Annotated in this window: 48 protein-coding genes; 20 read left to right on the top strand and 28 right to left on the bottom strand. The window is 72.5% G+C overall.

The features are described from left to right. Nucleotides 1–60: 60 nt before the first annotated feature. The gene (locus tag ABZ721_RS33775) at nucleotides 61–603 is read right to left on the bottom strand and encodes an alkyl hydroperoxide reductase (protein ID WP_358792604.1); all 543 of its coding nucleotides are present in this window, start codon (nucleotides 601–603) and stop codon (nucleotides 61–63) included. 6 nt (nucleotides 604–609) lie between these two features. Continuing rightward, nucleotides 610–1,164, bottom strand: coding sequence for a peroxiredoxin (locus tag ABZ721_RS33770; RefSeq protein ID WP_138352116.1), 555 nt, complete (start codon nucleotides 1,162–1,164; stop codon nucleotides 610–612). Between the two features lie 146 nt (nucleotides 1,165–1,310). On the opposite strand from ABZ721_RS33770, the gene ABZ721_RS33765 reads away from it, so the two are divergent. Further along, complete coding sequence (locus tag ABZ721_RS33765) at nucleotides 1,311–2,318, top strand: hydrogen peroxide-inducible genes activator (RefSeq protein ID WP_358792603.1); 1,008 nt, start codon at nucleotides 1,311–1,313, stop codon at nucleotides 2,316–2,318. Between the two features lie 59 nt (nucleotides 2,319–2,377). Here ABZ721_RS33765 and ABZ721_RS33760 read toward each other — a convergent pair whose 3' ends face one another. From ABZ721_RS33760 to ABZ721_RS33720, 9 genes are all read right to left on the bottom strand, one after another. After that, nucleotides 2,378–4,801 (bottom strand): FtsX-like permease family protein, encoded by a 2,424-nt coding sequence (locus ABZ721_RS33760; RefSeq protein ID WP_358792602.1) that lies wholly within the window; start codon nucleotides 4,799–4,801, stop codon nucleotides 2,378–2,380. After that, complete coding sequence (locus tag ABZ721_RS33755) at nucleotides 4,798–5,499, bottom strand: ABC transporter ATP-binding protein (RefSeq protein WP_358792601.1); 702 nt, start codon at nucleotides 5,497–5,499, stop codon at nucleotides 4,798–4,800. Before ABZ721_RS33755 ends, ABZ721_RS33760 begins: the two co-directional genes overlap by 4 nt. Beyond that, a complete protein-coding gene (locus ABZ721_RS33750) occupies nucleotides 5,496–6,020 on the bottom strand; it encodes a PadR family transcriptional regulator (RefSeq protein ID WP_358792600.1) in 525 nt (174 codons plus the stop codon). The genes ABZ721_RS33755 and ABZ721_RS33750 overlap by 4 nt, the downstream gene beginning before the upstream one ends. A gap of 79 nt (nucleotides 6,021–6,099) precedes the next feature. Further along, nucleotides 6,100–6,354: a hypothetical protein gene (locus ABZ721_RS33745; protein WP_358792599.1), complete on the bottom strand. Its 255-nt coding sequence runs from the start codon at nucleotides 6,352–6,354 to the stop codon at nucleotides 6,100–6,102. Beyond that, nucleotides 6,351–7,298 (bottom strand): SPFH domain-containing protein, encoded by a 948-nt coding sequence (locus tag ABZ721_RS33740; protein ID WP_358792598.1) that lies wholly within the window; start codon nucleotides 7,296–7,298, stop codon nucleotides 6,351–6,353. Before ABZ721_RS33740 ends, ABZ721_RS33745 begins: the two co-directional genes overlap by 4 nt. A gap of 347 nt (nucleotides 7,299–7,645) precedes the next feature. Beyond that, complete coding sequence (locus ABZ721_RS33735) at nucleotides 7,646–9,577, bottom strand: SpoIIE family protein phosphatase (protein ID WP_358792607.1); 1,932 nt, start codon at nucleotides 9,575–9,577, stop codon at nucleotides 7,646–7,648. A gap of 339 nt (nucleotides 9,578–9,916) precedes the next feature. Beyond that, nucleotides 9,917–10,585, bottom strand: a complete 669-nt coding sequence (locus ABZ721_RS33730) for a class I SAM-dependent methyltransferase (RefSeq protein WP_358792597.1) — start codon at nucleotides 10,583–10,585, stop codon at nucleotides 9,917–9,919. Nucleotides 10,586–10,717: 132 nt separating this feature from the next. Beyond that, entirely contained in the window at nucleotides 10,718–11,395 is a 678-nt protein-coding gene (locus ABZ721_RS33725) for a DUF402 domain-containing protein (protein WP_358792596.1), read from the bottom strand. A gap of 23 nt (nucleotides 11,396–11,418) precedes the next feature. Then, nucleotides 11,419–12,822, bottom strand: a complete 1,404-nt coding sequence (locus ABZ721_RS33720; protein ID WP_358792595.1) for a class II fumarate hydratase — start codon at nucleotides 12,820–12,822, stop codon at nucleotides 11,419–11,421. A gap of 120 nt (nucleotides 12,823–12,942) precedes the next feature. On the opposite strand from ABZ721_RS33720, the gene ABZ721_RS33715 reads away from it, so the two are divergent. Next, complete coding sequence (locus ABZ721_RS33715; protein WP_358792594.1) at nucleotides 12,943–14,463, top strand: ricin-type beta-trefoil lectin domain protein; 1,521 nt, start codon at nucleotides 12,943–12,945, stop codon at nucleotides 14,461–14,463. Nucleotides 14,464–14,554: 91 nt separating this feature from the next. Here the strand turns inward: ABZ721_RS33715 and ABZ721_RS33710 are convergent, their stop codons facing one another. Further along, nucleotides 14,555–16,198 (bottom strand): fumarate hydratase, encoded by a 1,644-nt coding sequence (locus ABZ721_RS33710; protein WP_358792593.1) that lies wholly within the window; start codon nucleotides 16,196–16,198, stop codon nucleotides 14,555–14,557. 182 nt (nucleotides 16,199–16,380) lie between these two features. On the opposite strand from ABZ721_RS33710, the gene ABZ721_RS33705 reads away from it, so the two are divergent. Then, nucleotides 16,381–17,004 carry a DUF1707 domain-containing protein gene (locus tag ABZ721_RS33705; RefSeq protein WP_358792606.1) on the top strand — a complete coding sequence of 208 codons (624 nt, stop codon included), beginning with the start codon at nucleotides 16,381–16,383 and terminating at the stop codon, nucleotides 17,002–17,004. Nucleotides 17,005–17,355: 351 nt separating this feature from the next. Then, nucleotides 17,356–17,706, top strand: coding sequence for a WhiB family transcriptional regulator (locus tag ABZ721_RS33700; protein WP_138358599.1), 351 nt, complete (start codon nucleotides 17,356–17,358; stop codon nucleotides 17,704–17,706). Between the two features lie 126 nt (nucleotides 17,707–17,832). Here the strand turns inward: ABZ721_RS33700 and glpX are convergent, their stop codons facing one another. Next, complete coding sequence (gene glpX / locus ABZ721_RS33695; protein ID WP_358792592.1) at nucleotides 17,833–18,864, bottom strand: class II fructose-bisphosphatase; 1,032 nt, start codon at nucleotides 18,862–18,864, stop codon at nucleotides 17,833–17,835. A gap of 188 nt (nucleotides 18,865–19,052) precedes the next feature. On the opposite strand from glpX, the gene ABZ721_RS33690 reads away from it, so the two are divergent. Continuing rightward, a complete protein-coding gene (locus tag ABZ721_RS33690) occupies nucleotides 19,053–19,580 on the top strand; it encodes a DUF4245 domain-containing protein (RefSeq protein WP_358792591.1) in 528 nt (175 codons plus the stop codon). Nucleotides 19,581–19,755: 175 nt separating this feature from the next. Here ABZ721_RS33690 and ABZ721_RS33685 read toward each other — a convergent pair whose 3' ends face one another. The 4 genes from ABZ721_RS33685 to ABZ721_RS33670 all read right to left on the bottom strand — a co-directional run bounded on the left by ABZ721_RS33685 (nucleotide 19,756) and on the right by ABZ721_RS33670 (nucleotide 23,477). Then, entirely contained in the window at nucleotides 19,756–20,352 is a 597-nt protein-coding gene (locus tag ABZ721_RS33685) for a malonic semialdehyde reductase (RefSeq protein ID WP_358792590.1), read from the bottom strand. 172 nt (nucleotides 20,353–20,524) lie between these two features. Beyond that, nucleotides 20,525–20,746, bottom strand: a complete 222-nt coding sequence (locus tag ABZ721_RS33680) for an exodeoxyribonuclease VII small subunit (RefSeq protein WP_358792589.1) — start codon at nucleotides 20,744–20,746, stop codon at nucleotides 20,525–20,527. Nucleotides 20,747–20,755: 9 nt separating this feature from the next. Further along, complete coding sequence (xseA, locus tag ABZ721_RS33675; RefSeq protein WP_358792588.1) at nucleotides 20,756–21,982, bottom strand: exodeoxyribonuclease VII large subunit; 1,227 nt, start codon at nucleotides 21,980–21,982, stop codon at nucleotides 20,756–20,758. Nucleotides 21,983–22,061: 79 nt separating this feature from the next. Beyond that, a complete protein-coding gene (locus ABZ721_RS33670; RefSeq protein ID WP_358792587.1) occupies nucleotides 22,062–23,477 on the bottom strand; it encodes an APC family permease in 1,416 nt (471 codons plus the stop codon). A 158-nt stretch (nucleotides 23,478–23,635) separates the two neighbouring features. Between ABZ721_RS33670 and ABZ721_RS33665 the strand changes: the two genes are divergently transcribed. Continuing rightward, nucleotides 23,636–24,631, top strand: a complete 996-nt coding sequence (locus tag ABZ721_RS33665) for a 4-hydroxy-3-methylbut-2-enyl diphosphate reductase (RefSeq protein ID WP_358792586.1) — start codon at nucleotides 23,636–23,638, stop codon at nucleotides 24,629–24,631. A gap of 30 nt (nucleotides 24,632–24,661) precedes the next feature. Beyond that, nucleotides 24,662–25,399, top strand: coding sequence for a polyphosphate--glucose phosphotransferase (gene ppgK, locus ABZ721_RS33660; protein ID WP_358792585.1), 738 nt, complete (start codon nucleotides 24,662–24,664; stop codon nucleotides 25,397–25,399). Here ppgK and ABZ721_RS33655 read toward each other — a convergent pair. Continuing rightward, complete coding sequence (locus ABZ721_RS33655) at nucleotides 25,320–25,943, bottom strand: DUF6542 domain-containing protein (RefSeq protein WP_358792584.1); 624 nt, start codon at nucleotides 25,941–25,943, stop codon at nucleotides 25,320–25,322. The two genes, ppgK and ABZ721_RS33655, sit on opposite strands and share 80 nt — an antisense overlap. A gap of 175 nt (nucleotides 25,944–26,118) precedes the next feature. On the opposite strand from ABZ721_RS33655, the gene ychF reads away from it, so the two are divergent. The 3 genes from ychF (at nucleotide 26,119) to ABZ721_RS33640 (ending at nucleotide 30,832) form a co-directional block, all read left to right on the top strand. Beyond that, complete coding sequence (gene ychF / locus ABZ721_RS33650) at nucleotides 26,119–27,207, top strand: redox-regulated ATPase YchF (RefSeq protein ID WP_358792583.1); 1,089 nt, start codon at nucleotides 26,119–26,121, stop codon at nucleotides 27,205–27,207. Nucleotides 27,208–27,373: 166 nt separating this feature from the next. Beyond that, entirely contained in the window at nucleotides 27,374–30,019 is a 2,646-nt protein-coding gene (locus tag ABZ721_RS33645; RefSeq protein WP_358792582.1) for a BTAD domain-containing putative transcriptional regulator, read from the top strand. Between the two features lie 90 nt (nucleotides 30,020–30,109). Beyond that, nucleotides 30,110–30,832, top strand: a complete 723-nt coding sequence (locus ABZ721_RS33640; protein ID WP_358792581.1) for a DUF4232 domain-containing protein — start codon at nucleotides 30,110–30,112, stop codon at nucleotides 30,830–30,832. A gap of 67 nt (nucleotides 30,833–30,899) precedes the next feature. On the opposite strand, the gene ABZ721_RS33635 is transcribed toward ABZ721_RS33640, so the two are convergent. Then, entirely contained in the window at nucleotides 30,900–31,481 is a 582-nt protein-coding gene (locus tag ABZ721_RS33635; RefSeq protein WP_358792580.1) for a Uma2 family endonuclease, read from the bottom strand. Between the two features lie 170 nt (nucleotides 31,482–31,651). Between ABZ721_RS33635 and ABZ721_RS33630 the strand changes: the two genes are divergently transcribed. Beyond that, complete coding sequence (locus tag ABZ721_RS33630) at nucleotides 31,652–32,431, top strand: SDR family oxidoreductase (RefSeq protein WP_358792579.1); 780 nt, start codon at nucleotides 31,652–31,654, stop codon at nucleotides 32,429–32,431. Between the two features lie 12 nt (nucleotides 32,432–32,443). Here the strand turns inward: ABZ721_RS33630 and ABZ721_RS33625 are convergent, their stop codons facing one another. The 3 genes from ABZ721_RS33625 to ABZ721_RS33615 all read right to left on the bottom strand — a co-directional run bounded on the left by ABZ721_RS33625 (nucleotide 32,444) and on the right by ABZ721_RS33615 (nucleotide 36,582). Continuing rightward, nucleotides 32,444–32,953 carry an ATP-binding protein gene (locus ABZ721_RS33625; RefSeq protein ID WP_358792578.1) on the bottom strand — a complete coding sequence of 170 codons (510 nt, stop codon included), beginning with the start codon at nucleotides 32,951–32,953 and terminating at the stop codon, nucleotides 32,444–32,446. Next, nucleotides 32,950–34,962 (bottom strand): SpoIIE family protein phosphatase, encoded by a 2,013-nt coding sequence (locus ABZ721_RS33620; RefSeq protein WP_358792577.1) that lies wholly within the window; start codon nucleotides 34,960–34,962, stop codon nucleotides 32,950–32,952. Before ABZ721_RS33620 ends, ABZ721_RS33625 begins: the two co-directional genes overlap by 4 nt. 255 nt (nucleotides 34,963–35,217) lie before the next feature. Next, nucleotides 35,218–36,582: a glycoside hydrolase family 18 protein gene (locus ABZ721_RS33615; protein WP_358792576.1), complete on the bottom strand. Its 1,365-nt coding sequence runs from the start codon at nucleotides 36,580–36,582 to the stop codon at nucleotides 35,218–35,220. Nucleotides 36,583–36,746: 164 nt separating this feature from the next. Between ABZ721_RS33615 and ABZ721_RS33610 the strand changes: the two genes are divergently transcribed. The 7 genes from ABZ721_RS33610 to ABZ721_RS33580 all read left to right on the top strand — a co-directional run bounded on the left by ABZ721_RS33610 (nucleotide 36,747) and on the right by ABZ721_RS33580 (nucleotide 45,176). Then, entirely contained in the window at nucleotides 36,747–37,619 is an 873-nt protein-coding gene (locus ABZ721_RS33610; RefSeq protein ID WP_358792575.1) for a septum formation family protein, read from the top strand. 77 nt (nucleotides 37,620–37,696) lie between these two features. Then, on the top strand, nucleotides 37,697–38,449 hold the full coding sequence (locus ABZ721_RS33605; RefSeq protein WP_358792574.1) for a GntR family transcriptional regulator: 753 nt from the start codon (nucleotides 37,697–37,699) through the stop codon (nucleotides 38,447–38,449). 323 nt (nucleotides 38,450–38,772) lie between these two features. Further along, nucleotides 38,773–39,246: an RpiB/LacA/LacB family sugar-phosphate isomerase gene (locus ABZ721_RS33600; RefSeq protein ID WP_358792573.1), complete on the top strand. Its 474-nt coding sequence runs from the start codon at nucleotides 38,773–38,775 to the stop codon at nucleotides 39,244–39,246. Next, the gene (locus ABZ721_RS33595) at nucleotides 39,243–39,410 is read left to right on the top strand and encodes an SPOR domain-containing protein (protein WP_358792572.1); all 168 of its coding nucleotides are present in this window, start codon (nucleotides 39,243–39,245) and stop codon (nucleotides 39,408–39,410) included. The genes ABZ721_RS33600 and ABZ721_RS33595 overlap by 4 nt, the downstream gene beginning before the upstream one ends. 10 nt (nucleotides 39,411–39,420) lie before the next feature. After that, nucleotides 39,421–39,819 carry a (deoxy)nucleoside triphosphate pyrophosphohydrolase gene (locus ABZ721_RS33590; protein WP_358792571.1) on the top strand — a complete coding sequence of 133 codons (399 nt, stop codon included), beginning with the start codon at nucleotides 39,421–39,423 and terminating at the stop codon, nucleotides 39,817–39,819. A 152-nt stretch (nucleotides 39,820–39,971) separates the two neighbouring features. Further along, nucleotides 39,972–42,461, top strand: a complete 2,490-nt coding sequence (locus tag ABZ721_RS33585) for a SpoIIE family protein phosphatase (RefSeq protein WP_358792570.1) — start codon at nucleotides 39,972–39,974, stop codon at nucleotides 42,459–42,461. A 192-nt stretch (nucleotides 42,462–42,653) separates the two neighbouring features. Beyond that, nucleotides 42,654–45,176: a SpoIIE family protein phosphatase gene (locus tag ABZ721_RS33580; protein ID WP_358792569.1), complete on the top strand. Its 2,523-nt coding sequence runs from the start codon at nucleotides 42,654–42,656 to the stop codon at nucleotides 45,174–45,176. Here the strand turns inward: ABZ721_RS33580 and ABZ721_RS33575 are convergent. From ABZ721_RS33575 to ABZ721_RS33550, 6 genes are all read right to left on the bottom strand, one after another. Then, entirely contained in the window at nucleotides 45,173–45,895 is a 723-nt protein-coding gene (locus tag ABZ721_RS33575; RefSeq protein ID WP_358792568.1) for a PspA/IM30 family protein, read from the bottom strand. The genes ABZ721_RS33580 and ABZ721_RS33575 overlap by 4 nt on opposite strands. A gap of 64 nt (nucleotides 45,896–45,959) precedes the next feature. Beyond that, nucleotides 45,960–48,023: a TPM domain-containing protein gene (locus ABZ721_RS33570; RefSeq protein ID WP_358792605.1), complete on the bottom strand. Its 2,064-nt coding sequence runs from the start codon at nucleotides 48,021–48,023 to the stop codon at nucleotides 45,960–45,962. A 178-nt stretch (nucleotides 48,024–48,201) separates the two neighbouring features. Next, nucleotides 48,202–48,966, bottom strand: coding sequence for a succinate dehydrogenase/fumarate reductase iron-sulfur subunit (locus tag ABZ721_RS33565; protein ID WP_358792567.1), 765 nt, complete (start codon nucleotides 48,964–48,966; stop codon nucleotides 48,202–48,204). Next, nucleotides 48,963–50,906, bottom strand: coding sequence for a fumarate reductase/succinate dehydrogenase flavoprotein subunit (locus ABZ721_RS33560; protein WP_358792566.1), 1,944 nt, complete (start codon nucleotides 50,904–50,906; stop codon nucleotides 48,963–48,965). Before ABZ721_RS33560 ends, ABZ721_RS33565 begins: the two co-directional genes overlap by 4 nt. Nucleotides 50,907–50,927: 21 nt before the next feature. Continuing rightward, complete coding sequence (locus tag ABZ721_RS33555) at nucleotides 50,928–51,770, bottom strand: hypothetical protein (RefSeq protein WP_358792565.1); 843 nt, start codon at nucleotides 51,768–51,770, stop codon at nucleotides 50,928–50,930. A 92-nt stretch (nucleotides 51,771–51,862) separates the two neighbouring features. Then, on the bottom strand, nucleotides 51,863–52,150 hold the full coding sequence (locus ABZ721_RS33550; protein WP_358792564.1) for a hypothetical protein: 288 nt from the start codon (nucleotides 52,148–52,150) through the stop codon (nucleotides 51,863–51,865). 342 nt (nucleotides 52,151–52,492) lie between these two features. Here ABZ721_RS33550 and ABZ721_RS33545 point away from each other — a divergent pair, with 342 nt between their 5' ends. Both ABZ721_RS33545 and typA read left to right on the top strand, forming a co-directional pair. Continuing rightward, nucleotides 52,493–54,463, top strand: a complete 1,971-nt coding sequence (locus tag ABZ721_RS33545) for an ABC transporter family substrate-binding protein (protein WP_358792563.1) — start codon at nucleotides 52,493–52,495, stop codon at nucleotides 54,461–54,463. A 287-nt stretch (nucleotides 54,464–54,750) separates the two neighbouring features. Then, nucleotides 54,751–56,616: a translational GTPase TypA gene (gene typA, locus ABZ721_RS33540; protein ID WP_358792562.1), complete on the top strand. Its 1,866-nt coding sequence runs from the start codon at nucleotides 54,751–54,753 to the stop codon at nucleotides 56,614–56,616. Nucleotides 56,617–56,761: the final 145 nt, after the last annotated feature.

Raw genomic sequence — 56,761 nt, 5'->3', positions numbered from 1 at the left:
AGGTCGGAAGGGCCCCCGACCATCGGTCGGGGGCCCTTCGTACGTGCGGGGTGGGACCGTTCAGCCGGCGCTGCCGGAGATGACGGCCTCGGCGTCCAGCGTCGTGCCGACCGCCTGGACGACGGCGGCGATCTTGACCGCCTCCTGGATCGTCTCGCGGGAGACCTCCGCCTTGCGGAGGACGGCCTCGTGCGAGTCCAGGCACTGGCCGCAGCCGTTGACGGCCGAGACGGCCAGCGACCACAGCTCGAAGTCGACCTTCTCCACACCCGGGTTGCCGATGACGTTCATCCGCAGCCCCGCGCGCAGCGTGCCGTACTCCGGGTCCGACAGCAGGTGCCGGGTCCGGTAGAAGACGTTGTTCATCGCCATGATGGCGGCGGCGGACTTCGCGGCGGTGTACGCCTCGGGCGTCAGGTTGGCCTTCGCCTCCGGCTCCAGCTCGCTCAGCACCCGCGGCGAGCGCGACGCGATGGCGACGGCGAGCACCGTGCCCCACAGCTGCTGCTGCGGGAGCTCGGAGTTACCGATGACCGAGCCGAGGTTGAGCTTCAGGTCCTTGGCGTAGTCGGGCAGCGCCGACTTGAGGTTGTCCAGTGACATACCGGATCACTCGCCCGCGAGGAGCGCGACCGGGTCGAGGGTCGTCTCGCCCTTGCTCCAGTTGCACGGGCACAGCTCGTCGGTCTGCAGCGCGTCGAGCACCCGCAGCACCTCCTTGGGGTTGCGCCCCACGGAGCCGGCGGTCACCATCGTGAACTGGATCTCGTTGTTCGGGTCGACGATGAACACGGCACGCTGCGCGAAGCCGTCCTCGCCCTCGACGCCGCAGTCGCGCATGAGCTCGTGCTTGGAGTCCGCGAGCATCGGGAAGGGCAGGTCACGCAGGTCGGCGTGGTCCTTGCGCCAGGCGTGGTGCACGAACTCGGAGTCGCCGGAGACACCCAGGATCTGGGCGTCACGGTCGGCGAACTCGTCGTTCAGCTTGCCGAACGCGGCGATCTCGGTCGGGCAGACGAAGGTGAAGTCCTTCGGCCAGAAGAACACCACGCGCCACTTGCCCTCGTACGACTTGTGGTCGATCTGAGCGAAGGCCTTGTCCGCGTCGAGGTCGACGCAGGCGGTCAGGTCGTAGGTGGGGAACTTGTCACCGACAGTGAGCACACGCTCTCCTTGTTACGTAGGAAATCCCTTTTGGGGTTTTCCAGCAGGTTGGACGTATAACACCCTCCCATGGAGATCATTGATCGCGGAAATAGCTAGACTCGACGGCGTTGATCGGAGTCACCTATCAGTAGCCGGGAGTGGTCATGAGCAAGCAACCCAGCCTGCCGCAGTTGCGGGCCTTCGCCGCCGTGGCCGAACACCTGCACTTTCGTGACGCGGCGGCGTCCATCGGGACCAGCCAGCCGGCGCTCTCCGGGGCGGTGGCCGCGCTGGAGGAGACGCTGGGGGTGCAGTTGGTCGAGCGGACGACGCGCAGGGTGCTGCTGACCGCCGCCGGGGAGCGGATCGCCGCGCGGACACGGAGCGTGCTCGACGCCGTGGGGGAGCTGATGGAGGAGGCGGAGGCGGCGCGGGCGCCGTTCACCGGGGTGCTGCGGCTCGGGGTGATCCCGACCGTCGCGCCGTACCTGCTGCCGACGGTGCTGCGGCTGGTGCACGTGCGCTACCCCGAGCTGGATCTGCAGGTGCACGAGGAGCAGACGTCGTCGCTGCTGGAGGGGCTGACCGGCGGGCGGCTGGACCTGCTGCTGCTCGCGGTGCCGCTCGGGATGCCCGGGGTGACCGAACTGCCGCTGTTCGACGAGGACTTCGCCGTGGTCGCGCCCCAGGGGCACTGGCTGGCCGGGCGGCAGGCCATCCCGCGGGAGGCGCTGCGGGAGATGGACCTGCTGCTGCTCGACGAGGGGCACTGCCTGCGCGACCAGGCGCTCGACATCTGCCGGGAGGCGGGACGGCCGGGCGGGGTGCCGGTGACGACGACCGCGGCCGGGCTCTCCACGCTCGTGCAGCTGGTCGCGGGCGGGCTCGGGGTGACGCTGCTGCCGCGGACCGCGCTGCTGGTGGAGACCGGGCGCAACGACCAGCTGTCGACCGGGTACTTCGAGGACCCGGCGCCGTCGCGGCGGATCGCCCTCGCGATGCGGAGCGGGACCGCCCGCGCGGAGGAGTTCACCGCCTTCGCCGCCGCGCTGCGCGAGGCGCTGCGGCCGCTGCCGGTCCGGGTCCTGGACGCGGACGAAACGGCGGCGGACGGCACGGCCGCGCCCGGTACGGCGCCGGGCGGCACGACGGCGGACGCCGGCCGGGCCTGAGGGAAGCAGGTCCGGCCGGCGGCGCCGGATCGGTGGGTGCGGTGCGGTCCGCGGCCCGGCTACTCGGTCCGCAGCCCGTCCGGGCGCATCATGCGCCACAGCGGCGGCAGGCTGAGCAGGGTGACGAGCAGGACGACGCCCGCCCCGACGCCCGACATCGTCGCGGCGCTCACCCAGTCGACGCGGATCGGCGAGCCGACCATCTTCAGCAGGACGGAGCCGAGCCCCAGACCCCCGACGACGGCCAGCGCCAGGCCGAGGGCGACCGGCAGGGCGGTCTGCAACAGCACCGACAGCCCCAGGGTGGAGCGCCGGGTGCCGAAGGCGATCAGCACCGCGAGCAGCTTCTTGCGCTCGCGCAGCTGCTCCAGCATCGAGACCAGCAGGCTGACGCCGATCAGCAGCAGCGTGGTGACCGCGCCGATGAGCAGGCCGCGCTTGATGCTCGTGTACTTGTGCGCCGTGCGGGTGCTCTCCAGCGTGTAGACGCTCGCGCCCGAGCCCAGCTTCGCCGTGGTGTTGCGGACGTGTTCCTCCGCGTCCGGCCGCTGCGCGTCGAGCTTGACCAGCACCGTGGCGCGCGGGTCCCGCATCCGCGCCACGTCCAGGGCGGCGGGCGTGGCGAGGATGCCCCACTGCAGGTCGCCGTTGGGGCTCGGGCGGGACTTCACCGTGCGGGTGTCCGCGGGGACGGACCAGGGCCGGGACGGCCCCGTCAGCACGCCGCCGTCCGGGGCGTTGAGGTCCAGCTGCCCGCCGGCCCCGGTGACGTCCGGCGGGGTCGTGTACGACGCGTCCGGCAGGACCCGGAAGACGCTCCCGTCGCGGCAGTCGCCGACGGCGGCGATCTCGGCGAGCGCGGCGCAGTCGCCGACGAACACCGGGAACTCCAGGATCTCGCTCACCGCGTCGGGGCTGCCGGAGGCCTTCGCCTTCGCCGCCGCGCCGCCGGGAATGGCGGACGCCTGGACGAGGCCGAGCGACGAGCGCACCCCCGGGGTGGTGCGGTACGCGTCGAAGGTCGTGGTCGCCTGCGAGCCGCTCGTGACGTCGAAGGCCGCCTGCATCTGGGCCCGGTTAGGGTCCCTGCCGGTATTGGTGGTGAAGTCGTTCTCGATGCCGCCGAAGAGCATCTGCAGGGCGATGGCGCCGGCCACCGCGACGGTGATCCCCTGCACCATCCGCGCGGAGGCGCCGCTGTTGAGCTGCAGGCGGCGGGTGGCGAGCTGCCACGGGACGCGGCCGCCGCCGAAGCGGTTGACGATCATCTCGATGAGCCAGGGCAGGACGGCGGTGACGCCGACGAGCAGCAGGATCGCGCCGGCCGAGACCTGGTACGCGTTGAGGTCCGCGTCGCCCTGGACGCCGCCGAACAGCGGTGCCAGCAGGGCCAGTCCGAGGACGGGCATGAGCAGCCGCCACCACAGCCGGCGCTTGCGCAGTGCCGCGTTCCGGACGACGCCCAGCGGCTCGATGGCGATGCCGCGCAGCGCGAGGACGGTGACGGCGACGGCCGCCGCCGGGACGCCGAGCACGATCAGCAGGGCGAGGCCGGCGCTGGGCCGCACGTCCGAGGAGAAGACGCTCATGTTGTAGAGCTCGATCTGCCCGGTGAAGTGCCGCCCGAGCAGGAAGAACCCGAGCCCGAACACCAGCCCGACCAGGGCGCCGACGAGCGCCTCGCCGGCGGCGATCCGCCGGGTCATCCGGTTGTCGGCGCCGACCAGGCGCAGGGCGGCGAGCCGCCGGTCGCGGCGTTCGCCGCCGAAGCGGACGGCGGTGGCGATGAGGATGGCCACCGGCATCAGCAGCACGACGAGGCCGATGATGACGAGCAGGGTCAGGATGGGCCCCAGCCCCTCGGAGTCGTGCTGCTGGCCGCCGATCCGGTCCACGCGGGTGGCGTGGCCGCGGGCGTCGGTGAGGGTGTCGCTGCCCGCGTAGTAGACGAGTTCGGTCGGGCCGAGCAGCCCGGCCTTGGCGATGGTGCCGGTGACGCGGTAGGGCAGCCGCTCCTTGAGCAGCTTGCCGTCGGGGGAGTCCAGCACCTTGGCGAGGGCGGGGGAGACCACCATCTCGCCGGGAGCCGGGATCCTCGCGAGGCCCGGCGGCACCGGGGCCTTGTCCCCGTCGGGGCGCAGGACCCGGCCGTAGATGTCCTTGCCGTGGTACACGGTGTCGGCGGAGTCGATCAGCAGCGTCGCGGCGCTCGGCCGCAGCTTCTCGCCGAAGTACATGTCGTCGCGGTCATGGCTGCGGTGCGAGCGGGCGTCCATCATCGCCGGGACGGCGGAGGCCAGCAGCAGCACCGCCACCCCGAGGCCGACGCCGACGGCGGTCAGCAGGCCGCGGATCCAGCCCTCCCGGCCGCCGGCGAGCGTGAAGCGCGCGCCGAGGGCGAGGTCACGGGCCCAGGTGCGGACGTCGGTGCGGGCGGCGGCGGGTGCGGTGGTGCGCGCGGTGGTGTCGGAAGGCGTGCTCACGCGACCCGCTCCATGTCGCGGGACTTGCCGTCCCGCACGACGATCTCGCGGTCGGAGTACGCGGCGACCCGCGCCTCGTGGGTGACCAGGACGACGGCCGCGCCGGTGTCACGGGCGGCGTCGGTCAGCAGCCGCATGACGCGCTCGCCGTTGAGGGAGTCCAGGGCACCGGTCGGTTCGTCCGCGAAGACCACCCGGGGTCCGCCGACGAGCGCGCGGGCCACGGCGACGCGCTGGCCCTGGCCGCCGGAGACCTCGCCGGGGCGCTTGTGGCCGAGGTCGTCGACCTCCAGCCGGTGCAGCCACTCGGTGGCCAGCCGCTCGGCCTCCTTGCGGCGGGTGCCGTTCAGCCGCAGCGGGAGCGCGACGTTCTCGACGCAGGTCAGCTCGGGGACGAGCTGGCCGAACTGGAAGACGAACCCGAAGTCGCCGCGGCGCAGCGCGCTGCGCTGGGCGTCGGTCATCGCGGACAGTTCGTCGCCCCGGTACAGGACCTTGCCGGAGTCGGGCCGCACGATGCCGGCGAGGCAGTGCAGCAGCGTCGACTTGCCGGAGCCGGAGGGGCCCATCACGGCCACGACCTCGCCGGAGCGGATGGTGAAGTCGGCGCCGTCCAGGGCGGGGGTCGGGCCGTAGGTCTTGCGCAGCGCGTCGGCGGTCAGCAGCGCCGCGCCGGCCTGGGGGGTCGAGCTGGTCACGGGCGGACCTCCGTCGCGAGCTGGTCGAGCCGGGCGGCGGTCAGTTCCAGCCACCGCAGATCCGCTTCGAGGTGGAACAGGGCGTGGTCGCAGATGAGCTGGTCGGCGAGGTCGCCGCCGGACTTGCGGCGGGTCAGCTCGCGCATGAGGCGCAGGTGCTCGGCCCGCTGGGTGTCCAGCAGGTCGACGGCGCTGCGACCGGTCAGCAGCGCCAGGACGACCTTCGTGTAGAGGGTCGTCTGCAGGTACGGCTCGGGCTTCTCGGGCTGGGCGAGCCACGTCTCGACGTCGGTCAGCCCGGCGTCGGTGATCGCGTAGCGCTTGCGCTCGGGGCCGGCGCCGGGCTCTATGCCCTCGACCTCCACGAGCCCGTTCTTCAGCAGCCGGGCCATCGTCGAATAGACCTGCCCGTAGTGCAGCGGGCGGTCGTGTCCGAAGCGTTCGTCGAAGGCGCGCTTGAGGTCGTAACCATGGCGTGGGCCGGACTCAAGAAGCCCGAGCAGGGTGTGGCCGATTGACATGCGAGCACTCTACATGACGTGTATACGTGGTGTGTATAGACGTAGTGTGTAGTGCAATATCGCAGGTCAGAGAGGTGGCTCAGGTCTCCTTCGGATTCTCCCCCGGGTCTTCCGCCGGCTTCGGCGGCCGGGGCGGCCGGCCCCTGCGGGCGATCGGCTGGGCTGCGCCGGGCAGGCGCCCGGCCTCGGCGAGGGCCCGGCGCAGCAGGAACTCGATCTGCGCGTTGGTGCTGCGGAGCTCGGTCGCCGCCCACGTCGCCAGGGCGTCGTGGACGGCGGGGTCGAGCCTCAGCAGCACCTGCTTGCGGGCGCTGCGGGGAGCGGGTTCCGTCACTGGTAGAGGGTTCCGGTGTTGAGTACGGGCTGGGCGGCGCGGTCGCCGCACAGGACGACGAGCAGGTTGCTGACCATGGCGGCCTTGCGCTCCTCGTCGAGCTCCACGATGCCCTGCTCGGAGATCCGGGTCAGCGCGGACTCGACCATGCCGACCGCCCCCTCGACGATGGTCTGGCGGGCGGCCACGATCGCCCCGGCCTGCTGGCGCTGGAGCATCGCGGAGGCGATCTCGGGGGCGTAGGCGAGGTGGGTGAAGCGGGACTCGATGATCTTCACACCGGCCGCTCCGACCCGGGCGGCGATCTCGACGGAGAGCTTCTCGGTGATCTCCTCGGCGTTGCCGCGCAGCGACAGGCCCTCCAGGTCGTGCGCGTCGTACGGGTAGTTCGTGGCGATGTGCCGGACGGCGGTGTCGGTCTGGATGGCGATGAACTCCACGAAGTCGTCGACCTCGAAGACCGCCTGCGCCGAGTCCCTGACCTGCCAGACGACGACGGCGGCCAGCTCGATCGGGTTGCCGTACGAGTCGTTGACCTTCAGGACCGCGGTCTCGTGGTTGCGGATCCGGGTGGAGATCTTGCGGCGGCTGGTGAACGGGTTCACCCAGCGCAGCCCGTCCTGCCGGATGGTGCCCTGGTAGCGGCCGAAGAGCTGGCAGACGCGGGCCTCGCCGGGAGCGACCTGGGTGAGGCCGAACATGGTGATGAAGGCGGCGAGCGCGATCACCACCCCGGCGGCGATCAGGCCGCCCGCCAGGGCGCCGCCGCTGTCCTTCGCCTCGGCGATGCCGCCGATGAAGAGCGCGATGCCGCCGAACAGGACGGGGACGGCGATCAGCAGGAAGGGCAGCCCCGGCATGCCGGCGGCCACCCGCTCGGTGACCTTCGGGGCGGGCATTTCGGGGATCTCGGGCTGGAGGTCGTCGGTGCGGTGCTCGGACATGGGTACCCCGTTCACGATGCGCGCCGTGCTCGTTCGCTCGGCTAGCATAGTGATAGCACATTAGCCGGAGCCCAGGCCATGAGGTGGCACCAGGACATCGGGACGGGGACGCGATGCAGCCCCGGGGCACGGAGGGGGGTGACCACGTGCGCCGGGGCTGCGTCCTCGGAGCCGGAGGGGCTCGTCGCCGACCGCGCCGACCGGGCGCGGGGTGGCTCCGACCACCCTCGCACCGATGCGCCCGCTCGGCACGCCGGCCACGGCATGCTGCTGACGGGCGCGCGGGGCGGCGCCGGCGGGCGCGCCTCGGCCGGGCGCGCCCGTGCCCGCGGAGCCGACTCCGGTGGCTACGGAACCGACGGAACGGCCAGCTCGAACCAGACGACCTTGCCCGCGCTCAGCCGCGTGGCGCCCCATCGCTGGGCCATCCGGCTGACGAGGTACAGGCCGCGGCCGCCCTCGTCCTGCGGCTGGGCGTGCCGCATCTGCGGCAGCAGCGGCGCGTCGTCGCCGACCTCGCAGCGCAGCACGTCGGTACGGAGCAGCCGCAGCGTGATGGGCCGCTCCGCGTACCGGACGGCGTTGGTGACGATCTCGCTCACCAGCAGCTCGGTCGGCTCGATCAGGTGCTCCAGGTCCCAGCGGCGCAGCGCCTGGCGGGCGAGCCGCCGGGCCCGCCCCGCGGTCTGCGGCTGCGGCTCCAGGTACCAGTACGCGACATCGCTCGGCGAGATCCCGTCGAAGCGGGCGGCGAGCAGCGCGATGTCGTCGTCCCGGTCGCCGGGGCCGAGGATCTCCAGGATCTCGTCGCAGAGCGGCTCCAGCGGCGGCGGCGACAGCACGGTCGCGGCGTCGTGCAGCCGCTCGCGCAGCAGCTCGATGCCGCCCCATACGTCCCGCGTCCGCGACTCGACGAGGCCGTCGGTGTACAGCACGAGCGTCGCCCCGGCGGGCGCCGGCAGCTCGACGGCCTCGAACGGCACCCCGCCGACGCCGATCGGCGCGCCCGGCGGTACCCGCAGTACCTCGGCCAGGCCGTTGGCGTGCAGCAGGATGGGCGGCGGATGTCCCGCGTTGGCGACGACCAAGCGGTGGGCGATCGGGTCGTAGACCGCGTACACGCAGGTGGCCATGCGGTCGCTGCCGAGCCGCTGGGCCTGCTCGTCCAGGTGGTAGAGCACCTCCTGCGGCGCCAGGTCGAGCCCCGCGAGGGTCTGCACGGTGGTGCGCAGCTGGCCCATGATCGCCGCCGAGGTCATGGAGTGGCCCATGACGTCGCCGACGACGAGCGCGACCCGGCTGCCGGGCAGCGGGATCGCGTCGTACCAGTCGCCGCCGACCCGGGCCGACTCGGCGGCCGGCAGGTACCGGCTGGCGAGCCGGACCCCGGTGGGCTGCGGCAGGGAGTCGGGCAGCATCTCGCGCTGCAGGGCGTCCGCGATGTACGCCTCGCGCCCGTAGAGCACCGCCTTGTCGACGCCCAGCGCCGTGTGGGTGGCGAGCTGGGCGGCGACCAGCAGGTCGTCGGATTCGAACGGCGGGCGGTCGGGGCGGCGCAGCAGCACGGCGGCGCCGATGACCCGGCGCCGGCCGCGCAGCGGGGCGAGTATCGCGCGGCGTCCGGTCGGCAGGACGGGGGAGTGCGGCGACCCGTCGTTCCGGTCGGACCTGGCGGTACCCGGCTCGGGGTGTAATCCGGGCCGTTCACCGAGCCGGGACGCGCCGGCGGAGGCCGAGGGGCCCTCGCCGAAGCGCAGCAGTTCCTCCAGCGCGGCGGCGGACTGCGGGTGCTCGGCGAAGACCGGGCGCACCCCGCGCAGCACCTCCGCGAGCGGCCCGTCCAGCCGGACGAGGGTGCTCTCGGCGGCGCCGCCGTAGGCGGCCGGCTCGGCCGGCACCGGGGGCAGCACGGTGCCGACGTAGGACTGCCCGCTGGGCTCGTCCAGGCCGCCGTCGGCACGCCGCAGGCGCAGCACGAGCGGACCCGAGGGCCGTTCGTCGCCGACCGGCAGCGGGTCGCGGAGGTAGACCAGGATCGCGTCGGCGAACGCGGGGACCGCGGAGCGGCACAGGCCCAGCAGGATCTCGTCGAGGTCCAGGCCGCGGGCGATCCGCCGGGTGGCCGCCCCGACGTAGCGCAGCCGCTCGGCCTCGGCGCCCGGGGTCCCCGGGCGGCCGGCCGGGGTGCCGCCGGGCGGGGTGGGCGACGCGGGCCCCGCGGGCGTCACCGGGGTCGGCTCGGCCGGCTCCTCGTGCCGGGGATGGCCCGCCGGCTCCATGGCGGCGCCCCCGGGCCCCGTGGTGCCGCGGGGCGGGGTGCTGGCGAACGACGCGTCGGCCGGCTGGTCGCGCCGGGCCGCGGCCGCGGCCCCGGCCGCCTTCCGGTCGCGCGCGGAACGGTTGTCGAGCGGCGCTTGGGCGGGCTGGGCAGGCTGGTCCCCCTGATCGGAGCCCGGGGGCAGGCGGAAACCGCCGCGCGGGTCCGGCAGCGGTGCCGGCAGGGCGGCGTCCGGTCCCGGTTGCCGCGCCGGGGGCGGGGGCGTGCGATCCGTGGTCACGCGAGTCGTTCCATCCGGTTGATGCGCCACGCGCTGGCCGCGGCGGGGGATTGGGCCGTGTCAGGCGCGTCGTCGGCAGTAGAGGAAGAGCTGCTCCTCCGGCGGCACGTCCGTGCTCGCCGGTGCATAGGCGTACGAGTCCTCCTCGATCACCGCGAAGCCCGCGTCCGCCACCACCTGGTGCAAATCATCCCGTAGATAACCGGATACCCGGATGGTGTTACCAAGGAACGGGATGGCGAAATCGTCCACATCCGCTTCGACCATCGACAGGACGAAGAGGCCTTCCGGCTCCAGCAGATCATGAATGGCGCGCAGCGTGTGGGGAATCTCGGCGCGCGGCAGCATCAGCAGCGAGAAGAAGGCCGTGACCGCGTCGAACCGGCCCAGGTCGAGTGGGCCACCGGGGTGGACGTCGGCGATGTCCCCCTGGTGGAACTCGGCCTCCGGGACGTACTGCGCGGCCAGCGCGAGCATCCCGGCGGAGAGGTCGACGCCGACGACCCGATGCCCCGCCTCGGCGAGCTGCCGGATGCTGGGCAGGCCGGTGCCGCAGCCCAGGTCGAGCACCCGCGATCCGGTGGGCAGCTTCTCGGCGAGCCACTTGCCCGCGATGACCTGGCCGTCCTTGTGGGGAAACGCCTCGTCGTACCGGTCGCCGATCGCGTCGAACGCTTCGGCCTGGCCGTCGCGGTCCCGCTCTGTGTCCTCGTAGCCGCCGGTTCCCACTGCCTCGGTCCTCCTTGGTGCGCGTGGCTGATGACTTGGCGTCAGGCTCTGGGTGCAGGTTCGGAATTGCTCAATGTTGCGGAGCCCGATCCTACGTTTGACGACCCGGGGCGCATCAAGGGGCTCACGAGGTCACTTTGCCGGACGGTTCCAGTCGTCCGGGAGTGACGGTACCGGCCAGCCGGGATCCGGGCGCCAGTCCTCCCAGCCGTCCCGGTAGGGCCGGCCCCAGGCCCGGATGACCTCGGCCGCGGCCAGTCCGGCCGACCGTACCCGCTCGGCACGTTCGGTGGGCATAAGGCCCGCGAGCTGCGCCTGGGCGAACTCGTCCTCGTCCAGCCAGTGCCAGCTGCGGTCCGGGCGGACCGCGATGTCCAGGAAGTGGTCCTCGGAGTCCACACCCCCGGACCACCGCCTGCGCGGCTCTTCCAGGTTCACGTACCAGTTCTTGAAATGCCAGTGTTTGTCCCAGAAGAGCCAGACCGACCACGGGTCGCCGGGGTGTGCGAGTTTCAGCACACCCGTGCCCCACCACTGATCGACGCGCGTAGTGCGCGGTTTCAGATAGCGGGTCGCGAGCGGCTCGCGGTGGATGGGCGAGCCGTCGGCGAGCACCGGTTTCACGCAGGACGTGCCGGGGGCCATCCAGACCGCGAGCAGCTCGGCGTCGTCGCGCACGACGGTCACCGGGCGGCAGATGTGCAGCTCGTCGGTGCCGTTGCCCCGATAACGCCACAACACTTGCTCACCCGGCGACCAGTAGCCGCTGGTACTCGGCCCGTTTCCGTCAAGAAGAGTGTCGGCTGTCATGAACAGATCTTACGGATCAGCCCTTAAGGATGGGTCATGCGCAGCACATCCAGTGCCGCGTCCAACTGCTCCTCGGTCAGTTTTCCCTGCTCGACGTAGCCCAGTTCGATCACCACGTCCCGGATCCGCTTCCGCTCCGCGACGGCCTTCTTGGCGACCTTGGCCGCCTCCTCGTAGCCGAGGTACTTGTTGAGCGGCGTGACCACCGACGGCGAGGACTCCGCGTACTCGCGGGCCCGCTCCACGTTGGCGGTGATGCCGTCGACCGTGCGGTCGGCGAGCAGCCGGGAGACGTTGGCGAGCAGCCGGACGGACTCCAGCACGTTCCGCGCGATGACCGGCAGCATCACGTTGAGCTCGAAGTTCCCGGCGGCGCCGGCCATCGTGATCGTCAGGTCGTTCCCGGCGACCTGGGCCGCGACCATCAGCACGGCCTCCGGGATCACCGGGTTGACCTTGCCCGGCATGATCGACGAGCCCGGCTGGAGGTCGGGCAGGTTGATCTCGGCCAGTCCGGTCCGCGGGCCCGACGCCATCCAGCGCAGATCGTTGGAGATCTTGGTCAGCCCGACCGCGACCGTCTTGAGCTGCCCGGACACCTCGACGATGCCGTCCCGGGCGCCCTGCGCCTCGAAGTGGTCGCGCGCCTCGGTCAGCGGCAGCCCGGTGGTCCGCGCCACCTCGGCGATCACCGCGGCGGAGAACCCGGGCGGGGTGTTGATGCCGGTGCCGACCGCGGTGCCGCCGAGCGGCAGCTCCGCCAGCCGGGGCAGCGCGCCCCGCAGCCGCTCGACGCCGTACCGGACCTGGGCCGCGTAGCCGCCGAACTCCTGGCCCAGCGTCACGGGCGTGGCGTCCATCAGGTGCGTGCGACCGGACTTCACGACGTCCGCGAACTCGGCCGCCTTGCGCTCCAGGGACTCCGCCAGGTGCTCCAGGGCGGGGACGAGGTCGCGGGTGACGGCGGCGGTGGCCGCGATGTGGATGGACGAGGGGAACACGTCGTTGGACGACTGCGACGCGTTGACGTGGTCGTTCGGGTGCACGTCGCGGCCCAGCCGCTCGGTGGCCAGGGTCGCGATGACCTCGTTGGCGTTCATGTTCGAGGACGTGCCGGAGCCGGTCTGGAAGACGTCGACGGGGAACTGGTCGTCCCAGCGGCCCTCCACCACCTCGGCCGCGGCCTCCTGGACCGCGTCGGCGATGTCCTTGTCCAGGACGCCGAGGCCGGCGTTCACCTTGGCTGCGGCCGCCTTGATCCGGGCCAGCGCCTCGATGTGCGCGCGCTCGATCGGCCGGCCGGAGATCGGGAAGTTCTCCACCGCCCGCTGGGTCTGGGCCCGCCATTTCGCGTCCGCCGGCACCCGTACCTCGCCCATCGAATCGTGTTCGATCCGGAAGGGCCGGTCGTTGGACTCCTCGGACATGGCTGGATTCCTTTCCTCGGCAACGCCTCGTCAACATTCCCATGGTCGTACTACTTCCAAGTAATACCCATCAGTAGGACAGTGCCGTAGCCCGTTTCATTCCTGTGGGAGGAGCGACGTATGCGCATGTCGAAGAAGAGACGATGTCGTGCGGCCGGGACTGTGCTGGCCGTGCTCGCGACCGTGCTCGCGGGCGGTGCCGGGCTGACCACCACCGCGTCCGCCGCCCCGCAGAGCGCCGTCAAGCCGCTCCCCGCCGACCTGGAGCAGATCCGCGCCGCCGAGGCCACGGCCCTGTACGGGGACCCGGCGATCCGGCCGGTGGCCGACCGGAGGACCGGGCTGATCTCGCTCGGGGACAGCGAGATCTCCGGCGAGGGCGTCGGCACCTACGAGTCCGGCACCGACGGTCCCGCGAACTGGTGCCACCGCTCCCCGGACGCCGCGATCCACCGCACGGGCATCCCGGCGGACGAGACGTACAACGTCGCCTGCTCCGGCGCCTACACCGGCAACATCAGGATCGGCGGGAGCAAGCAGTACGCGGACGAGCTGGTGCAGAGCGACAGCCTCGCCATCAAGGCCCGCAACACGAAGATCAAGATGGTGGTGCTGGTCGCGGGCGCCAACGACGACCTGCAGTTCGGACCGGTCATCACCGACTGCGTGGAGCGCTGGTTCCTGCTGCAGGGCAGCTGCGACTCCAAGTACGCCCCCGGCTGGCAGGCCCGCGTCGACGCGCTGGTGCCCAAGGTGGAGTCCACCGTGCGGGACCTGCGGACGGTCATGCGCGACGCCGGCTACGCGGACGCCGACTACCGCCTCGTGGTGATGGGCTACCCCAGCCCGATGAGCCCCGACATCTACGACAACCCGAGCTTCCCCGGCAAGATCCCGGGCGGCTGCACCGGATACGACGCGGACCTCGCCTGGGGCCGCAACTCCGCCGTGCCCGCCTTCGAACGTGGCATGCGCCAGGCCGCGGCGGACACCGGGGCGACCTACCTCGACAACTCGCGGCTCTTCCACGGGCACGAGGCGTGCACGGACAACACGTGGGCGCGCGGCCTGGTCGTCAACGTCAGCAACCCGTTCCCGCCCGACGCCAACTCGGTGCGCCAGTCCTTCCACCCCAACGCCCGCGGCCACGCCGCCTTCGCGTCGTGCCTGACCCAGCTCTACAACTCCGGCTACCAGGAGGCGGGCTGCGCCGACCCGGCGAGCACCGGCACCCCGGTGCTGCGCCAGGGCGCCTGGGACGACGTGTTCAAGCCGCTCACCAACGCGGCCACCGGCCAGTGCGTGGACGCCGACGGCGGCTCGACACGCAACGGCACCGCGCTGCTCGGCTGGAGCTGCCACGGCGGGCGCAACCAGTCCTTCGGCTACGACCCGCAGTACCAGTCGCTGCACATCGCGCTCACCCAGGACCGGTGCCTGGACGTGCCCGGTTCGAAGTACAGCGCGGGCACCGGCCTCATCCTGTGGGACTGCCACGGCGGCACCAACCAGCGGTTCGCCCTGAGCGGGGGCACGATCCGCCCGGTGGCGGCCTCCGGCCTGTGCGTGGCGCAGGGCGCCGCGAGCGCGCCGCTGCGCCTGGCGGCCTGCGACGGCTCCGCGAGCCAGCGCTTCACGTAGCCGCTCGCCGGCAGCAGGACCGGGAGCACGACCGGAAGCAGGAAGGGCCCGCCGATGGAGCGGCGGGGCCCTTCCGCGGTGTTGTGGGGCGTCAGCCCCGGCGGCCGATCGACAGCACCGGGCCCGACGGGTCGGTGAAGAAGTCGTTGCCCTTGTCGTCGACGACGATGAACGCGGGGAAGTCCTCCACCTCGATCTTCCAGACCGCCTCCATGCCCAGCTCCGCGTACTCCAGGACGTCGACCTTCTTGATGCAGTCCTGCGCGAGCCGGGCGGCCGGGCCGCCGATCGAGCCGAGGTAGAAGCCGCCGTGCGCCTTGCAGGCGTCGGTCACCTGCTTCGAGCGGTTGCCCTTGGCGAGCATGACGAACGAGCCGCCGGCCGCCTGGAACTGCTCGACGTACGCGTCCATCCGGCCCGCCGTGGTGGGACCGAACGAGCCCGAGGCGAAGCCCTCGGGGGTCTTGGCGGGGCCGGCGTAGTAGACGGGGTGGTCGTGCAGGTACTGCGGCATGGACTCGCCCGCGTCCAGCCGCTCCTTGATCTTGGCGTGCGCGATGTCGCGGGCCACCACGAGCGTGCCGGACAGCGACAGCCGGGTCTTGACCGGGTACCGGGACAGCTCGGCGCGGATGTCCGCCATCGGCTGGTTGAGGTCGACGCGCACGACGTCGTCCTCCAGGTGCTCGTCCGTGGTCTCCGGCAGGAAGCGCGCCGGGTCGGTCTCCAGCTGCTCCAGGAAGACGCCCTCGGCGGTGATCTTCGCGACGGCCTGCCGGTCGGCGGAGCAGGAGACCGCGATGGCGACCGGCAGCGAGGCGCCGTGCCGGGGCAGCCGCACCACGCGCACGTCGTGGCAGAAGTACTTGCCGCCGAACTGCGCGCCGATGCCGATCTTCTGCGTCAGCTCGAAGACCTTCTCCTCCAGGCCCTGGTCGCGGAAGCCGTGGCCGTCCGGCGAACCCTCGCCTGGCAGCTCGTCCAGGTAGTGCGCCGAGGCGTACTTCGCGGTCTTGAGCGCGAACTCCGCGCTGGTGCCGCCGACCACGATCGCCAGGTGGTACGGCGGGCAGGCCGCCGTACCCAGGGCGCGGATCTTCTCCTCCAGGAACTTCATCATGGAGGCCTCGTTGAGGACCGCCTTCGTCTCCTGGTAGAGGAACGACTTGTTGGCGCTGCCGCCGCCCTTGGCCATGAAGAGGAACTTGTACGCGCCGCCGTCGGTCGCGTACAGCTCGATCTGGGCCGGGAGGTTCGAGCCGGTGTTCTTCTCGTCCCACATGGTCAGCGGGGCCATCTGCGAGTACCGCAGGTTGAGCTTGGTGTAGGCGTCGTAGATGCCGTGCGACAGCGCCGCCTCGTCACCACCGGACGTCAGCACGTTCTGGCCGCGCTTGCCCATGACGATGGCGGTGCCGGTGTCCTGGCACATCGGCAGCACGCCGGCCGCCGCGATGTTCGCGTTCTTCAGCAGGTCCAGCGCGACGAAGCGGTCGTTCGGCGACGCCTCGGGGTCGTCGAGGATCCGCCGCAGCTGGGCGAGGTGGGCCGGCCGCAGGTAGTGCGAGATGTCGTGCATCGCCTCGGCGGCGAGCGTGCGCAGCGCCTCCGGCTCGACCTTGAGGAAGGTCCGCCCGTCCGCCTCGAAGGTGCTCACGCCCTCGGAGGTGATCAGCCGGTACGGCGTCGTGTCCTCACCGAGGGGGAGAAGATCCGTATAGGAGAACTCGGGCATGGGGGTTCCTCACTCGGCTGCGTCGACGACGGGTCCCAGCGTAGAGCCCGTCCGGCACCCGTTCGCTGTGAGGTGCGGCTCACCGGTTCGGGGACAGGCCCTAGTCGCGATCTATCGCGTTTGTGTACGGTAGGCGGGTGGATGAATCGCAGCTCCAGAAGAAGTCGCAGCAGCCGGTGCCGATGCACAAGCCGACCACCGAAGCGGAGCTGCGCGCGTCCGATGCCGACCGTGACCGCATTTCCGACATCCTCCGCGACGCCCTGGCCGAGGGCCGGTTGAGCGCGGAGGAGCACTCGGAGCGCCTGGACCAGGTGTACGCCGCCAAGACCCTGGGCGAGCTGGAACCGCTGGTGCGGGACCTGCCCGCCACCCGCGAGAGCGGGCCGCGGCCGCTCGCGCCGATGGCCGACCCGTCCCTGCCCGTCGTGGCGGACAACCTGGTGGCGATCTTCGGCGGCGCGACCCGGAAGGGCCGCTGGCTCGTCGGCCGGCGCACCAACGCCTTCGCCTGCTTCGGCGGCGTCGAGATCGACCTGACCGAGGCCGTCTTCCAGCACCAGCAGATCGTCATCAACGCCACCGCGATCTTCGGCGGCGTCGAAGTACGCGTCCCGGAGAACGTCACTCTGCGTGGCAGTGGTACGGGAATCTTCGGCGGTTTCGAGGTCAGGACCTACGAGGCGCCGGACCCGAACGCACCGGTCGTCATCGTCACGGGTGCCGCCATCTTCGGTGGCGTCGACGCGAAGGCGAAGCGCGGCAAACGCCTGAAGGAATGGATCAACAAGCGCATCGACGGGTAGGTATCCGGGCGTCCCACTCCCGCTTCATGCCGCGCGTTCACGCCATGCATGGTGCGGGTTTACGCCCGGCGCACGCCGACTGGTTTTGGCCACCGCCCAGTGTTCATCAGGCCTGTTGTTCGGTGGTTCGGATCGGACTATCGGCAATGCGCGCTTGAGTCGCACGAATGTTCGACTGAGAGGCCCTGGCGGCGAACACGGTCCGCATGAACACGCGCACAGCGGGTAGGGCTTCGACCACGTCACCCGCCTGGTTCCTCCCCGTTGCGACCCCCTGGAACAGCACGCGTGGAGCTCACCCGCGGTGACGGGCAAGGGTGACAAACGCCGAGCCGTCGTCAGGAGTATCCCGTGCTTCAACCGATCGAGCCCGTCAAGGACACTGCCCTCCCGCCGAGTCACCCACGGGATCTGGCAGGCCCATGGCACTCGGAGGCGGCGTGCCGCAGTGACGAGGCAGGATTGTTCTTCGCCCCGTCCAAAGAGCCGACAGCGGCGCGGCTGTCCCGTGAGGAGAACGCGAAGCGGGTGTGCGCCCGCTGCCCGGTGATGCTGGAATGCCGGGAGCACGCACTGCGGCAGCCCGAACCGTACGGCGTGTGGGGCGGTCTGACCGCCGCTGAACGCCGGGTCGTACTCGCCCGCAGGCGCCGCCGTGAGGCGGAGCTGCCGCGGACGGACCGGATCGCCGCTGCCGGCTGAACGCGCCAACGGGCCGGGCCCGCCGACTTCGGTCGGCGGGCCCGGCCCGTTGGCGTGCTCAACCGTCCTGCCGGGCTCCGGGCGTGGTGCTCGGCGCGGCTTCCGGCACGCGGTTCGGCGTGCTGCTCAGCGCGCGCGGTCGAAGTCGATCGCGCTGTACGCGCGCAGCTTCGACAGGCGGTGCGTGGAGGAGATCTGCCGGATCGTGCCGGACTTGGAGCGCACCACCAGCGACTCGGTGGTGGCGGTCTCGGCGCGGTAGCGGACGCCCTGGAGCAGCTCGCCGTCCGTGATGCCGGTCGCCACGAAGAACACGTTCTCGCCGCTGACCAGGTCGTTGGTGTGCAGCACGCGGTCCAGGTCGTGGCCCGCGTCGATCGCCCGCTGCCGCTCGGCGTCGTCCTTCGGCCACAGCCGGCCCTGGATCGTGCCACCGAGGCACTTGATGGCGCAGGCGGCGATGATGCCCTCCGGCGTGCCGCCGATGCCCATCAGCATGTCCACGCCGGTGCCGTCGCGCACGGCCATGATGGCGCCCGCGACATCGCCGTCGGCGATGAACTTGATCCGCGCGCCGGTCTCCCGGATCTCCTTGACCAGCCCGTCGTGGCGGGGCCGGTCGAGGACCATGACGGTGACGTCCTCGGGCGCGCTGTGCTTGGCCTTCGCGACCCGGCGGATGTTCACCGACGCGGGGGCCATGATGTCGACGTAGTCGGCGGCCTCGGGGCCGGTGACCAGCTTCTCCATGTAGAAGACGGCCGACGGGTCGTACATCGTGCCGCGGTCGGCCACGGCGAGCACGGCCACCGCGTTGGACATGCCCTTGGCGGTGAGCGTCGTCCCGTCGACGGGGTCCACGGCGACGTCGCACTCCGCACCGGTGCCGTCGCCGATCCGCTCGCCGTTGTAGAGCATGGGGGCGTCGTCCTTCTCGCCCTCACCGATGACGACGACGCCGTTCATCGAGACGGTGGAGACGAGCGTGCGCATCGCCTTCACCGCGGCGCCGTCCGCGCCGTTCTTGTCACCGCGGCCGACCCAGCGACCGGCGGCCATGGCGGCGGCCTCGGTCACCCGGACGAGTTCCAGGGCAAGGTTGCGATCAGGGGCCTCGGGACTCACTTCGAGCTGGGGCGGCAAATGCTGTTCGGTCATCACAGCGCACCTTTCTGTACGAGGACGGCCGGAAAAGAGGGTGCTGTGACCTTATCGGTTCGCCGCGAGTATGAGCAGGGCGCACGTCACATGAGCGGCCTCCCCAGGCGCCGCACGGCCGCCGCCCGCCCGCCGGCCCGGCCGACCCCCGGGCCGGGGCCGTCGCCGGCATGGGGGACCATAGGAGCGTGGCAAACAAGCGTGGCAATCAGACCCTGTGGGACCTGCTGCTGTCGATGGCGGTGCTCGGCGTCGTCGTCGCGGTGATCTACGTGTTCATCCCGCACGACACCAAGGCGGACCCGGTCGTGCCCATCGGCTTCGAGACGGAGCTGAGCCAGGCCCGGCGCGACGCGCCCTTCCCGGTGGCCGCGCCCGAGGGGCTCGGCAAGGACTGGCGCGCGACGACGGTCACGTACGACGGCAAGGACGCCAAGGCCGTCGAGTGGCACCTGGGCTTCGTCGACCCGCAGGACGAGTACGCGGCCGTCGAGCAGGGCAACGGCCCGTCGGCGAAGTTCATCGCGGAGAAGAGCAAGCGCGCGGTGCGGGACGGCAAGCGCACGGTCGACGTCGCCGGGGTGCCGTGGGACCGGTACGCGGGCCCGAAGTACAACGCCCTGGTGCGGGTGGAGAAGGGCGTCACCACGATGGTCACCGGCACCGCCCCGGACGAGGAGCTCGCCGAACTGGCGGCCGCGCTCAAAGCGTCCTGACGAGCCGTTTCGAGCGGGCGTTCCGGGGGGCGTTCCGGGGCGGGCGTTCCGGGGGCGTTCCAGGGCGGGCGTTCCGGCGCGGACGCACGGACGCCGGGCGGCCCGTGAAGGGCGCCCGGCGTTCGGGGGGTGTGCGGGAGGATCAGCCGGCCGGCAGGCCGCGATCAGCCGGCGATCAGACGGTCGTGACGACCTCGTCGTAGGCCAGGCGGGGGCTGCGCGTCGGGAACCAGGAGTCGGTGCCGGGCTTGCCGATGTTCACGACGGCGAGGACCGAGTGGTCACCCTCCGGGAAGAACTCCTTGTCGATGCCCGCGGCGTCGAAGCCGGTCATCGGGCCGGCGGCCAGGCCGGCGGCGCGGATGCCCAGGATGAAGTAGCCGGCCTGCAGCGACCCGTTGAGGGTGGCGGCCTGCTCGCGGACGGAGCGCTCGGAGAAGAAGAGGTCCTTCGCCTGCGGGAAGTGCGGGAACTGCGTCGGCAGCTCCTCGTGGAACTCGTTGTCCGCGGCGAGGATCGCGACCAGCGGGGCGGCGGCGGTCTTCGGCTGGTTGCCCTCGGCCATGTGCTTCACGAGGCGCTCGCGGCCCTCGGCGGAACGCACCAGGACGATACGCAGCGGCTGCTGGTTGAACGCGGTCGGCGCGTACTTGACGAGGTCGTAGATCGCCTGGATCTGCTCGTCGGTGACGGGCTCGTCGGTGAAGGTGTTGGCCGTGCGGGCCTCACGGAAGAGCAGGTCCTGGGCGGCGGCGTCGAGTACGAGAGTCATGGGGAACCTCTTAAGGAATCGTGGCATTTGCGCCGATCGGGCACGTCGCGAACACTCTCATCAACCTGTGTGAAAGTTCAACCATTCCTGACTCCGGCGTGACGCTCGTCACATCCGGGCGCGTTCCATCGCCGCTCCACCCGGGGTCGACCGCCGCCGCGCGGCCGCCGCGTCACTCGACGACGGACTCCTCGTCCGTCTCCTCGGCCAGCGCCGCGTCCAGCCGGGCCCGCGCGCCCTCCAGCCACCGCCGGCACACCCGCGCGAGCTCCTCGCCGCGCTCCCAGAGCGCCAGCGACTCCTCCAGCGTCGAGCCGCCCGCCTCCAGCCGGCGCACCACGTCGACCAGCTCGTCCCGGGCCTGCTCGTATCCCAGCGTGTCCTGTTCTGCCATGCCCCCAGCCTAGGCCGGAGGTACGACAGGTCCGGCGACCTTCACCAGGAACGCACCGCCGGCGACCCGGGCCCGCAACTCCTCGTCCGGCGCCACGTCATCGGGGCCGCGCACCACCGCGCCGTCCTCCCGCTGCAGCACCGCGTAGCCGCGCTGCAGGGTCGCGGCGGGGGAGAGGGCCACCACGCGCGCCCGGGTGTGCTCCAGCTCGCCGTCCGCCCGCTCCAGCAGGTGCCGCAGCGTCCGGCGGCTGCGCTCCAGCAGCGCGTCGACCTGCTCCTCGCGCTGCTCGACCATCGTGTGCGGCCGGGCCATCGACGGCCGGCTGAGCGCGGCGTCCAGCCCGCGCTGCTCGCGGTCCAGCAGGCCGGTCACCACGCGCAGCGCCCGCTGCCCCAGGTGCTCCACCCGCGTCAGCTCCTCGCCCACGTCCGGCACCACGCGCTTCGCCGCGTCCGTCGGGGTCGAGGCGCGCAGGTCCGCCACCAGGTCCAGCAGCGGCGAGTCGGGCTCGTGTCCGATCGCCGACACGATCGGGGTGGTGCACGCGGCCACCGCCCGAACCAGCTGCTCGTCGGAGAACGGCAGCAGGTCCTCCACGCTGCCGCCGCCGCGCGCGACGATGATCACGTCGACCTCGGGCCGCGCGTCCAGCTCGCGCACCGCCTCCACCACCCGGGGCACCGCCTGCGCGCCCTGCACGGGCACGTTGCGCACCTCGAAGCGGACGGCGGGCCAGCGCAGCCGCGCGTTCTCCAGCACGTCGCGCTCCGCCGCCGAGGCGCGGCCGGTCACCAGCCCGACGCACTGCGGGAGGAAGGGCAGCGGGCGCTTGCGGTCCAGCGCGAACAGGCCCTCCGCCGCCAGCGTCCGCTTCAGCTGCTCCAGCCTGGCCAGCAGCTCACCGACGCCGACCGGCCGGATCTCCGTCGCGCGCAGCGACAGCTGCCCGCGCGGTCCGTACCACTCGGGCTTGGCGAACAGCACGACGCGGGCGCCCTCCCCGACCACGTCGGCGATCTGGTCGAACACCGCCCGGAAGCACGTCACCGAGATCGACACGTCGTGCGACGGATCGCGCAGCGTCAGGAAGACCACGCCCGCGCCCGGGCGCCGCGACAGCTGCGTGATCTGCCCCTCCACCCAGACAGCGCCGAGCCGGTCCACCCAGCCGCCGATCAGCCGGGAGACCTCGCCGACGGGGATCGGCGTGTCCGCCGACGTACTCAGAGCCATGTCCCGAGCGTATCGGCCGCCGCCGACAGCGGGACCGGCTTCCGGCCGCGCTCAGCCTGCCGCGCTCGTCCGGCCGCGCTCAGCCCGTGGAGGGGCCGTCCCGGTCGGCCGTTCGCCGCCGGGAGAACTGTGCGGCGAGCACGACCAGCCCCGCGGCCAGCCACAGGGCGCCGACGACCTGGGCGGAGCCCGCGGCCTCGACGATGACGGCGACGGTGATCGCGAGCCCCAGCAGCGGCACGACGATGTGCCGCAGCACGTCGGGCGGCCCCTCCCGGCGGCGGACGGCGAACCAGCCGACGACCGACAGGTGCAGCAGCGAGAAGGCGGTCAGCGCGCCGATGTCGACGACCGAGACGAGCCGGTCCAGACCATCGTCGCGGCGGGCCGCCCAGACGGCGGCGACCAGCGTGACGACCGCCGCGAGGAGCAGCGCCCGCCGGGGCACGCCGCTGCGGGCGTCGACCTTGGCCAGCGGCCCCGGCAGCCGCCGGTCGCGGGCCATCGCGAAGAGCAGCCGGCCCGCCGCGGCCTGCCCGGCGAGCGCCGCGAAGGCCGCGCCGATCGCCTTGCTGGCGGCGACGAGGTCGTGCAGCCAGCCCCCGACGGCCGAGTCCACCGTGTCGTAGAAGGCGGAGCCCTGTCCGGCCGGCTTCGCGGCCAGCTCGGCCGCCGACATCGGGGCGAGCAGCGCCGCCAGGTACGTCTGCACGATGAACAGCACCCCCGCCAGGACGAGGCAGAACAGCACCGCCCGCGCCACCTTCGCCGAGCCGCCCGCCGCCTCCTCGGCGAAGGAGGCGATGGCGTCGAACCCCAGGTAGGACAGGACCGCCACGCTCACCGCGCCCAGCACCGCCCCCAGCGAGAACGCGCCCTGGCCGGTGAAGGGCGAGGCCCAGCCGCGCTGCGCCCCGTCCGTGCCGAGCACCACCACGGCGCAGACCACGAAGACCAGCAGGACGACGATCTCCAGGGCGAGCACCAGGAAGCCGACCGCCGCCGCGGCCCGCACCCCCCACAGGTTGAGGCCGGTCGTCACCACGACCGCGATCGTCGTCCACACCCACTGCGACACCGACGGGACCAGCGCGTGCAGCGCGATCCCGGAGAAGAGGTAGGCGACCGCGGGGATCAGCAGGTAGTCGAGCATCGCCATCCAGCCGGCGATGAAGCCGGGCCCTTCGCCGAGCCCGGCCCGCGCGTAGGCGAAGACGGATCCGGCCTGCGGGACGACCCGCACCATCTGGGCGTAGCTGAACGCGGTGAACGCCATCGCGGCCGTCGCGAAGACGTAGACGAGCGCGACCGCCCCGTGCGACTTGGCGTCCAGCGCGCCGAACACCCCGACGGGCGCCATGGGGGCGATGAACAGCAGCCCGTAGACCACGAGGTCGCGCAGGCTCAGGCTGCGCCGCAGGGTGCCGTCGCCGTCCTTCGCGCGGGCCGTGCCGGGCGGGGGAGCGGGGGCGGGAGCGGGGCTCGGTGCGCTCATGCGCCCAGCTTGCGGGAACGGCGCCGCCCCCACGAGCGGAGCGCGGCCGGACGGACCCGCCCGCCGCGGACCGGACGGACCCGCCCGCCGCGGACCGGAGGGGACCCGCCGCCGCGCGGCCGAGCGGCCTTCCTCGAAGCGTTCGGCGGCCCCGTACCATGGCTGGCATGACTGCTACGACTGCCCGACGTGTCCTGCTCGCGGCCCCCCGCGGATACTGCGCAGGCGTGGACCGCGCTGTGATCACCGTCGAGAAGGCGCTGGAGCAGTACGGGGCGCCGATCTACGTCCGCAAGGAGATCGTCCACAACAAGTACGTCGTGCAGACGCTCCAGAAGAAGGGCGCGATCTTCGTCGACGAGACGGAGGAGGTGCCCGAGAACGCCATCGTGATCTTCTCGGCGCACGGCGTCGCCCCGGTCGTCCACGAGGAGGCCGCCCAGCGCAGCCTGGCCTCGATCGACGCGACGTGCCCGCTGGTCACCAAGGTGCACAAGGAAGCCGTCCGGTTCGCCAACGAGGACTACGACATCCTGCTGATCGGCCACGAGGGTCACGAAGAGGTCGTCGGCACCATGGGCGAGGCCCCCGAGCGCATGACGCTCGTCGACGGCCCCGCCGACGTGGCCAACGTCGAGGTGCGCGACGAGAACAAGGTCGTCTGGCTCTCGCAGACCACGCTCTCCGTGGACGAGACGATGGAGACCGTCGACGCCCTCAAGGAGCGCTTCCCCAACCTGATCAGCCCCCCGAGCGACGACATCTGCTACGCCACGCAGAACCGCCAGGTCGCGGTGAAGCAGATCGGCGCGGAGGCGGAACTGGTCATCGTCGTCGGCTCCAAGAACTCCTCGAACTCCGTCCGGCTGGTCGAGGTCGCCCTGCAGGCCGGCTCCCGGGCCTCGTACCTGGTGGACTTCGCCGACGAGTGCGACGAGGCGTGGCTGGAGGGCGTGACCACGGTCGGCGTCACCTCGGGCGCCTCCGTCCCGGAGATCCTCGTCGAGGGCGTGCTGGACTGGCTGGCCGAGCGCGGCTTCGCCGACGTGGAGATCCTCCGGTCGGCGGAGGAGAGCATCGTCTTCTCGCTGCCCAAGGAATTGCGGCGTGACCTGCGTGCGGAGACCGCCCCCGGGGCATCTGCCAGGGGGTGAACCGAACGGTTCACGCCTAGCGTGGAGGTCATGAACGTGTTCGGCGTTGACATCGGCGGGACAGGAATCAAGGGCGCACCGGTAGACCTGGAGCGCGGTGATCTGGCGGACGTGCGCTGCAAGGTCTCCACCCCGCACCCGGCGACCCCCGAGGCCGTGCTCGACGGCGTCCAGCAGGTCGTGGAGCACTTCGACTGGTCGGGGCCGGTCGGGGTGACCTTCCCCGGCGTCGTGGTGGACGGCGTGACCCGGACGGCGGCCAACGTCGACTCGAACTGGATCGGCAAGGACGCCCGCGCCCTGATCTCCGAGCGGCTCGGCATGCCGGTGGCCCTCCTGAACGACGCGGACGCGGCCGGCGTCGCCGAGATGACCTTCGGCGCCGGCCGGGGCCGCGGCGGGACGGTGATCCTGCTGACGCTGGGCACCGGCATCGGCAGCGCCGTCTTCGTCGACGGGCAGCTGCTGCCCAACACCGAGCTGGGCCACCTGGAGCTGCACGGCCACGACGCGGAGAAGCGCGCCTCGGTCAAGGCCCGCGAGGACGACGACCTCAGCTGGGAGCACTGGGCGCACCGGCTGACGAAGTACCTCGCGCACGTCGAGATGCTGTTCTCGCCTGAGCTGTTCGTGATCGGCGGCGGGGTGAGCCGCAAGGCGGAGAAGTTCCTGCCGCTGATCGAGGGGATCAGCGCCGAGATTGTCCCGGCCGCTCTGCAGAACAACGCGGGGATCGTCGGCGCCGCCATGAGCGCCGCAAAGCTCTGACGCCGACGATGGCGGCGGCGAGCAGCGTGCCGGTGTAGAGCCAGCCGGTCAGCAGGGCCAGTCCGGTGAACATGCCGAGCAGGTGCCCGACGAAGCCGCCGCCGTTGTCGTCGCCGGTCAGCGCGATGGCGGTGGCGAACGCGATCGGGCCGGCGATGGGCGCCGCCACCAGGTCGTACGGCCGCACGTACAGGGCCGACGCGACGCACACGGCGACGAAGAGCAGGCCGAACAGGACGCCGGGCCCGTCGAAGAGCAGGGCGTCCAGCGCGCCGCCGGTGACGGTGACCACGATGGTCAGCAGCCCCGTGCCCAGCCCGGTGAGCCGGGGCTGGAACTGCGGGATCCTGACCACCCGGGCGAGCGCCGTGACGCCGGGCCCGAGCGAGCCCAGCGGGCCGCGCTGTGCCGAGCGGTAGACCGCCGAACCCCGCACCGAGCCGGTGGGGCGGGCGGGCCTGGGCAGCCGGGGGACCTTTCCGGCGTCTTCGCCGCTGTTCCCGGTGCCGTCCCTGGTGCCTGTGCGCGCGCTGTGTTGCTCCACCTACTCAAAGTAGGCGGACGACCCCGGTCATACCCGCTCAGGACACGCCTTTGCCGCGTCCTTGCCCTCCTGTTCGACGGCGACGGGTCGGGCGTGCGCGAGCCCCGTAGACTGGTGGATCGGTCTGCCTGGACCGCTCCACCCCCTCGCTCCTCTCGTTACGGGAAGTCGCCACGTGTCGCTCACGATCGGAATCGTCGGTCTGCCGAATGTCGGCAAGTCGACCCTTTTCAACGCCCTGACCAAGAACGACGTGCTGGCGGCCAACTACCCGTTCGCCACCATCGAGCCGAATGTCGGCGTCGTCGGCGTCCCGGACCCGCGCCTCGCCAAGCTCGCCGAGATCTTCGGCTCGCAGAAGCTGCTCCCCGCCACGGTCGACTTCGTCGACATCGCGGGCATTGTGCGCGGCGCGAGCGAGGGTGAGGGCCTGGGCAACAAGTTCCTGGCGAACATCCGCGAGTCGGACGCGATCTGCCAGGTCATCCGCGCCTTCAAGGACGAGAACGTCGTCCATGTGGACGGCAAGGTCTCGCCGAAGGACGACATCGAGACCATCAACACCGAGCTGATCCTCGCGGACATGCAGTCCGTCGAGAAGGCCGTCCCGCGCCTGACCAAGGAGGCCCGCCTCCAGAAGGAGAAGGCCGCCGTCCTGGCCGCGGTCCTGGACGCCCAGAAGATCCTCGAAGAGGGCCGCACCCTCTACGCCGCCGGCATCCACGCCGGCACCGAGCAGGGCCGCCTCCTGCACGAGCTGCACCTGCTCACCGTCAAGCCCTTCCTCTACGTCTTCAACGTGGACGAGGACGAGCTGACCGACGAGGACTTCAAGAACGAGCAGCGCGCGCTGGTCGCCCCCGCCGAGGCGATCTTCCTGAACGCCAAGATCGAGGCCGAGCTGATCGAGCTCGACGACGAGGAAGCCCTCGAGCTCCTGCAGTCCATGGGCCAGGAGGAGCCCGGCATGGCCGTCCTCGGCCGCGTCGGCTTCGACACCCTCGGCCTGCAGACCTACCTCACGGCAGGCCCCAAGGAAACCCGCGCCTGGACCATCAAGAAGGGCGCCACGGCCCCCGAGGCGGCCGGCGTCATCCACACCGACTTCCAGCGCGGCTTCATCAAGGCCGAGATCGTCTCCTACGAGGACCTCGTGGCCTGCGGCTCCATCCCCGAAGCCCGCGCCAAGGGCAAGGCCCGCATGGAGGGCAAGGACTACGTCATGCAGGACGGCGACGTGGTGGAGTTCCGCTTCAACGTCTGACCGGTCGTCCGCCGTGGACCCGGCCCACCGCTGACCGCCCGCGACGGCCGGGCGGCGGTGGGCCGGGCTGTGTCCGCGGGACCGGAGGCCGCAGGCGTGGTGTCGGGGGGCGGTTACCGCTGCGTATCCTCGGTTGCCGGAGCGACGGGGATCATGGAGGTGTCAGGTGGAGTTCCGGCTGCTCGGATCCGTTGCCGTCGTCACGGAGAACGGGGACGTGGCGCTGGGGCCCGCCAAGCGCTCCAGCCTGCTGGCGATGATGCTGCTGCGGCCCAACACGCCGGTCAACGTCGCCCAGCTCATCGACGCCCTGTGGGAGGACGAGCCGCCCGCCCACGCCAAGACCGTCCTGCAGGGGCACGTCTCCCGGCTGCGCGCGGTGCTCGCCGAGCACGGCGCGGCCGCGTACGGGATCGAGCTGACCACCCAGGGGACGGCGTACACGCTGCAGCTGCCGGAGTCGCTGGTCGACGCGCACCGCTTCGAGGAGCTCGTCGCGCTCGCCGGGGTGCAGCGCCGGCCCGCCGACACCGTGCGGATGCTGCGCGAGGCGCTCTCCTTCTGGCAGGGGCCCGCGCTCACCGGGACCGTGCAGAGCAGGCCGCTGGAGGCGGCGGCCGGCGCCCTGGAGGAGCGGCGGCTCGCCTCCGTGGAGGCGCTCGCCCACGCGTACGGGCAGCTCGGCGAGCACGGGCGGGCCGCCGCGGTGCTGCGCACCGAGGCCGTCGCGCACCCGCTGCGGGAGACGCTGGCGGCCGAGCTGATGCTGGCGCTGGGCCGCTCGGGACGCCAGTCGGACGCGATCGGCTGGTACCACCGCACCCGGCGGCTGCTCGCCGAGGAGCTCGGCGTGGACCCCGGTGAGGCGCTCAGCGAGGCGTACGCGACGCTGCTGCGCTCCGCCGAGCCGGCGCCCGCCCAGCGGCCCGCCCCCCAGGCGCCCGTCGCGGTCCCCGAGCAACTGCCGCGGCAGCCGCGCGGATTCACCGGGCGGGACGCGGAACTGGCCGCCCTCACCCGCGCCGCCGGTGCCGGGGACGCGCCCGTCTGCCTGATCACCGGGCCCGCCGGTGTCGGCAAGACCGCCTTCGCCGTGCACTGGGCTTACGACCGCCGCACCGACTTCCCCGACGGTCGGCTCTTCGCCGACCTGCGCGGCTTCAGCGACACCCCGGCGCCGGACGCCGGCGCCGTGCTGCGCGAGTTCCTGCTGGCGCTCGGTACCCCGGCGCAGCGGATGCCGGAGACGGCCGACGCGATGGGAGCGCTGTTCCGCTCCCTCACCGCCGACAGCCGGCTGCTCGTCGTCCTCGACAACGCGCGCTCCTCCGAGCAGGTGCGCCCGCTGCTCCCCGGCGGGGACCGCTGCACGACGCTGGTCACCAGCCGCGACCGGCTCGGCGGCCTCGTCGCCTCCGACGCGGCCCGCCCCGTCCCCCTCGGCCACCTCCCGCCGGCCGACTCGGTGGCGCTGCTCCGCAGCGTGCTGGGCGCGGAGCGGATCGCCGCGGAGCCGGCGGCCGCCGCGCGGCTGGCCGGGCTCTGCGACGGGCTGCCGCTCGCCCTGCGGGTGACGGGCGCCCGGCTGGCCGAGCGGCCGCAGTGGACCCTCGACGCGATGGTCGGCGAACTCGCCGACGAGCAGGGGTGCCTGGCGCTGCTGAACATCGAGGACACCGGGGTCTCGGCCGCGCTGCGCCTGACGCTGCAGCAACTGCCCGAGCCCGCCGCCCGAATGTTCCGCGCGATCGGCCTGCACACCGGCTCCGACCTGGACCGTTTCGCCGCGGGCGCGCTTGCCGGGACGTCGCCCGCGCAGGCCTCCGCCGACCTGGACCGCCTCGCCGCGGCCCACCTGCTCACCGAGTCCGTGCCCGGCCGCTGGGCGCCGCACGACCTGGTGCGGCTGTACGCCCGCCATCTCGCGCCCCAGGCGGACCCCCAGGGACTGCACCGGCTGCTGGACCACTACCTCTACACGGGGCTGGCGGCGGATGCCGCCGCCGAACCCGGCTCCCAGCCCTGCTACACGCTGCCGCCGGACTTCCAGCGGCCCCCGGCCACCCGGGAGTTCGAGGACCGGGCGGCGGCGCTGGCCTGGTACGAGGCGGAGCGCCCGGCCCTGGAGGGCGCGGTCGCGGCAGCCGCCGCCCTGGGCCTGCACGACCGGGCCTGGCGGCTCGTGCTCGCGCAGTGGCCGCTGATGCTGTGGCGGATCAGGGACGGCTGGGTGCCGCTCCTGGAGGCCGGGCTCGCCTCGGCGGAGCACGAACGCGACCTGGACGCCCAGTCGCGGGTGCGGGCGCTGCTGGGCTGGGTGCTGCACGAACAGGGGCGCGACGCCGAGGCCCTCGTCCACCTCACGGAGGCACCCGAGCTGGCCGCGCGGGCGGGCGACGGGATCAGCGAGGCGATCGCCTACGCGAACCTCGGGGTCGTCGTGGACCACACCGGCGACCACGCCCGGGCGGAGGCCCTGATGACCCACGCGGTCGCGCTCGCGGACCGCACCGGCCATCCCCCCACGCAGGTGCTCACCCTCCAGCACCTCGCCCGGCACTGCCTCGCGACCGAGGCGTACGAGGCGGCCCTCGCGCACGCGCTGTCGGCGGCGGAGCTCGTCTCGCCCGACGCGGTCGTCGTACGGGCCCAGCTGCAGATCGTCCGCGCGGAGGCGCTGACCGCGCTCGGGCGCTCCGAGGAGGCCGCTGACCAGCTGAAAGGTGCGGCGGCGACGGCCGACGCGGTCGGTTTCACGGAGGGTTCGGCACGGGCTGTGGAGCTGCTGACGCGGCTGTCAGCGGATCGTTAGCGGTACGTAAGCGGGACGGCAGCGCCCCACCGGAAGGTTGTATCCAGCACCGAATGTGTGCGCCGACCATCCACTACGGGGAGATCCACCGTGCGTATCCACCGCAAGAACACCATCGCCGCCGCCGTTGTCGCCGCCACCCTCTCGCTCGGGCTGACCGCCTGCGGCGGCGGTGGCACCGACGCGAAGTCCGCCGAGAGCCCGGGCGCCGCGAAGGCCCCCTCGGCCGCCGCCTCGCAGCCGGCGTCCGACACGGCTGGCACGGGCGGCACGGCTGGCACGGGCGGCACGAAGGTGGCGGACCCGGCGGCCTCCAAGGGCAAGACGTCCACCTCGGGCGGCAGCGGCAAGAACTCGACCGGCGGGGCGGACTCCTCCAAGGTCCCCGCCTGCGGCTACAAGGACGTCAGGATCACGGCGGCGAAGGCGGACGAGACGCCCACCGAGCACATCGTCCTGACCGCCAAGAACACCTCCGGCCACTCCTGCCGCCTCCTCCAGTACCCGCTGCTCGCCTTCGGCGACATCCAGACCGCCAAGGACATCCCGGCCGTCGCGAAGAGCAAGCCGGCGACCGCGATCGTCCTGCAGGCCGGCGCCCCGGCCTACGCGAACGTCCGCGTCGGCCTCGGCGGCGCGCACGAGAACAACAAGGTCGTCCGCAGCTTCAACGTCAACCTCTTCGCCGCCGACGGCCCCGCCGAGGGCAGCGTCGTCGTCACCGCCCCGGCAGGCGGCCTCTCGGTCGACGAGGCCGCCGCGAAGACCGGCTACTGGACCTACGAACTCCGCAACGGCGCCGACGAGTTCTGAGCCACGTTGCGGAAACCCACCGCCTCCGGCCCCGTCCTCGCTCCGTGCGGACGGGGCACTTCGAGGGTCAGCCCCGTTGGCGCGGAACGAGCTTCCGCAGGTCGAGGCTGATCTCGAAGGGCAAGGACCGCTTGAGCGCTTCCCGGAAGATGCCGGCGGGCGCGTAGGACCGGGTCGGCTCGTCGAGCTCATAGACGTGGACCACGGGCGCCCCGCCCTCGTCCTCGACGCACCAGTAGTGCGGGATGCCGGCCTCGGCGTACTTGCGGAGCTTGACCGTGCGGTCCCGATGGGCGGACTCGGGGGAGACGACCTCGATGACGAGCCGCACTTCGTCCGGTGCGAACCAGGTGCGGTCGCCGTCGTAGTCAGCCGTCGTCACCAGCAGGTCGGGTTCGGGCCGGTTGCGCTGATCGAGCTTTATGGCCATCTCGCGGCTTACCCGGGTGTCAGCGGGTGCCTGCTCCATGAGAGCGACGGTGAGCATGGTGACGAGGTGGCCGTGCCACCACCGCTGCGGGGACATCATGAAAACGAGGGCTCCGTCGATCAACTCGGTGTGGCGCGGCGCATCCGGGAGACGGTCCAGGTCCTCCGAGAACCAACCCTCGGGACGAGGCGGGCGCATCCAGTCGGGTAGAGCGGTCATGCCCCAACCGTAGCGACTCGCGCGGGGCCGGGCCACGAGGTGGCCGAGCGCGCAGCCCCGGACGGGGGATCTGCCGAAGCAGGACAGTGACGGTTTTACCCGCGAGCGCTACGAGGACCATTGGGGCCGCTGGATTCGACGTCTGATTTCCGCCGGATGTGGGGGAGGTGGTGGCGCAGGATCATGGCATGGCATCTCGTTTTGAGAACAAGGTAATTGTCGTCACCGGGGGAAATTCCGGAATGGGGAAGGCGGTCGCGGAACGCGTCGCCTCCGAGGGTGGGGCCGTGGTGATCGCTGCGCGGCGGAAGGATGTGGGGGAGGACGTCGTTGCGGGGATACGTGCTGCTGGGGGGCTGGCGGTGTTCGTGGGGGCCGATGTCACCGTCGAGGCGGACGCCGCCCGGGTGGTGGAGGTCGCGGTCGCGGAATTCGGGCGGTTGGACGGCGCTTTCAACAATGCGGGCGGATTGAACTCCTTCGGTCCCGTGGAGTCCGTTACGGCGGACGGGTGGCGGGCCGATATCGAGCAGAGCCTGACGAGCGTTTTCTACGGGCTCAAATACCAGATGCCGGCGATTGTCGCGGCCGGCGGGGGATCGATCGTCAACAACGCCTCCAACCTCGGTGTGGTGGGAATGGCCGGCGTCTCGCCGTACGTGGCGGCCAAGCATGGGGTCGTCGGGCTGACGCGGGCGGTGGCGTTGGAGGGCGCGGAGCAGGGGGTGCGGGTCAACGCGCTGGTCACCGGGGGTGTGGACACCCCGCTCTCCCGGGCCACCATGACGGCCACCCCGGAGGGGGCGGCGGCCATCGCCGCGATGCATCCGCTGGGGCGGATCGCGCGGCCCGAGGAGATCGCCGCGTTCGCCGCGTTCCTGCTGAGCGACGAGGCGTCGTTCATCACCGGCGCCGCACTGGCGGTGGACGGCGGGTTCACCGCCCGCTGACGGACCGGGGCGTCACGGCCGCAGGGCCAGCTCGAACCAGACGGTGCGGCCGGCCGGGCCGCCCGTGATGCCCCAGGTGGTGGCGAGGACCTGGACGAGGCCGAGGCCGCGTCCGCCCTCGCCGCTGCCGTTCAGCACCCGCGGGATCTCGCGGCTGCCCTGGTCGTGGACGGCGATGCGCAGGGTGTCGGCGTGGAAGCCCAGTTCCACGGTGAAGCCGCCCAGCGGTTCACCCGACCGGGTGTGCAGGATCGCGTTGCTCACCAGTTCGCTCACCAGGAGCACGGCGTCGTCGACGACGTGGCCGTAGACCGGATCCGCGAGGATCTGGGTGACGTAGCGGCGCGCGACGGAGACCTGGACCGGGGTTCCGGGGAAGGTGCGGAAGGCCGTTCCCGGCGGGGCGGTGGCCGGGGCGGCCGGGGGAGCGGCGGGGGCCGGGACCGGGACCGCCTGTGCCGCCAGGACGGGTCCGGCGGCTGGGAGTGCGTCCCGGCCGAATGCGCCTGGTTGCCGCGTCATGAGAGGTCCTCTTTCTGTGGGACCACCCGCAGAGCGAGCAGCGTCAGATCGTCCTGGGGGGAGCCGCCGGCGAATTCCACGACCTGCTGCTCGACGGCGCTCACCACCGCCTCCGCGGCCAGGCCCCGTGCCCCGGCCAGGGCGCTGAGCAGCCGGTCGTCGTCGAAGAACGCCCGGTCGGGGTCACGGGCCTCGGTGACGCCGTCCGAGTACATCAGCAGGACGTCGCCGCCCTCCAGGACCAGTTCCTCGACCCCGGCGTCGATCGACTCGCACAGCCCGAGCGGCCGGCCGCCGCCGCGGGCCAGCCCGACCGTGCCGTCGGCCCGCAGCACCGCCGCGGGCAGGTGCCCGGCGCTGGCCAGCCGCACCCGGGCGTGGCCCCGCTCCGCCCGGACATGGGCGAAGGCCGCGGTCACGAACCGGTCGGTCGGATGCTGCACGGCCATCGCGTGGTTGACCTTCTCCAGCACCACGTCCGGACGCTCCTCCCAGACGCTCAGCGTGCGGATGCCGTGCCGCACGGCGGCCGTGACGGAGGCGGCCTCGGCGCCCTTCCCGCAGACGTCGCCGACGACCAGCCCCCAGCCGTCGAGCGCGGCGAAGGCGTCGTAGAAGTCGCCGCCCACCTGCGGGCCGCCGCCCGGCGGCCGGTAGCGGCCGGCCACCTCGGTGAACGGGATCTCCGGCAGCTCGGACGGGAGCAGGCTGAACTGGAGCACCTGCGCCGCGCTCTCCTGGCGGCGGTGGTCCCGTTCCGCGAGCAGCGCCATCGCGAGATGCCGCCCCAGCTCCTCCAGCAGACCGAGGTCGGGGACGGTGAAGCCCGGGGAGTCGCCGCAGCGCAGCAGCACCAGCGCCCCCAGCGTCTCGGGTCCGTCGCCCAGCGGCACGCCCAGAACGGGGCCCAGGGCGCGCGGGGCGGTGCCGCCCACCGGGGGTGCCGGCTCCAGCAGGGCGGTGCCCGAGGCGACGACGGCGCGGGCCACGCGCTGCGCGGTGGCCGTCGACGCCTCGCAGGCGGCCTTCGTGCCCGCCCCGGAGCCGCGCGCCGGACGGGCGTACCGGGGCGCGTCCGCGGGCATCGCGGCGACCTGGTGCGGCGTGCCGGTCCTGGCGAGGTAGCAGATGACCCGCGCGGAGAACTCGTCGGCCAGCAGGCTGGTCGCCTGTTCGAGCAGGCCGGGACCGGGCCGCGGCGGCTCGCCGATCAGCAGCCGCGTCATCCTGCAGACGATGTCCAACCGCCGCACGGCCTCGGCCGCCTCGCCCCCTGCCGCGCCGCCCGGCCCACCGGCTTCGTCCCGCTGCGCCGCCGCGTCCGCGTCCCGCTCCCGGCCGCTGGTGCGGTTCAGGGCGGAGATCGCCCGCCGCACGGCGCCGGCGCCGTGCGCGGCCCCGTGCGGGGTGCCGTTCGTGTCGGCGCCCGGGTCGGGGCCGCCGTCGAACGCGGAGGAGTCCGGCGCCAGGACGACGGCGGAGATCAGCGGGCGGGCGCCGGGCGGGGTCCGCAGCCGGGCCAGCCGGACCCGCACCGCGTTCTCCCCGGCGCTGCCGGTGAGCAGCAGCGGCACCGGTCCCTGCCGGGCGCCGCGCTGCGCGGCGGCGAGCGCCGACCGGAACGCCCGCCGGTGCCCCGACCGGACCCGCGCCGCGAGCGGCTGGCCCGCCAGCCGCTCGCCGTCGCCGCCGAGCAGCCGCGCGGCCTCGTCGTTGGCGCGGTGGATGACGCCCTCGGGGCGGAGCAGGAGAACCGGGACGGGCAGCTCGCGGAAGGTGGTGTTGAGCAGCTGCCACTCGCGGTCGGCGCCCTCGACCCGCTGGGCGATGCGCTCGCCGTGCGCGAGCAGCTCCTCCACGCAGCTCCGCAACTCGTCCTCGGCCCGGTCGAGTTCGGCGAGGGCCAGGCCGAGTGCGCCCAGCAGGTTCGCCGGTCGGCCGTCGCGGCGGCCGCGCAGATCGGAGATCCGCTCGCTGAGGGCGCTCAGTTCCTGGTGGAATTCGGCCAAGTCCCAGGATCCAGGGCCGGTGGCGGCCCGCGTCGCCCCGCTGCTCCGGGGCTGGACGGTCGCGCCCGCTGACCCGGTGCGCGCTGGGTGAGCTGTCATTAACTCAACGTAACGCAGCTCGTATCGCGCGCGAGCGAAATTGCCAACAGCCTTGACGCAGAAGCAAGGGGAGTGTAAAGGGGAGCGCCGCCCGGTCCGCCGCCGGTGAGGGCGGCGGACCGGACGGCGAGCCAGGTGGTGTCGGCGTGGTGCCGCTCAGCGGTGGCTGAGGCCGCGGTCGATGGCCGTGATCAGTTCGCCGTCGGCCGTGTCGCCGTCCAGGGACCAGATCATGGCGCCGCCCAGCCCGTGGGCGCGGATCCAGGACGTCTTCGCCTTGAGGACCTGCGGGTCGTCGTAGGTCCAGAAGTTGGTGCCGTCGTAGAGCCACGCGAAGCCGTTGCGGGTGTCGCGGTACACCTTGTAGGTGCCGGAGGCGGCCAGCGCCTTGAGGGCGTGGTAGTCCTCGTTGCCCGGCGACCACGTGGCCGGGGCGGGGCCGGTGGAGGGTTGGTACAGGCCGTGCGTGCCGCCGTCGGGCACGCCCGTCCAGCCCTGGCCGTAGAAGGGCACGCCGAGCACGAGCTGCCGGGCGGGCGCGCCGCGCTTCAGCCAGTCACCGACGGCCTGCGCGTCGCTGAACTCGTTGGGAACGGGTGAGTTCCGGGGAGTGGTCAGCGCCGACTGCTGGTTGGTGGTGGCCTCGTAGGGCCCGTGGAAGTCGTACCCCTGGACGGTGCCGAAGTCCAGGTACTTGAAGATCTTGCGGGCCTCGAAACCGGCGTCGATCTTGGCCGGGGCGGCCGGGAGGAACGCCGACAGGTCGTAGTGCCGGTGCTGCTGGCGGCCGTACGCGTCGAGCTGGCGGCGGAACTCGGCGGTGAGCGCCGTGAAGTTCCGCTTGTCCTCGGGGCGGTAGACGGTGCCGGCGTCGCCGGAGGAGGCCGGCCACTCCCAGTCGATGTCGATGCCGTCGAACAGGCCCGAGGCGGAGCCGGGGCCGCCCTTGCCGTCGAGCAGCGGCAGGTTGCCCTTGATGAAGATGTCCACGCAAGACGCGACGAGGGCGCTCCGCGAGGCGGGCGTGAGCGCGGCGTCGGAGAAGTTCTTGGACCAGCCCCAGCCGCCGATCGAGATCATCGCCTTGAGGCGCGGATTGGCCTTCTTCAGCTCGCGCAGCTGGTTGAAGTTGCCCGCCAGCGCCTGCTCCGCGGTGTCGGCGGTGCCGTCCACGGAACTCGCGGCGTCGAGCGGCCGCTGGTAGTCGGCCCAGGCGTCGCCCTGGCCGGGAACGTTCGCCTCGAAGCACTTGCCGTCGGTGCCGATGTTGGCGAAGGCGTAGTTGAGGTGGGTCAGCTTGGCGGCGGTGCCGCTGGTCTGCAGGTTCTTGACCTGGTAGTTGCGCCCGTAGACGCCCCACTGGGTGAAGTAGCCGACCCGCTTGTACTCGGATCCCTGCGGGTGGCCCTGCTGGTGCCCGGGCTGGTGGGCGCTGGCCGCGGTGGTGAGCGCGGGCAGTCCGACCACCAGGGAGAGGGAGCAGGCGGCGACGGCCAGCCTGCCGATCATTCTTCGACGCATGGGGCTCTTTCCTGTGCGTGAGCCGGGAATGTAAGCCGTGCTGTGCGGGGAGTTCGTGCGGCGGTGCGCAGATGCGCGAGATGCGCAGAACAGGAAAGTATTGGCCTAGACCAATATGGTCAAGGGGGTACGGCGAGGTTCCGCGGAGTCCGTAGGATCCCGGGGTGGACATACCCCCGCCCCAGCCCCCGTCGGACGACCGGCCCGAGGGCCGGCCGCCCGAGCCGGACGCGCACGCCCCGGGCCTGCCGTCGTACCCGCAGCCCCCGACCGGACCGCAGGGGCCGCACTGGGGACAGGCCCCGTACGGCGACCAGGCCTCGTACGGCGGCCAGGCCCCGTACGGGCAGCCGCCGTTCCCGCCGCAGGGGTCGTACCCGCCGCCGTACGGGCAGTACTGGTACCCGCCGCCGCCCGCGCCGTCGATGAACGGCATGGCCATCGCGTCCTTCGTGCTGGCGATGAGCTGCGTCCCGGTCCTCGGCGTGGTGTTCGGCATCATCGCGCTCTCCCAGATCCGCAAGCGCGGGCAGCAGGGCAAGGCGCTGGCGATCGCCGGGGTCGCGGTCTCCGGCGTGGCGACGCTCTTCGTCGTCGTGATGATCGTCCTCGGGGTGTCGGGCGCGCTGGACAGCGGCACGCGCACGGCCGACCTGCGGACGGGGCAGTGCTTCAACCTCCGCGGCGACTCGCTCAGCGGGTCGAGCGGCGAGTCCCGGGGCGTCGACGTGGTGCCGTGCTCCGAGGCGCACGACGCGGAGACCTTCGGCGTCACGTCCCTCTCGGACGGGTCCGGGTCGTACCCCGGTGACGACGCGGTGCGGACGATGGCCGAAGGCAAGTGCGACGCCCTCGCGGACGAGTACCTCGACGGCTCCGACCGGTCGGTGGACGAGCTCGACATCTACTACTCGCTGCCGCGCAAGAGCGCGTGGACCAGGGGCGACCGCGGGGTGACCTGCTTCTTCGGCGACAGCGGCCGGAAGATGACCGGCTCGGTCAAGTCGTCCTCGGGGGACTCCGGCGCCAGCGCGTAAACCTCTGGGCATGGCTTGCGGTCAACCACCCAGGGTTGTCAAGCTGTCGCAGATAGTCAACCTGAGGGAGGGGCACCGTGCCTTTCGGTGAGCAGCCCGCATACCTTCGTGTGGCCGACGACCTGCGCCAGAAGATCCTCGACGGGACGCTCGCGCCGCACACCCGGCTGCCCTCCCAGGCACGCATCCGTACCGAGTACGGGGTGTCCGACACGGTCGCGCTGGAGGCCCGCAAGGTGCTGATGGCCGAGGGTTTCGTCGAGGGGCGCTCCGGCTCGGGGACGTACGTGCGCGAGCGCACCGAACCGCGCCGCATCATCCGCTCCGGCTACCGGCCCGCGAGCCCGCCCAGCCCCTTCCGCCAGGAGCAGGGCGACGAGGGCGTCAAGGGCACCTGGGAGTCGACCAGCAACCAGGACCTGGCGACGCAGCCGGTGGCCGAGCGGCTGCGGATCGAGCCGGGCGACCGCGTGATGCGCACGCGCTACCTGTACCGGACCGACGGCGAGCCGATGATGATCGCCACCTCGTGGGAGCCGCTGGCGGTCACCGGGCGCACCCCGGTGATGCTGCCGGAGGAGGGGCCGCTCGGCGGCCAGGGCGTGGTCGAGCGGATGGCGGGCATCGACTTCGTGGTCGACAACATGGTCGAGGAGGTCGGCGCGCGGCCCGGTCTCGCGGACGAGACGGCGGCGCTCGGCGGGGTGCCCGGCCACATCGTGATGGAGATCAGGCGGACCTACTACGCCTCGGGCCGCCCCGTGGAGACCGCGAACATCATCGTGCCGGCCGAGCGGTACCGCGTGGCGTACCACCTGCCGGTGAAGTGACCCAAGGCGCGACCGGTGAAGTGATCGGTGGCGCGACCGCCGGAGTGATCGGTGGCGCGACCGCCGGAGTGATCGGTCCCGCCGCCGGGCGGCGGGACCGACCGGCCTGCCGGAACGGTCGAATCCGGTCAATGGTCCCGGGGTTGGAGTGGCGCGTGTGACGGCTCGCGGGTCCGCCGGGTGCGCACGAGTGCCCGTGAACCGGTCCCGATGTCACTGCTCACGGTCCGAACCAGCTCATCCAGTCGCACAGTTGGCCGAATCGCTACCTCTTCCTGGCAACCCGCACCCGAGCGGTGACGCGCGGGCGTAGTGTCGGGCATATGCGGATTGCCGTTTCCTCGGACATGGACGAACCGGTGGCGCGGCTGGTCGTCGACGAGCTGCGCCGGCGTGGCCACACCGTGCTCGCTTTCGGCGCGCTGCGGGCCGGAGATCGCAAGGACTGGGCCTGGAGCTCCGAGGCCGCCGCGCGCGAAGTCGCGGCAGGCCGTACCGAGCAGGCCGTGGTCTGCTGCTGGACGGGCACGGGCGCCTCCATCGCCGCCAACAAGGTGGCCGGCGTGCGCGCGGCCCTGTGCGGCGACGCCTACACGGCACGTGGCGCGCGCAAGTGGAACGACGCCAACGTGCTGGCGCTCAGCCTGCGGCTGACCAGCGGGGCGGTGCTCTCCGAGATCCTGGACGCGTGGTTCGACGCCGTCCCGGGCGGCGAGGCGGACGTCCGCGCCAACATCGAGCACGTCGACTCCATCGGGGTTCACGACGGGGGTCTCGTCGAGGAGAGGGTCCGATGACCGATCTTCCCTGGGTCGTCGTACGCCAGGACGACAACGGCAACCGCTACCGCGTGGGCCGCTACGCGACGCGCGAGGAGGCCGAACGCGTCTCCGAGATGCTGGACTCGCGCGGCCACAAGCAGCTGTACCTCGTCGAGCGGATAGACCGCCAGGCGTCGTAGGGTTCCGCGCATGACATTGCGCGTGGTCGTGGGCGGAGCCGTACTGGACCAGGGGCGGCTGCTCGCCGCCCGCCGCAGCGCGCCGCCCGCGCTCGCCGGGCGCTGGGAGCTGCCGGGCGGCAAGGTCGAGCCGGGCGAGACCCATCAGCAGGCGCTGGTGCGGGAGCTGCGCGAGGAGCTGGGCGTCGAGGTCGAGCCGATCGCCCGGATCCCCGGGGAGTGGCCGCTGAGCGCCGGGCTGGTCCTGCACGCGTGGACGGCGCGGCTCGTGTCCGGCACGCCGCTGCCGCTGGAGGACCACGACGAGCTGCGGTGGCTGTCGCCCGACCGTGTGCAGGACGTCGACTGGCTCAACCAGGACCGCCCGGCGGTCGCCTGGACCGCCGCCCACCTCCTCGCCTCCGGCTGAGGCCTCCCGGCCGGCAGGCCACGTCCCCCGTTTGATCGGGCCGTCACCCCCCGTCGCACGGTACAGACGGGGAGATATCGGGTATGTGGGGGTTGATCCCTCTTCATAGCCGGGCGATCCGGCCCGACACGGTCAGGGACGATGTGGACGGCTTGAGCAGCAGCGATGAGGCGGTGGGGGCGCAGGGGCACGGGGGGCCGCAGGCCGCCGGTGCGCCGGGGACGTTGCTGGACACGCTGCGGGTGGCCGTCGTCATGCTGGACACGTCCGGCCGGGTGCTCCTGTGGAGCCCCCTGGCGGAGGAGATGCTCGGGTGGGCCGGCGAGCACATCGTCGGCCGCCGCGTCGGCGGCTTCTTCGACCTCGGCGATGCCGCCGGCAGCGCCGAGCGCATCCTCGCGGAGCTGCTCCGCACCGGCCGCTGGGACGGCATCCTGTCGCTGCGCCACCGCGACGGCCATAGCGTCCAGGTCGAGGCGCGCGCCTCGATGCTGGTGGACGGCGACGGCCGGCCGTTCGTGCTCGCCTCCGTCGCCGAGACGAGCCGGCTGCGCACGCTGGAGCACGACCTCGCCGCGCTCGACGCGCTCTACGACTCGTCACCGCTGGGCGTCGCCGTCTTCGACACGGAGCTGCGCTACGTCCGGGTCAACGAGGCGCTGGCCCGGATGAACGGGCTCTCCGCCGCCGAGCACATCGGCAGGACCGTCGGCGAGATCGTCGACGACCCGCAGGCCGCCGCCGAGCTCAGCACGTTGCAGCGGGCGGTGCTGGCCACCGGCCGCCCCGTCATCGACCTGATCATGCTGGCCCCGCGCGGCCTCGGCCACCGCTCCATCTCGTACCACCGCCTGGTGGACCGGGCGGGCAGCGTGCTGGGCATCAGCGCGACGGTGATGGACGTGACGGAGCGCAAGGAGGCCGCCGACAAGGTCGAGCGGGCGCGCAGCCGGCTGGCGCTGCTCAACGACGTCGGCGGGCGGATCGGCGGGCTGCTGGACGTGCGCCGGTGCGCGGAGGAGCTGGCGCGGGCGCTGGTGCCGCGGTTCAGCGACTACTCGGGGGTGATCCTGCACGGCGCCGTCGCCGACGGCGGGGAGCTGCCGACGGTGCAGTACAGCGAGAGCACCCCGATGCGGCAGCTGGGCGTGGGCGCGATCCGGCAGGGCCCCGAGGTGGACCGGATGATCAAGCTGGGCTCGGTCATCACCTTCAACCGCCGGTCCATCTTCGGCGCGGTGCTGACGACCGGGCAGCCGCAGCTGGTGGAGAACGACCAGCAGCTGCTGGAGACGACGTTCCCCGGCGACCCCAAGGTGCGCGCCACCATGGAGCTGGGCATCCACTCGCTGCTGGTGCTGCCGCTGCGGGCGCGCGGCGTCGTGCTGGGGCTGCTGGTGGTCAGCCGGGCGGACGGCAGGGATCCGTTCGACCGCGACGACCTGGCGCTGGCGATGGAGCTCGCCGACCGGGCGGGCGCGGGGCTGGACAACGCGCGGCTGTACGTCCGGGAGCGCGAGGGCGCGCTGATGCTGCAGCGCAGCCTGCTGCCGCAGTCCGTTCCGCAGCCCCAGGGCGTGGAGGTCGCCTTCCGGTACGTGCCGGGCAGTAGCGGCACCGAGGTGGGCGGCGACTGGTTCGACGTCATCCCGCTGGCCGGCGGCAGGGTCGCGTTCGTCATCGGCGACGTGATGGGCCACGGGCTGGGCGCCGCCGCGACCATGGGCCGGCTGCGCACCGCCGTCCGGACCCTGGCCGGACTCGACATGCCGCCGCACGAACTGCTGCGCCGCGTCAACGATCTCGGCGACGACCTGGCGCAGGACCAGGACGAGGGGTGGATGGCGACCGTCGTGTACGCCGTCTACGACCCCGCCACCCGGCGCTGCACCCTGGCCAAGGCCGGCCACCTGCCGCCGGTGCTGGTCCACCCGGGGGAGGCGTCCGGCTTCGCGGGGTGCGGGGCGTCGCTGCTGGAGATGCCCTCGGGGGCGCCGCTCGGCGTCGAGGGCGTGGAGTTCGAGTCCGTGGAGCTGGACGTGCCGGACGGCACGGTGCTGGTGCTCTACACCGACGGGCTGGTCGAGGCCCGCGGCGAGGACATCACCGACGGTCTGGACCGGCTCTCCGCGATGCTGTCCCGGCCCCTCTCCTCACTGGAGGACGCCTGTGACGACCTGCTCGCGACGATGGTGCCGGGCCGGGAGCCGGACGACGTGGCCCTGCTGATGGCACGGCTCGGCGGCCTCCCCGAGGGCAGCACCGCCTCGTGGACCTACCCCGCCGAGCCCAGTGCCGTACGCCGCGCCCGCCACAACGTCCGGGAGACCCTCGCAGAGTGGCACCTCGAACCGCTGACCGACGTGACGGTGCTGCTCGTCAGCGAACTGGTCACCAACTCCCTGCGCTACGCGCACGGCCCGATCGGCGTCCGCATGGTGCGCGGCGGCTCGCTCCTGGTCGAGGTCTCCGACCCGCTGCCCGATCCGCCGCTGGAACGCGTCGCCACCTCCGAGGACGAGGGCGGCCGCGGTCTGCAGCTCGTGGCGCGGGCCTCACGGCGCTGGGGAACCCGCCACGGGCGGCTCGGCAAGACGGTCTGGTTCGAGCTCGCGATGCCCCCCGGAGGGTCCGGCATCTGATGGAGTGGTTCAGCCACTCCCCACCGGGTAGCGAGTAGAGGCGAACGGGAACGAGTGGGAGCCGAGATGATGCTGTGATCGTCAAGACCGTGTGCGGGACGGTCGCGATGCTGAATACTCGGCTCCAAACCGGTCCAAGTGTGCTGAGCTGGAGGGGTCGGGCTAGTGAACGACGTGCCAGCGGGGGCCGATGTGTCTGATGAGCGGGGTGGGAGCACTTCTCCCCGGGCCACGGTCTGGCAGTCCAGCCCGCCGGGTTCGATCTACGACTACATCCGCGTCGCCTCCTTCACGATCGGCCCGGACGGGCGGATCGACCAGTGGAGCGACCGGGCCGCCGAGTTCTTCGGAGTGCCGGCCGCGCAGGCGCTCGGCAAGGACCCCATCACCGCGTTCGCGCCACCGGACACGTGGGACCGGGGCCACGAGCGGGTGGCCGAGATCCTGGACGGCCGCGAGTGGATAGGGCTCGCCCCCTACCGTGACGCCGACGGCACCGAGGGCATCGCCGAGATCTACGTGATGCCCGCCGACCGCGGAGCGCTCTGCATCGCCGTCGACGTCGCGTCGCTGCGCCAGATCGAGACCGACCTGGCGGCCTCGCAGGCCGTCTTCGGGCAGTCCCCGATGGGCTTCGTCCTCTTCGACACCCACCTGCGGCTGCTGCGCGTCAACGAGCGGTTCGCGACGGTCTTCGGCCGCACGCCCCAGGAGCACCGCGGGCGCGGCCCGCACGACTTCCTGTCCCGCGTCGAGGCCGACCGGCTCACCGCCGCGCTGCGCCAGGTGCTGGAGAGCGGCGACCCGGTGCTGGACATGGGCCTGGTCGGCACCGTGCCGGGGAACGGCCGGCGGCGCTGGTCGATCTCGCTGTACCGGCTGCACAGCGGCAGCGGGCGGCCGATAGGGGTCGCCGGGCTCGCCATGGACGTCACCGGGCGGCAGCGTGCCGAGCGCGAGGCCGCGCACGCCCGCCGCAACCTCGCCCTGCTCAACGAGGCCGGGGTGCGGATCGGCAACTCGCTGGACCTGGAGACCACCGCCCGCGAGCTGCTCGACGTCGCCGTGCCGCACTTCTGCGACCTGGCCTCCGTCGACCTGTACCAGTCGCTGCTGGTCGGCGAGGAGGACCTCTCCGGCACGTCGGACGGCAGCGGCGAGGTGCGCCGGGTGGCGTTCGCCAGCGCCGTCTCGAACGCGCCCTCCGCGATCCTGGGCGATGAGGGGGGCGTCGGCGAGGTGCCCGTGGGCGCCGTCCACCGCCACCCGTTCAGCTCGGCCCCCGCGAGCGCGCTGCGCACCGCGCAGACGCAGATGGTCGGGGTGGACCCGGAGCCGGACCTGGGCGGCGCGCTCGTCCAGTCCACGCTGATCGTCCCGATGGTCGCCCGCGACACCGTCCTGGGCCTGGTGCAGTTCTCCCGGGCCAAGGGCAGCGAGCCGTTCTCCGAGCGGGACCGGATGCTCGCCGAGGAGCTGGCCGCGCGCGCCGCGGTCTGTATCGACAACGCGCGGCTGTACCGGCGCGAGCACGAGCGGGCGCTGATCCTGCAGCGCAGCCTGCTGCCCCCGGGCAACCCGGAGGCGGCCGGACTGGACATCGCCTGCCGCTACCTGCCGGGCAACATGGAGACCGAGGTCGGCGGCGACTGGTTCGACGTCATCGAGCTGCCGGGGCACCGCACCGCGCTCGTCGTCGGCGACGTCATGGGCCGGGGCCTGCGCGCCGCCGTGGCGATGGGCGAACTGCGCACCGCGGTACGGACGCTGGCCCTGCTCGACCTGGAGCCGGCCGAGGTGCTCACCGCGCTCGACGAGGTGGCCCGCGGGCTCGGCGCGCCGCCGGAGACCCGCAGCCGGCGGGGCAAGGACCGCGGTGGCACGGACCTCACCGAGGTCTACCTCGCGACCTGCGTCTACGCCGTGTACGACGCGGTCACCCGGCGCTGCACCATCGCCAACGCCGGCCACCTGCCGCCCGTCGTCGTGGAGCCCGGCGAGCCCGCGCTCATGCTGGAGATCCCCACCGGGATGCCGCTCGGGGTGGGCGGCGAGCCCTTCGAGGAGGTCGACGTCGAGCTTCCGGACGGCGCGCTGCTCGGCCTCTACACCGACGGTCTCGTGGAGTCCCGCAACCATCCGCTGGACGAGGGCCTCGAGGCCCTCCGCGGCGCGTTCGACGACCCGCAGCGCCCCCTGGAGGACGTCTGCGACCACATCCTCGCGTCGCTGGACACGGCGCACGGCGAGGACGACATCGCCCTGCTGATGGCCCGCGTCCACGGCCTGCCGGCCGACTCGGTCGGGGACTGGACGCTGGAGCCGCACCCCGCCTCCGTAGCCCGCGCCCGTGAGCACGCCCGCGAACGGCTGGTGTCCTGGGGGCTCGACGAGCTCGTCGACACCACGGAACTGCTCGTCAGCGAACTGGTCACCAACGCCCTGCGGCACGGCGACGGCGACATCAGGCTCCGGCTGCTGCGCGACCGCACGCTCGTCTGCGAGGTCTGGGACGGCGCGCTGGTGCAGCCCAGGCGGCGGCGCGCCCGCGACACCGACGAGGGCGGGCGCGGCCTGCAGCTCGTCAGCCTGCTCAGCGAGAGCTGGGGCAGCCGCCGCACCCACCGCGGGAAGACCGTCTGGTTCGAACTCGCGCTGCCGGGCACGGGCTCCGGGCGGGAGCCGACCGTGGACGAGCTGCTGAGCATGTATTAGGCGGCGGAGCCGCCGGCCTTGAGGGCGGCGAGCCGGGCGTCGACCTCCGCGGAGTCCGAGAGGCTGTCGAGGCTCTCGAACTGGGCGTCCAGCGAGGACGCGGCCAGCTCCTCCTTGCCCTTGGCCCGGGCCTCCTCGCGCCGGACCTTGTCCTCGAAGCGGCCCAGCTCGCTGGTCGGGTCCAGGACGTCGATGTTCCTGGCCACGTCCATCATCCGGTTCTGCGCCTGCGCGGACTTGGCGCGGGCGACCAGCGAGTCCCGCTTGGCCTGCAGCTCGCCCAGCTTGGCCCGCATCTGGTCGAGCCCGGTCCTGAGCTTGCCGACGATCTCGGTCTGGCTCGCGATGACCGGCTCGGCGGTCGTCGCCTCCTTCTCCGACGCGACCTGGCGGCCGAGCGCGACCTTCGCGAGGTTGTCGAAGCGGTCGGCGTCCGCGGTGCTGCCGGCGGCGCGCAGTTCGTCGGCCTTCCGGCTGGCGGCGAGGGCCTTGCCGCCCCACTCCGCGGCGGCCTTCACGTCCTCCTCGTGGTCCTGCTCCATCAGCCGGAGGTTGCCAATGGTGGCGGCGACGGCCTCCTCGGCCTCCGCGATGTTGTTGCTGTAGTCGCGGATGAGCTGGTCGATCATCTTCTGCGGGTCCTCGGCCTGGTCGAGGAGCGCGTTGATGTTGGCCTTCGCGAGCTGGGTCACGCGGCCGAGGATCGTCTGCTTCGTCATGGCTGGGGGTTCCTTTCGGGCCTGCGGGCCTGCGGGCCCGTGGGGGGATGAGGGTCGAGGAGCGTCAGAAGCGGCCGCCGCCGCCCATCCGGCCCCGGGTGCCGCCTCCGCCGAAGCTCCCCGGACCGCCGCCCCCGCCGAAGCCGCCGCCCCCGCCGCCGAAGCCGCCGCCCCCGCCGCCGTTCAGGATCCCGCCGAGGATGATGCCGCCCAGCACGGCTCCGCCCATCCCGCCGCTGCCGCGCCCGCCCCCGCCCCCGCCGAACCCGCCGCCGAGGCCGCCCCCGCCGCTCAGGTCCTGCTGGGCGAACTGCTGCGCCTGGCGGGCCAGCTGGTCGGCCTGCTGCGCCTCGGTGAGGGCGCCCGCCGCGTCGGTGGCGGCGAGCGACTCGGCCTGCTCCAGCCGTCGTTCGGCCTCCGCGAGCCGGGTGCGGGCCTGGCTGCCGATCGCGCCGCGGTGCGTGGTGATGACGTCCCGGGCCGCGGCCACCTCGCTGCGGGCCGCCAGCAGGGCCTGGCCGAGCAGGCCGCGGGCCCGCTGCTCGTTCACCGCGCCCTCGCGGGCGCCGGCCAGGGCCGCGTCGAGGGCGGCGTCCGCCTCCTCGATCCGGCGCAGCCCGGAGATCGGGTCGTGGTGGCCGGCCGCCAGCTCCTGCCGCACGTCGGCGAGGACGGACTCGGCGCGGGCCGCGCGGCCGCGCAGATCGGCCGCCGCGGGCCCGTCGGCGGGGGCGCCGAGCAGCCCCTTGGCGTCGGCCAGGTCGGTGTCGGTCTCGGTGAGGGCGTCCTTGAGCTGGGCGTCGGCCTGCTCCAGCTCCTCCGCCCGGCGCACGACGGACTCGGCGAGCGTCCCGGCCTGGTCGAGGGCGCCTTCGGCGGCCCGTACGAAGACCGCCGCCCGGGACGTGTCGCCCGCGTCGATCGCCTGCCGGGCCCCGTCGATCGCGGTCCCGGCGAAGACCAGCCGGTCGCGGGCCTCCGCCGGATGGGCGGTGACCGGTTCGACGGCCGAGGCCGCGTACGTCCGGGCGAGCGTGCCGATCGCGCTCTCGGCGGCCGTCACGTGCGCGACGAGCGCCGCCGCGGTCGCCTCCGCCCGCGCGAGCGCCTCGGGGGCGTTGGACTCCAGCGCGCGCAGCCGGTCGAAGGCCTCCGACTCGGCGTCAAGCCGGCGGTTCGCCTGGGTGCAGCGGCTCAGGATCTCGTCGAGCATCTGCCGCCGGGTCGCCTCGTCCTCCGGGAAGGCGTCGTCGAGCTTCTGCCGCAGCCGGAAGGCGGCGGTCAGCTCGCCGCGCGCGTACGCGACCGCCTCGGTGAACGGCTCGGCCGCCTCGTCACCGAACTGCGCCGCCGCGAAGCCGAGCTCCTCCTGGCTGGTGCGGACGGCGTCGTCCGTCTCCACCAGCAGCTGCTTGGCCTGGGCGTCGAGCTCGGGAAGCGGCGTGAGCCGCGGCCTCTCGGCCTCCCGGCCCCAGTCGCCGCCCCGCGGCGCACCGTCCGGGGCGCCCCGCTTCCGCCGGGAGAAGGCGAACACGGCGAGCAGCCCCGCGCCGCCGATCGCGACGGCCGGGACCCACAGGCCGCCGGCCCCGCTCCCGTCCGAGCCGCCGCCCGGGTCCTCGGCTCCCGGGGTGATCGCGGGCGCCACGACCGGCTGCCCCTCGCGCACGGCCGCGAACCCGTTCGCGGCGCCGATGGCGGCGCCCGCCCAGTCGTTCTGCTTCAGTGCCGGCTCGATCGCCGAGCGGTTCACCTCGTCCAGCTGGCTCTGGGTGAACCCGGACGTCTGGTCGGCGGAGACGGCGTACTGCCGGTCGTGCGTCGCGACCGCCAGCAGCACGTCGTTCTGGCCGAGGCCGTTGCGCTGCGCGGTCGCGTTGGCCCACTCCTGGGCGTCGCGCCCGGAGAAGCCGCTCACGTAGGCGACGAAGAGCTGGATCCGCTGACCGGTGTAGAGCTTCTCCAGGGCGGTCGCCACCTGCTGCTTCCGGTCGCCCAGCGCACCGACCTTGTCGGTGATCTGGCCGGAGCGCGACAGCGTGACGGGGTCGTCGGCGTACGCCGCACCGGCGCCCAGCGGCAGCAGCAGGGCACCGAGCAGCGCAACGATCCCACCCAGTCGCCGCATCCGCCGCATCAGCCGCATCCGATCCGCCACGCGCCTGCGGCATGGCTCCTTTCGGGAGCGTATGCGGGGTTTGCACCCCTCGCGACCGGACCGCTGCCGCCCGGTGGATGCCCCTACGGCGTGCTGCCGCCGCGCCTTCCGGCCGCGTCCGGCCGAGCCTTCCGGCCGAGCCCTCCGGCTACGTCCTCCGGCGGATCTTGCTGCCGAGCCACACCAGCGGGTCGTACTTCCGGTCGACGGCCCGCTCCTTCAGCGGGATCAGCGCGTTGTCGGTGATCTTGATGTGCTCCGGGCAGACCTCCGTGCAGCACTTGGTGATGTTGCAGTAGCCGAGCCCGTGGTCGTCCTGGGCCGACACCTTGCGGTCGAGGCCCTCCTCGGCGGCCGCGTCGAGCGGGTGCATGTCCAGCTCGGCGATCCGCATCAGGAAGCGCGGCCCGGAGAAGGCGATCTTGTTCTCCTCGTGGTCGCGGACCACGTGGCAGGTGTCCTGGCACAGGAAGCACTCGATGCACTTGCGGAACTCCTGCGAGCGCTCCACGTCCTGCTGCTGCATCCGGTACTCGCCCGGCTTGAGGCCGGCCGGCGGCACGAACGCCGGCACCTCGCGCGCCTTGGCGTAGTTGAAGGACACGTCCGTCACCAGGTCCCGGATGACGGGAAACGCGCGCATCGGGGTGACGGTGACCGTCTCCTCGGCTGTGAAGACCGACATCCGCGTCATGCACAGCAGGCTCGGCCGCCCGTTGATCTCGGCGCTGCACGAGCCGCACTTGCCGGCCTTGCAGTTCCAGCGGACCGCGAGGTCCGAGGCCTGGGTGGCCTGCAGCCGGTGGATGATGTCGAGGACGACCTCGCCCTCGTTCACCTCCACCTCGTAGTCGTTCAGCTGCCCGCCGTCGGGGTCGCCCCGCCACACCTTGAAGTGCGCTGTGTACGTCACGGGGCCAGCTCCTCGTCCGTCAGATACTTCAGCAGTTCTTCCTTCTCGAACAGGGCGAGGAGGTCGTCCCGCATCGGGTCCATGTCGCGGTGCCGGAGCTCGACCTGGCCGCGCTCCGGGTCGGCGGCGGCCAGCCCGCCGCTGGGGTCGGCCAGCTCGCAGACGAGGTTGACCTTCCGCCAGGCGCGGTCCATGCCGGGGTGGTCCTCGCGGGTGTGACCGCCGCGGCTCTCGGTGCGCTCCAGCGCGGCCCGCGCCACGCACTCGCTGACCAGCAGCATGTTGCGCAGGTCGATCGCCAGGTGCCAGCCGGGGTTGAACTGCCGGTGGCCCTCGACGCCGGCCCGCCGCGAGCGCATCCGCAGATCGACGAGGCGGCCGAGCGCCTCCTGCATCTCCGGTGCCCGGCGGATGATGCCGACCAGGTCGTTCATGGCCTGCTGCAGCTCCTGGTGCAGGGTGTACGGGTTCTCCGCCGGGTGCCCCTGCGGGAGGTCCGGGTCGGAGGCCTCCGCGCTGAACGGGCGCAGCGCCTCGGCGGCGGCGCTGTCGATCTGGTCCTCGGGGACCGCGGGCCGCCCGGTGCCGAGCCCGGCCACGTACTCCGAGGCGTACAGCCCGGCCCGGCGGCCGAAGACCAGCAGGTCGGACAGGGAGTTGCCGCCCAGCCGGTTCGAGCCGTGCATGCCGCCGGCCACCTCGCCCGCCGCGTACAGCCCCGGCACGCCGCGGGCCGCCGCGGTGTCGGGCTCCACGTCGACGCCGCCCATCATGTAGTGGCAGGTCGGGCCGACCTCCATGGGCTCGGCGGTGATGTCGACGTCGGCGAGCTCCTTGAACTGGTGGTGCATCGACGGCAGCCGCCGCTTGATCTCCTCGGCGGGCAGCCGCGTCGACACGTCGAGGAAGACCCCGCCGTGCGGGGTGCCGCGGCCGGCCTTCACCTCGGAGTTGATGGCGCGGGCCACCTCGTCGCGGGGGAGCAGCTCGGGCGGCCGGCGGAACTTGGCCGGGTCGGCGTACCAGCCGTCGGCCTCCTCCTCGGACTGCGCGTACTTCTCCTTGAACACGTCCGGGATGTAGTCGAACATGAACCGCTTGCCGTCGCTGTTGCGCAGCACCCCGCCGTCGCCGCGCACCGACTCGGTGACGAGGATGCCCTTGACGGACGGCGGCCAGACCATCCCGGTGGGGTGGAACTGGATGAACTCCATGTTGATCAGCGGCGCGCCCGCGAGCAGCGCCAGCGCGTGCCCGTCGCCGGTGTACTCCCACGAGTTGGAGGTCACCTTGAAGGACTTGCCGATGCCGCCGGTCGCCAGCACCACGGCCGGGCTCTCGATGACGAACAGCCGGCCCGACTCGCGGATGTAGCCGAACACCCCGCTGACCGCCGGTCCGTCCTTGAGCACCCGGGTGACCGTGCACTCCTGGAAGACCTTCAACCGCGCCTCGTAGTCGCCGAACTCGGCGAAGTCCTCCTGCTGCAGGGAGACGATCTTCTGCTGGAGGGTGCGGATCAGCTCCAGGCCGGTGCGGTCGCCGACGTGGGCGAGCCGCGGGTACTCGTGGCCGCCGAAGTTGCGCTGCGAGATCCGGCCGTCCTTGGTGCGGTCGAAGAGCGCGCCCCAGGTCTCCAGCTCCCAGACCCGGTCGGGCGCCTCGCGGGCGTGCAGTTCGGCCATCCGCCACTGGTTGAGGAACTTCCCGCCGCGCATGGTGTCGCGGAAGTGCACCTCCCAGTTGTCGTTGGAGTTGGCGTTGCCCATGCTGGCCGCGATGCCGCCCTCGGCCATCACCGTGTGCGCCTTGCCGAAGAGCGATTTGCAGATGACCGCCGTGCGCATGCCCTGCTCGCGGGCCTCGATGGCGGCGCGCAGACCTGCCCCGCCCGCGCCGACGACGACCACGTCGTAAGTGTGCCGTTCGACTTGCGTCATGCTGGTTGGCATCCCTTTCGATCAGAAGAACCGCGGGTCGTCGAAGGCGCCGCTGGCGACGAGGTACACGTAGAAGTCCGCGAGCGCCACGCTGATCAGGGAGACCCAGGCGAGCAGCATGTGGTGCGCGTTGAGCCGGCCGACCCAGCCCCAGAGGCGGAACCGCACCGGGTGCTTCGAGAAGTGCTTCAGCCGGCCGCCGACGATGTGCCGGCAGGAGTGGCAGGAGAAGGTGTACGCCCAGATCAGGACGATGTTCACCAGCATCACCAGGGTGCCGAGGCCCGCGTGGCCCCAGGCGCCGTCCGCGTCGCGGAAGCTGAGCACCACGTCGTACGTCAGGATCCCGGCGACCGGGATCGCGAAGTAGAAGAAGTACCGGTGGATGTTCTGCAGGATCAGCGGGAACCGCGTCTCACCGGTGTACGTGGTGTGCGGCTCGGCGACGGCGCAGGCGGGCGGCGAGGCCCAGAACCCGCGGTAGTACGCCTTGCGGTAGTAGTAGCAGGTGAGCCGGAAGCCGAGCGGGAAGATCAGCACGATCAGGGCCGGGGAGAGCCCCCACCAGCTCCCGAACAGGTGCCAGTCGGCGCCGCCGTTCATGTCGGCGCAGTTCGCGGCCAGGCACGGGGAGTAGAAGGGCGAGACGTAGGGCGCCGCGTAGTAGTCCCCGTTCGCGAACGCGCGCCAGGTCGAGTAGACGACGAACGCCCCCAGCCCGAGCGCGGTCACCAGGGGCGGAACCCACCACCGGTCGGTCCGCAGATGTCGGGTCGGAATGGCCGCGCGTCCCGGCGTGTGGACGCCGTGGCGGGCGGGAGGGCGGTCGGCGGACTCGGTGCTCGGGGTGGTTCCGGTGGCCAATGCGTACTCCGGAGGGGAGCGGAAGGGGGAGCCGGTGACGGCTGCGGTGCCGGCTGCTGTGCTGAGCGCCCGCGGTTACGGGGAGTGCGCGGTCACGGCGCGTGGCCGTGGGGAGATCCCAGGCCCTCGTCCTCGCAGTCGGACCACAGCGCGGGGTCGTACGGGGTGTCGGGCACGATCACCATCTCCACCGCGTTCGGTGGGGCGGCGGACGGCGCGGCCTCGCGCAGCAGGGTCAGGCTCTCGCGGAGGTGGTCCGCGTCGGCACGTACACGACGCATGTCGAGGCTGTTCCCGACGTGCTGCTCCAGCCGGCCCACGCAGCGGACCAGGTCGTCCAGCCGGCGCTGAACGGATGTCAGATCGTCTTGCAGGGACATGGATTTGCCCTCAGCTCTGCCGCAGGTGCGGTTGGTGACGCTCATGCGGAAGCGAGTGTCGCGCGTCACATGCGCCATTGGGAAGAGCGCGTACCGGGGAATCGGCGCCCGGTCGGGGATCGCGCCGCGGCCGCGCGCGCCGCGGGCCGACGGGAGGGCCTCCCGCCGCCGTTCGGGTGGCCTGCGGGCCGCTTCGCGCCGTGTCGCGCGGCCCTGCGGGTACCTGTCGCTTTCAGTAGGTGCGATAAGCGACAAATACCGCCAACCGAGTAGTACTGGTGCACGTCCCGACGGCGTATGCCGGACCGAAGGCGGCCGGAGAGCCCGCGGAGGTACCTGACCATGTCCCGCAGCGTCATTCCCGCACCCGTACGCGGGGCCCAGCCCCGGCACCGCCCGCGGCCCGCCGTGCCGGCTCTGCGCGGTGCGGCCCTGGCGGGCGTTGCCGCGCTCGCTCTCGCCGGCTGCTCCTCCCAGTCCGCGGGCCCCACCGTCTCCGGCACCGACATCGCCGCCGCGCCCCGCGCGGGCGTCAAGGACGGCGGGACGATGCGCTGGGCCGTCGACAGCGTTCCGGCCACGCTCAACGCCTACCAGGCGGACGCCGACGAGGGCTCGGCCCGTATCGCGGGCGCCGTGCTGCCCGCCATGTTCCGGCTCGACGACCGCGGCGCCCCGCAGCGGGACGCGGACTACCTGGACGCCGCCTCCGTCGTCGAGAACGAGCCGCGGCAGGTCGTCTCCTACAAGCTCAACGCGAAGGCGCGGTGGAGCGACGGCCGGGCCATCGGCGCCGACGACTTCAGCGCGCAGTGGAAGGCGCTGAGCGGCCGGAACTCCGCGTACTGGAGCGCGCGCAACGCCGGCTACGACCGGATCGCCGACGTCAGCCAGGGGGCCGACGCCCATGAGGTGAAGGTCACTTTCGCGGCGCCGTACGCCGACTGGCAGTCGCTCTTCACGCCGCTGTACCCGCGGACCGTGACCGGCACCCCCGACGCCTTCAACGAGGGCGCCCGCTCCGCGCTCGCCGCGATCGCCGGACCCTTCACGGTCAAGAGCGTCGACCGCACGGCGGGCGACGTCACCCTGGTCAGGAACCCTCTGTGGTGGGGCGAGCGCGCCAAGCTCGACCATCTGGTGCTGACCGCCGTGCCCGCCGCCGGCCGCGCCGCCGCGCTGACCGGCGGGAAGCTGGACGTCGCGGAGCTGGACCCGGGCGCCCTCGCCTCGGTCCGCAAGGCCGAGAAGGCGAAGACCATCGCCGTCCGCCGGGCCCCGGGGGCCGCGTACTCGCAGCTCGCCCTCAACGGCAGCACGGGACCGCTGGCCGACGAACGGGTCCGCCGGGCGGTGGCCCGCGCCGTGGACCGGCAGGCCATCGCCGACGCCGTGCTCAAGCCGCTCGGCCTGCCCGCCGAGCCGCTCGGCAACCACCTGGTCCTCGCCTCGCAGAACGGCTACGCCGACCACAGCTCGGCACTGGGCTCCGCGGACGCGGGCCAGGTCCAGGCGCTGCTCGCCGCCGCGGGCTGGCAGCGCACCGCGCCGCGGGCCGTGTCCGGGAGCAAGGCGGGCAGCCCCGGCGAGGCGCGGGCCGAGGGACCGGCCGAGGACGACGCCTCGGCGCTGGACCCGGCCCCCGCAGCGGCCCCCGAAGCCGGCTCCGGAGCGGTCCGCGAACCGGCCGCGTCCCCGTCCGCCTCCCCGTCGGCGGCTCCGGCGAAGGCCAACCCCGACGCCGCGGCCCCCGCCATCGGCGGGACGGTCGTCGAGCCCGCCGGCACGCTGCGCAAGGCCGGCAAGCAGCTGAGCCTGCGCATGGTCCTGCCCGCCACCTCGCCGGTGCTGGCGGACGTGGGGAACCGGATCGCCACGATGCTGTCGAAGATCGGGGTCCGCACCGAGATCGCCAAGGTCGCGGACGCCGGCTTCTTCCACGACCACGTCGCGAGCGGTGACTTCGACCTGGCCCTGTACTCCTGGCCCGGCACGGCCTACCCGGCCACCGACGACCGGCCGATCTTCGCCAAGCCGCTGCCCGCCCCCGACGGGTCGCTGACCGTCGAGCAGAACTACTCACGGGTCGGTACGGACCAGATCGACCAGCTGCTGAACCGGGCCGGCTCGGAGCTGGACCCGAAGGCGGCCCGCGACCTCACCGCACGGGCCGACTCCCGGATCTGGGCCGCGGCCGGCTCCGTCCCGCTCTTCCAGCGCCCCGAGATCGTCGGGCTGCGCCCCACCGTCGCCAACGTCGGGGCCTTCGGCTTCGAGTCCCCCCGATACCAGGACATCGGGTTCCGCAAGTAGCGCCCGGCGCGCACCGTTTTTGCCGGTTCGGGCCGCCGCCGGGGCCGGGGGGCGCGAGGCGGCCGGATACCGCCGCTGCCACGGGTCCTTCCGCCCGCCCCACCGGTCCCGGCGGCTCCTGAGGGCGCTTGTCGGACCCGTGATACCAGCGTTCAAACCTCTCCCGGGCGGCCGAGTCGCCGCGAGCCCCGTACCATGGGGTAAGGCCGCGGCTTGTCCTGCCCGGCGGGCGAGTGCGTCAACACGGAACGCGCAGCCATCCACGATCCCGGGAGAAGCGCCGCAGCATGTCCACGCGCCACGATATTCGTAACGTCGCCATTGTCGCCCACGTCGACCACGGCAAGACGACCCTTGTCGACGCCATGCTCAAGCAGGCCGGCGCATTCGCTGCCCACCAGCACCTCGACGACCGCATGATGGACTCGAACGACCTGGAACGTGAGAAGGGCATCACGATCCTGGCCAAGAACACCGCCGTGAAGTACCACCCCAAGGGTGGCGGCGACGTCATCACGATCAACATCATCGACACCCCCGGCCACGCCGACTTCGGTGGTGAGGTCGAGCGAGGCCTGTCGATGGTCGACGCGGTCGTGCTCCTCGTGGACGCCTCCGAGGGCCCGCTGCCGCAGACCCGCTTCGTGCTGCGCAAGGCGCTGACGGCGAACCTGCCGGTCATCCTCTGCATCAACAAGACGGACCGCCCGGACTCCCGGATCGACGAGGTCATCAACGAGACCTACGACCTCTTCCTGGACCTGGACGCGACCGAGGAGCAGATCGAGTTCCCGATCGTCTACGCCTGTGCCCGTGACGGCGTCGCCTCGCTGACCAAGCCGGAGAACGGCACGGTCCCCGCGGACAGCGACTCGCTGGAGCCGTTCTTCTCCACCATCCTGTCGACGGTCCCCGCCCCCGAGTACACCGAGGGCGCGCCGCTCCAGGCGCACGTCACCAACCTGGACGCCGACAACTTCCTCGGCCGCATCGCGCTGCTGCGTGTCGAGGAGGGCGAGCTCCGCAAGGGCCAGCAGGTCGCGTGGATGAAGCGGGACGGCTCGGTCACCCAGGTCAAGATCACCGAGCTGCTGATGACCGAGGCGCTCACCCGCAAGCCCGCCGAGGTCGCGGGCCCCGGCGACATCTGCGCCGTGGCCGGTATCCCGGACATCACCATCGGCGAGACGCTGGCCGACCTGGAGAACCCGGTCGCGCTGCCGCTCATCACGGTCGACGAGCCGGCCATCTCCATGACCATCGGTACCAACACCTCGCCGCTGGTCGGCAAGGGCGGCAAGGGCCACAAGGTCACCGCCCGCCAGGTGAAGGACCGGCTGGACAAGGAGCTCATCGGTAACGTCTCGCTCCGCGTCCTGCCGACCGAGCGTCCCGACGCGTGGGAGGTCCAGGGCCGTGGCGAGCTGGCGCTGGCGATCCTCGTCGAGCAGATGCGCCGCGAGGGCTTCGAGCTGACCGTCGGCAAGCCGCAGGTCGTCACCAAGGTGATCGACGGCAAGGTCCACGAGCCGGTCGAGCGCATGACGATCGACTGCCCCGAGGAGTACCTCGGCGCGATCACGCAGCTGATGGCGACCCGCAAGGGCCGCATGGAGACCATGACGAACCACGGCTCCGGCTGGGTCCGCATGGAGTTCGTCGTCCCCGCCCGCGGTCTGATCGGCTTCCGTACGGAGTTCCTCACGGACACCCGCGGCACCGGCATCGCGCACAGCATCTTCGAGGGCCACGAGCCGTGGTTCGGCGACCTGCGCACCCGTAACAACGGCTCCCTGGTGGCGGACCGCGCCGGCGTCGTGACGCCGTTCGCGATGATCAACCTCCAGGAGCGCGGTGTGATCTTCGTCGAGGCCACCACCGAGGTGTACGAGGGCATGATCATCGGTGAGAACTCGCGCTCCGACGACATGGACGTGAACATCACCAAGGAGAAGAAGCTCACCAACATGCGCGCCGCCTCCGCGGACAACACGGAGAACGTGGTGCCGCCGCGCCGCCTCTCCCTGGAGCAGTCCCTGGAGTTCTGCCGCGAGGACGAGTGCATCGAGGTCACCCCGGAGACCGTGCGCATCCGCAAGGTCGTCCTGGACCAGAAGGAGCGCGGTCGCGCGTACTCCCGCGCCAAGCGCTGACGCCTTCCGCCCGGACTTCCGGGTGACGAGGTGACGAGGTGACGAGGGGGGTCCGGGGACACGAACGGCGAAGCAGAGCAACTGCGACGTAGCTTCTATTCCAACGGATGCACTGGTCTGCCCCAGGCGGCAACGTGGCCACAAT

The sequence above is a fragment of the Streptomyces sp. NPDC006733 genome, assembly GCF_040636125.1.
Taxonomy (GTDB): domain Bacteria; phylum Actinomycetota; class Actinomycetes; order Streptomycetales; family Streptomycetaceae; genus Actinacidiphila.
The sequence above is the reverse complement of the archived record's forward strand: the minus strand, read 5'-3'. Positions and strand labels throughout refer to the sequence as shown.

Coding starts and splice junctions, on each gene's coding strand:
- ABZ721_RS33740 (WP_358792598.1), bottom strand. CDS start 7,298: ATGTCCGAGCACCGCACCGACGACCTCCAGCCCGAGATCCCCGAAATG.
- ABZ721_RS33550 (WP_358792564.1), bottom strand. CDS start 52,150: ATGTCCCTGCAAGACGATCTGACATCCGTTCAGCGCCGGCTGGACGAC.
- ABZ721_RS33635 (WP_358792580.1), bottom strand. CDS start 31,481: ATGACCGCTCTACCCGACTGGATGCGCCCGCCTCGTCCCGAGGGTTGG.
- ABZ721_RS33560 (WP_358792566.1), bottom strand. CDS start 50,906: ATGACGCAAGTCGAACGGCACACTTACGACGTGGTCGTCGTCGGCGCG.
- ABZ721_RS33615 (WP_358792576.1), bottom strand. CDS start 36,582: ATGCGTCGAAGAATGATCGGCAGGCTGGCCGTCGCCGCCTGCTCCCTC.
- ABZ721_RS33720 (WP_358792595.1), bottom strand. CDS start 12,822: ATGTCCGAGGAGTCCAACGACCGGCCCTTCCGGATCGAACACGATTCG.
- ABZ721_RS33545 (WP_358792563.1), top strand. CDS start 52,493: ATGTCCCGCAGCGTCATTCCCGCACCCGTACGCGGGGCCCAGCCCCGG.
- ABZ721_RS33725 (WP_358792596.1), bottom strand. CDS start 11,395: ATGACAGCCGACACTCTTCTTGACGGAAACGGGCCGAGTACCAGCGGC.
- ABZ721_RS33665 (WP_358792586.1), top strand. CDS start 23,636: ATGGCTGGCATGACTGCTACGACTGCCCGACGTGTCCTGCTCGCGGCC.
- ABZ721_RS33685 (WP_358792590.1), bottom strand. CDS start 20,352: ATGACTCTCGTACTCGACGCCGCCGCCCAGGACCTGCTCTTCCGTGAG.
- typA (WP_358792562.1), top strand. CDS start 54,751: ATGTCCACGCGCCACGATATTCGTAACGTCGCCATTGTCGCCCACGTC.
- glpX (WP_358792592.1), bottom strand. CDS start 18,864: ATGACCGAACAGCATTTGCCGCCCCAGCTCGAAGTGAGTCCCGAGGCC.
- ABZ721_RS33710 (WP_358792593.1), bottom strand. CDS start 16,198: ATGCCCGAGTTCTCCTATACGGATCTTCTCCCCCTCGGTGAGGACACG.
- ppgK (WP_358792585.1), top strand. CDS start 24,662: ATGAACGTGTTCGGCGTTGACATCGGCGGGACAGGAATCAAGGGCGCA.
- xseA (WP_358792588.1), bottom strand. CDS start 21,982: ATGGCTCTGAGTACGTCGGCGGACACGCCGATCCCCGTCGGCGAGGTC.
- ABZ721_RS33775 (WP_358792604.1), bottom strand. CDS start 603: ATGTCACTGGACAACCTCAAGTCGGCGCTGCCCGACTACGCCAAGGAC.
- ABZ721_RS33750 (WP_358792600.1), bottom strand. CDS start 6,020: ATGTCAATCGGCCACACCCTGCTCGGGCTTCTTGAGTCCGGCCCACGC.
- ABZ721_RS33575 (WP_358792568.1), bottom strand. CDS start 45,895: ATGACGAAGCAGACGATCCTCGGCCGCGTGACCCAGCTCGCGAAGGCC.
- ABZ721_RS33590 (WP_358792571.1), top strand. CDS start 39,421: ATGACATTGCGCGTGGTCGTGGGCGGAGCCGTACTGGACCAGGGGCGG.
- ABZ721_RS33570 (WP_358792605.1), bottom strand. CDS start 48,023: ATGCGGCGACTGGGTGGGATCGTTGCGCTGCTCGGTGCCCTGCTGCTG.
- ABZ721_RS33600 (WP_358792573.1), top strand. CDS start 38,773: ATGCGGATTGCCGTTTCCTCGGACATGGACGAACCGGTGGCGCGGCTG.
- ABZ721_RS33705 (WP_358792606.1), top strand. CDS start 16,381: ATGCACAAGCCGACCACCGAAGCGGAGCTGCGCGCGTCCGATGCCGAC.
- ABZ721_RS33715 (WP_358792594.1), top strand. CDS start 12,943: ATGCGCATGTCGAAGAAGAGACGATGTCGTGCGGCCGGGACTGTGCTG.
- ABZ721_RS33735 (WP_358792607.1), bottom strand. CDS start 9,577: ATGGAGCCGGCGGGCCATCCCCGGCACGAGGAGCCGGCCGAGCCGACC.
- ABZ721_RS33625 (WP_358792578.1), bottom strand. CDS start 32,953: ATGACGCGGCAACCAGGCGCATTCGGCCGGGACGCACTCCCAGCCGCC.
- ABZ721_RS33670 (WP_358792587.1), bottom strand. CDS start 23,477: ATGAGCGCACCGAGCCCCGCTCCCGCCCCCGCTCCCCCGCCCGGCACG.
- ABZ721_RS33765 (WP_358792603.1), top strand. CDS start 1,311: ATGAGCAAGCAACCCAGCCTGCCGCAGTTGCGGGCCTTCGCCGCCGTG.
- ABZ721_RS33595 (WP_358792572.1), top strand. CDS start 39,243: ATGACCGATCTTCCCTGGGTCGTCGTACGCCAGGACGACAACGGCAAC.
- ABZ721_RS33680 (WP_358792589.1), bottom strand. CDS start 20,746: ATGGCAGAACAGGACACGCTGGGATACGAGCAGGCCCGGGACGAGCTG.